Origin of the sequence: Streptomyces sp. NPDC048331, from assembly GCF_043201215.1 — a bacterium.
Classification (GTDB): Bacteria; Actinomycetota; Actinomycetes; order Streptomycetales; family Streptomycetaceae; genus Streptomyces.
Genome location: NZ_JBICYT010000012.1, coordinates 1 through 54,326, shown reverse-complemented (window position 1 = coordinate 54,326; position 54,326 = coordinate 1). Strand labels below are relative to the sequence as shown.

The following is a 54,326-nucleotide window of genomic DNA, read 5'->3' as shown; positions in this document are numbered from 1 at the left end:
TCTCCGGAGACGATGTGGACAAGCCCGCCGGGGTGCTCTCCGGCGGTGAGAAGACCCGTCTGGCCCTGGCCACTCTGGTCGTCTCCTCGGCGAACGTGTTGCTCCTCGACGAGCCCACGAACAACCTCGACCCGGCCAGCCGCGAGGAGATCCTGGGCGCGCTGCGCACGTACAAGGGCGCGGTCATCCTCGTCACGCACGACGAGGGCGCGGTCGAGGCGCTGGAGCCGGAGCGGATCATCCTGCTCCCGGACGGCGTCGAGGACCTCTGGGGACCGGACTACCGGGACCTGGTCGCCCTCGCCTGATCGGGTTCCGGTTCCCGTTCCGCTTCTGATCCAGTTCCTTATGGATCATTCGGCTCACGGGTGATCCATCATCTGAGTGAGACGGTCTCGTACCGTTGCGCGTCGTACGACGGCCCCGGCCGCACCTTGGGAGGTGCGCGACCGGGGCCGTTCGTTTTCCGCTTCCGCGCCCCTGACCTGGCGATTCCTGACGAGGGCAGCGGAGTGTGACGGAAGTCATGCAGCGGAAGGGGAGATTCCGTTCTGCTCGGGTGTCCACCGGTCGAGAAATGCCGTCGTACCGACCTTGCTGAATGGGTGGCCAGGAAGCGTGGGAGGGGTGATCATGAGAAGTCCAGAGCGCACTTCCCACGAGGAGGCACGGGTGGCCGAGACTCTGAAGAAGGGCAGCCGGGTAACCGGCGCCGCGCGCGACAAGCTCGCGGCAGACCTGAAGAAGAAGTACGACTCCGGTGCGAGTATCCGGGCGCTGGCCGAAGAGACCGGCCGGTCCTACGGATTCGTCCATCGGATGCTCAGTGAGTCCGGGGTGTCGCTGCGTGGTCGCGGAGGCGCGACGCGCGGCAAGAAGGCTGCTACGGCCTGATCCCGGGCCCATCGGTTCCGACGTTCCAACAGCTTCAAGGGTCATCATGATCCGACGGTTCCTTCGGTGACCCCCGGTCGGCCTTCCGGCCGGCTGGGTGGTTACTGTGCAGTCACTTAGGCCGAGCTTGCGGCCGACTGCACACCGGAGGCATGAAAGATGGCTCTGCTCGACAAGGACGGCGTACGACTCACCGTCGACGACACGGTCGCCACGGTGACACTGACCAATCCGGCCAAGCGAAATGCCCAGTCCCCCGCGCTCTGGCGGGCTTTGGCCGAGGCCGGGAGGTTGTTGCCGGGCACCGTCCGGATCGTCGTGCTGCGCGGTGAGGGCAAGTCCTTCTCCGCAGGGCTCGACCGGCAGGCGTTCACCCCCGAAGGTTTCGAGGGCGAGCCGTCCTTCCTCGATCTGGCACGCGGTTCGGACGAACTGCTCGACTCCACGATCGCCGAGTACCAGGAGGCATTCACCTGGTGGAGGCGTAACGACATCATCTCCGTCGCCGCCGTGCAGGGACACGCGATCGGCGCCGGCTTCCAGCTCGCGCTCGCGTGCGACCTGCGCGTGGTCGCCGACGACGTCCAGTTCGCCATGCGCGAGACCAGCCTCGGTCTGGTCCCCGACCTGACCGGAACCCAGCCCCTGACCTCCCTCGTCGGCTACGCCCGCGCGCTCGAGATCTGCGCGACGGGCCGCTTCGTGCACGCCGAGGAGGCGGAGCGGGTCGGCCTCGCCAACCTCGTCGTCCCCGCGGACGAGCTCGACGCCGCCGTGCAGGACCTCACCACGGCCCTGCTGGCACCGGCGCGGGACGCCGTGATCGAGACGAAGACGCTGCTGCGCTCCGCCCAGGACCGCTCCTACGACGACCAGCGCGCCGCCGAGCGCGCGGCCCAGGCCCGCCGCCTGCGGGACCTGGCCGGTCTCTCCGACTGAGGACCGCCGCACCACCGGAGCCCCGGGCGAAGTCGGCCAGCCGACCGGCGTAGTCCCGGGGCGCCCGCGCGTCCGGGCGCCTAACGTGGTGCGGAGTGAGTCCGCTCTCCACGCGAAGGGACACGCGATGACCGAATCCGTATCAGGGGGCTCCGGCAAGGAGCCCGGCGACCGGGGACGCACGAGCATCGCCGACGGGGTGGTCGAGAAGATCGCCGGATTGGCCGCCCGCGAGGTGGTCGGCGTGCACGCCATGGGCAGCGGCAGTGGCCTCTCCCGGACCTTCGGCGCCGTCCGCGACCGGGTGCCCGGCGGCCAGAAGGCCCAGGTCAGCCGTGGGGTCAAGGCAGAGGTCGGCGAGGTCCAGACGGCCCTCGACCTGGAGATCGTCGTGGACTACGGGGTATCGATCCGCGACGTGGCGCGCGCGGTCCGGGAGAACGTCATCTCGGCGGTCGAGCGGATGACGGGCCTGGAGGTCGTCGAGGTCAACATCGCGGTGAGCGACGTCAAGCTGCCCGATGAGCCCGACGAGGAGCCGGAATCCCGTCTCCAGTAGCCGAGAGGACTCCGCATGAGCATGGCGATCGCCGGAATGTTCGCCGGCATGGCCCTCGCGTTCGCCGGCTACTTCGGCGGTTTCGGGGCCTTCCTGCTGGTGGCCGCCCTCGGCGCCATCGGTTTCGTCGCCGGACGGTTCCTCGACGGGGACCTGGAACCGGGTGACCTGTTCCGCCGCCGCGACGACCGGCGCGGGTGAGGCGCCGATGAGCAGCCCACCGCGCTCCGCCCCGCCCCGGGTGGACGCCGCCGAGCGCGGCGCCACCCGAATCGCCGACCGGGTGGTCGCGAAGATCGCCGCCCAGGCCGCCCGGGAGGCGCTCGCCACCACCCCCGGCAAGCCCCCGCACGCCGCCGTCACCGTGCACCACGACATCGCCCGGGTCCGGGTCAGCCTGGAGCTGGACTACCCGTCCGACCTGGCCGCGCAGTGCGCGGCCGTACGCCGGCAGGTCGCGCTGCGGATCGAGGAGTGCGCGTCGATGTCCGTACCCGAGGTGGACATCGACATCGAGCACCTGCACTCCACCCAGGCCCGGACCGCCGGCGGGCGCGACCGGCGGCTGCGGTGACGGCCCACGGCTCCGGCGCGGCCCCCGGCCGGGTCCACCGCTTCCGTTCCGCCCGGCGGGTGCCCGCCGGGCTGACCGCCCTGGTCGTGCTCGGAGTGGCGGCCTTGTTCCTGTACGACCTGGCCGCCGTACGGGCGGGCCGCCCCGGTATGGGCTGGCGCGGCGACCTGGCGGACCGGCTGGCGACCCACACCCCCGCGGACCTGGGGGTGCAGCTGATCGCCGGGGCCCTGGCCCTGGTCGGGGCGGTCCTCGTGCTGCTCGCGTTCGCCCCAGGACTGCGCCGGATCCTGCCGATGCGGCCCCCGGACCAGGGGCCGGGCGTGCGGGCCGGCCTCGGCCGCAAGGACGCTGCGCAGATCCTGCGGGACCGGGCCATGGAGGTGTCCGGAGTCCGGTCGGTCCGGGTCAAGGTGCGGCGGTCCCACGTCGGGGTGCGGGCCACCTCGCACTTCCGCGAGCTGGACGACGTACGGGCCGACCTCGACGCGGTGATCGCCGTCGGCATCGAGGAACTGGGCCTCGCGCACCCGCCGCGGCCGCGCGTACGGGTCAGGAGGTGAACGGATGCTCGCGACGGTGAACCGGATCCTGCTCGCCCTGGTCGGAGCGGTCCTGCTGGCGGCCGGGATCGTGGTGCTGACCGGCGCGTGGCCGCTGCACGGTCGCCACGCGCCGCTGCTCAGCCAGGCGACCCGGGACCGGTACTGGCACGCCGACGGCTGGTGGTGGTGGGCGGTGGTCGCCGCTCTCGCGGTGGTCGTGCTGCTGGCGCTGTGGTGGCTGCTGTCCCAGCTCAGGCGGCCGCGACTGCCGGCGGTGGTCGTGGACACCGGGGACGGGGCGTACGCCATGCTGCGCGGGCGGGCGCTGGAGGAGGCGGTGGCCGCGGAGGCCGGCGCCCTGGACGGGGTCGCCGGCTGCCGGGTCGCCCTGCGCGGGCGGCGCGGATCTCCGGCGCTGCGGGTCGCGCTGGAACTGGAACCCCACGCGGTCCCCGCCGACGCCCTGGCCGCCGTGGCCGGGCCGGTCCTGACCCACGCCCGGACCTCGGCGGGCCTCCCGGAACTGCCCGCGGAGGCCCGCCTCAAGGTGACGTCCCACCGCGCCCAGCGGGTGACGTAGTCCGGCGCGGTGGATCAGAAGCCGTGCCGGGAGCCGCCGTCGACCGGGAGCATGACGCCCGTCAGGTACGACGCCGCGGGGGAGAGCAGGAAGGCCGCCGTGCGGCCGAACTCCTCCGGGGCGCCGTAGCGGCGCAGCGGGATGCGGGACTCGTTGCCCGCCCGCGCGGCGGCGGCGTCACCGGACAGCGCGTCGAGCTCGCGCACCCGGTCGGTGTCGATGCGGGCCGGCAGCAGGCCGACCACCCGGATCCCGCGCGGGCCGAGCTCCAGCGACAGGGACTTCGCGAAGCCCGCGAGGCCCGGGCGCAGGCCGTTGGAGATGGTCAGGCCGGGGATCGGCTCGTGGACCGAGCCCGACAGGACGAAGCCGATGACCCCGCCCTCGCCCAGCTCGGCCGCCGCCGCCCGGGCCAGGCGGACCGCGCCCAGGAACACCGACTCGAAGGCCGCCGACCACTGCGCGTCGGTGTTGTCCGCGACGAAGCCCGGCGCCGGGCCGCCCACGCTGATGAGGATGCCGTCGAGGCGACCGAAGCGCTCCCGCGCGGTCGCGACCAGCCGCGCGGCCGCCTCCGGGTCGGAGTTGTCGGCCGCCACACCGGCCGCGTTCGGGCCGAGCTCGGCGGCGGCGTCGGCCGCCCGCTTCTCGTCCCGGCCCGTCAGGAGGACCTTCGCGCCGTCGGCGGTCAGCTCCCGGGCGGAGGCGAGGCCGAGGCCGCGCGTGGCCCCGGTGACGATGTAGACACGGTCTTTCAGTCCAAGATCCATGCCGACACGCTACGCCGTCGCCGGCTCCTGCAGGGAGGCCTCGGCCCGGGCGGCCTCCTCCTCGCGCTCGCGCTTCTCCCGCCGTACGAGGACCACCCAGCCCACCGGAACCGCGGCGGCGAACAGCCACCACTGGACGGCGTACGCCATGTGGGGGCCGATCGAGTCGTGGTCGGGATCGGCGATGGGCTCCGGGATGCCGTCCGCCGGGGCCGGAGCGGTGAGCTCCAGGTATCCGCCGAGGACCGTCCGGCCCAGGTACTCCGCCTGCTGCGCACTGTTGATCAGCATCACCTGACGGTCCGGCAGGCCCTTGCGGTCCTTGATGCCGCTGCCGCCGCTGGTCTCGTCGGCCTTCAGCCGGCCGGTGACCGTGACCTCGCCCGCGGGCGCGGTCGGCACCGGCGGGTAGGCGCGCGGGTCGTCGCCGCCCGGCACCCAGCCCCGGTTGACCAGGACCACCCGGCCGTCGGCGAGGACCAGTGGGGTCAGGACGTGGAAGCCGACCTTGTCGTCGTTGTCGGTGCGCATCCGCACGACGACCTCGTGCGCGGTGTCGTACGTGCCCGTGGCGGTGACCGCTCGCCAGAAGTCCGCGCGGGGGACCCGGTGCCCGGGGGAGGTGACCTCGGTCATGGGGACCGGCTTCGCCCGCAGGTTGGCCTCGATCAGCTGGTTCTGCGCGACCCGGTGCTCATGGCGGTGGTACTGCCAGAACCCCAGCTCGATCATCGCGGGGATGAGAGCGAGGGCCATCAGGGTGAGGAACACCCACTGCCGGGTCAGCACAAAGCGGTACACGCCCACGACGGTACCCGCAACGCGAAGGACCCCGGCGGCCGGGTGGCCGTCCGGGGTCATGGCGTACGGAACGGATGTCGGGACAGCGCTCGGGACCAGGCCGGGACGCGCGGAAGTCAGACGCGGTCGACGATGCCCACCTTCCCCTCCGCCCGGGCGCAGTGCGCCCCGCAGAACCACTGCCCCTCGACCTCGACGCCCTGACCGATGATCGAGACCCGGCAGTGCTCGCAGACGGGCGCCATGCGGTGGATGGCGCAGGAGAAGCAGTCGAAGACGTGCACCGCGCCCTGCGCGTGCACCTCGAAGGACATGCCGTAATCGTTTCCGCAGACCTCACAACGTGCCATGGGCCGAATGCTGCGCACGGGGAACGAGCGGAACAAGATCCAGCGGGGTGAGTCGCCGCGCCTGCACCCGGCCGGCGCAACGGCCCCCGGTTCAGGACTCGGCCGGAGCCACGTCCCGCAGCAGCTGGGTGAAGGCCGCCTCGTCGACGACCGGCGTGCCGAAGCTCTTCGCCTTGACCGTCTTGGACGTCGCCGACTCCGGGTCGTTGGTCACCAGGAGGCTGGTGAGCCGCGACACACTCGTCGCGATGTGCAGACCCGCCTCGACCGCCCGGTCCTCCAACAGCTCCCGCTCCACCGAGGTGTCACCGGAGAAGGCGATCCGCATGCCCTGCTTCAGCGGCTTGCCGTCCTCGAAGCGCCCCGGGTTCGGGTGCGGGCACGGCGGCCGCTTGCGCGAGGGCCGCCAGCTGCCGCCCCGGTAGGAGGCCTGGTATCCGACGCGCGGGGTGGCGGCGGAGTCCGACCACTCCGTCAGCGGTCGGCACTCCAGCAGGGGCAGTCGTACGCCGCCCCGCGCAGCCGCGTGCAGGGAGGGGCGGAACGCCTCCGCGAGCACCCGGGCGTCGTCGAGCGCGTGGTGGGCGCGCTGCTGGACCACGCCGAAGTGCGCGGCGAGCGACTCCAGCTTGTGGTTGGGCAGCGGCAGGTCCAGTTCCTTCGACAGGGCGATGGTGCACAGCCGCTGACGGACCGGCGCGGTCGCGGCGGCCCGCGCGTACTCCCGGGCGATCATCTGCCAGTCGAAGATCGCGTTGTGCGCGACCAGGACCCGGTCGGCGAGCCGGTCGGCGAACTCCTCGGCGATGTCCTCGAAGAGCGGGGCGTCGGCGAGCATCGCGCTCGTCAGCCCGTGGATCCACACCGGTCCCGGGTCCCGCCGCGGATTGACCAGCGTGTACCAGTGGTCCTCGACATTGCCCTGGGCGTCGAGCCGGTAGACGGCGGCGGAGACTATCCGGTCGTCGCGAGCGAGCCCGGTGGTCTCCACGTCGACGACCGCGTACCCCTGTGGGTACGCGGTCGGCCACATCGTCTCTGCGGTCGTACGGTCGTCGAGCATGGTCACAGAGGATATCGGCCCCGACTGACACCCGTGGCCGCGCAGGCGGTTCCCGGCCGTCAGCCCCGGGCTCCGCCCGTTCGGCGGGGGAACGTGGAGGCGAGCGGTCTCAACACCGCGGGGCGGCACCGGCGGCACCGGTCGCACCGGCGGCGCCTGCCGCGCCCGGCGCGAGCAGGGCGTGCACCAGGGCCCGTACGGACAGCAGGAACAGCCGGTCCGGATCCGCCGGGCGGGCCAGGGCGCGGGCGAGCGCCGGGTCGTGGGGGGCCGCGGCCGGATCCCAGAGCTCGCTCTCGGCCGGGGACTGGGCGGGGGAGCGTTCGCGGTTGCGCTCGACGAGCAGGTACCCGACGACCTGGAACTGGACGGCGCGCACCGCGTCCGCCGCCCGGGCGCCACGCAGCCCGGCGGCGTGCACCTCGTGGACGAGCGCCTGCTGGGCCGGCAGGAACATCCGTTCGGTGAGCCCGCGTTCGTGGACCATCGCGATCAGGTGCGGACGCCCGCGCAGTTCCCGGCGCAGGATCCGGGCCACCGCCAGGATCCGGTCGGCCGGCGTGCGGCCGGTGGGCCGGATCGCCCCCATCTCCTCCACGGTCCGCTCGACGAGGGCGTCGAGCAGCGACTCGCGGTTGCCGACGTGCCAGTAGATGGACGTCACGGCGGTGCCCAGCTCGGCGGCCAGCTTGCGCATGGTGAGCGCGGCCGGACCGTGCCGCATGACCAGGGACGCGGCGGCGTCCAGCACCTCGTCACGGGTGAGCGTGGTTCTGGCCACGGCCTTCCACCACCAATCTGTCGGATCGTCAATTCTTGTGCGTGCAAGGGTCTTTACCCTTCATCGGCAGCGGTGTAACTGTGTTACAGAACCGAACCGATTCCCCCCGAGCCGAGGGATGGTGCGAGACATGGCACGCGTACGGTACGGAGCGCGGACCGAGGCCGAGATCGCGGCGTCGCGCGAGAAGAGCTCCCGACTCCCCGACATCTGGTCCACCGGCGTGGTGGCCGTCTGGGAGAGTGATCCCGACGTGGTCGCGGCGGTCCTGCCGCCGCCGCTCAAACCGGCCGAGCGGCCCCTGGTACGGGCCAACATCAGCAAGGTCGACCTGCCCGGCTACCCCCTCGGCGCCGGCTCGGTGGCCGTCGCCGCCCAGCACGGCGGGATCGAGGGCTGGTACCCCCTGGTCATGCCGATGACCCTCGAACGCGCCCTGACCGGCGGCCGCGAGGTCTTCGGCGAGCCGAAGAAGCTGGGCGAGGTCACCGTGGAACGCGACGGCCTCGTCGTACGGGCCGCTCTCGCCCGGCACGGCATCGCCTTCGTCGAGGTGCGCGGGGCGGTGGACCGCGCACTGCCGCTGCCCGAGCCCACCCGGAAGACCGACTTCTACTTCAAGTTCCTGCCCGGCGTGGACGGCTCGGGCTTCGACGTGGACCCGGTGCTCGTGCACTGCACGCGCAACGAGAAGGTCCGCAAGCTGGAACACATCACCGGGGACGTCGTGCTGCGGGAGTCGATGTACGACCCGGTCGCCGACCTGCCCGTCCGCCGGATCGTGGAGATCACCATCGGCGAGAAGACCACGGACCAGAAGGGCCGGGTCGTCGAGCGGGTCAGCGCCCAGGCCCTGCTCCCGTACATCCACCAGCGCTACGACGACCCCCTGCAGATCCTCGACGCGCCCCCGGAGGGATCGTCAGGGGGGAGGGGCTGACATGCGACTCGAACCCGGACAGGTGGCCGTGGTCACCGGGGCCGCCAGCGGTATCGGCCTCGCCATGGCCCGTCGCTTCGCCGCCGAGGGACTGAAGGTGGTCCTGGCCGACGTCGAGGAGGGCGCCCTGCGCAAGGCCGCCGACGAACTCGCCGCGGACGGGGCCCAGGTGCTCGCCCGGGTGGTCGACGTCAGCGAACGCGACTCCGTGATCGCGCTGGCCGACGCCGCCTACGAGACCTTCGGCGCCGTGCACGTGCTCTGCAACAACGCGGGCGTCGGCTCCGGCGCCGAGGGCCGCATGTGGGAGCACGAACCCAACGACTGGAAATGGGCCTTCTCCGTCAACGTGTGGGGCGTCTTCCACGGCATCCAGGCCTTCGTCCCCCGCATGATCGCCGCCGGCGGCCCCGGCCACATCGTCAACACCTCCTCCGGCGACGGCGGCATCGCCCCGCTGCCCACCGCCTCCGTGTACGCCGTCACCAAGGCGGCCGTGGTCACCATGACCGAGTCGCTCTACGCCCACCTGAAGGCGGAGGGCGCCGCCGTCGGGGCCTCCGTCCTCTTCCCCGGACCGCACATGCTGCGCACCGGGCTGTGGGAGTCGCACCGCAACCGGCCCGAGCGGTACGCGAAGGAACGGCCGCGCAAGGCCCCGTACCGCAGCCTCGACCAGTACGAGGCGGCGATGAGGCAGGCCGGCCACGAGGTGCGCTTCACCCCGGTCGAGGAGGTCGCCGAGCACGTCGTCGACGGCATCCGCGCCGACCGCTTCTGGATGCTCCCGGCCGGCGAACACAGTGACCGGCAGATCCGTGCCCGGTCGCAGTCGATGCTCGACCGGACCAATCCCGCCTACCTGGAAAGCTTCATCCTCGACTGAGGGGCGTCTGTGGTGCGTACGAACGAAGACCGGCCCGAAGACCGGACCGAAGACCCGTACCTGATCATCTCCTCCGACTGCCACGCGGGACTGCCCACCGAGCGGTACCGGCCCTACCTGGACTCCCGCTTCCATCCCCAGTTCGACGCGTTCCTCGGCGAACGCGACGCCCGCCGGGCGGAGGCCACCCGGCTCGGCGTCCGCAACGAGGCCTTCGCCGAGAAGTGGTTCCACGATCACGAGGAAGGCCTCAAGGGCGGCTGGGACACCGGGCAGCGGCTCAAGGAACTCGACGGCGACGGCGTGGCCGCCGAGGTCGTCTTCCCCGACGCGGACGCCGTCGACAGTCAGACCGCCGCCCCCTTCGGCGTCGGCCTCGGCCTCTCCGGCGACCAGGACCCCGAGCTCGGCATGGCGGGCGCGCAGGCGCACAACCGCTGGCTCGCCGAGTTCGTCGGGCAGCATCCGGAACGCCACTGCGGAGTCGCGCTGCTGCCCATCACCGGCGAGCCGAAGAAGGTCGTGGCGGAGATCCACCGGGCCAAGGAGTCCGGGCTGGGCGCGCTGATGATCCCCGCGATGTGGGTGGACAAGGCGCCCTACCACGACCGCCGCTACGACCCCGTCTGGGCGGCGGCCGCCGAGACGCGGATGCCGATCGTCACCCACTCCGGTTCCTCGCCGCGCCACGAGTACGGCGACCACCTGGGCATCTTCGTCTCCGAGGTCACCTGGTGGCCGGCCCGCCCCCTGTGGTTCCTGCTCTGGTCCGGTGTCTTCGAGCGCCACCCCGGCCTCAGGTTCGGCGTCGCCGAGTCGGGCTGCTGGTGGCTGCCGAACCAGCTGTGGTTCATGGACCGGCTCTACCTCGGCGCGCACGGCGGCAAGAAGCTCTCGCCGTTCGAGGAGCTGAAGCGGCCGCCCAGCGAGTACCTGGACCGCCAGGTCTTCATCTGCGCGACGAACACCAAGCGGCGCGAGCTCGCCCAGCGCTACGAGATCGGCGTCGACAACATCCTGTGGGGCTCGGACTTCCCGCACCCCGAAGGCACCTGGCCGAACACCCGGGCCTGGCTGAAGAACACCTTCCACGACATCCCGGTCGCGGAGACCCGCCGGATGCTGGGGCTCGCGGCGGCCGAGGTCTTCGGCTTCGACACCGCGAAGCTGGCCCCGATCGCAAGCCGGATCGGCCCCACCCCGGCGGAGCTGGGCCAGTCCCCGGACCAGGCGGCGGTGGAGGCCTCCTGGGCCCGCTCCCGCGAGGTGGGCCGCCACTGGCTCACCGACAACGACTTCCCGGTCCTGGGGGTATCGACATGACGGAGGACCGGTACACGGTCATCTCGGCGGACTGCCACGCCGGCGCCGACCTGCTGGACTACAAGCCGTACCTGGCCGAGCGCCACCACGAGGAATTCGACGCCTGGGCCGCCACCTACGTGAACCCGTACGAGGACCTCCTCGCGGACACCGCCGACCGCAACTGGAACTCGGCGCGCCGCCTCGCCGAACTCGAGGCGGACGGCATCGTCGCGGAGGTCCTCTTCCCGAACACCATCCCGCCGTTCTTCCCCAAGGCCTCGCTGATGGCCCAACCCCCGACGAGGGCCGAGTACGAGCTGCGCTGGGCCGGGCTGCAGGCCCACAACCGCTGGCTCGCGGACTTCTGCGCGGACGCGCCGGGCCGGCGGGCGGGGGTCGCGCAGATCCTGCTCAACGACGTGGACGCGGCCGTCGGGGAGATCCGCCGCACGAAGGCGGCGGGCCTGACGGGCGGCATCCTGCTGCCCGGCGTGCCGCCCGGCTCCACGGTCCCCGAGTTGTACTCGGCCGCCTACGACCCCATCTGGGCGGTGTGCGACGAGCTGGACGTCCCGGTCAACCACCACGGCGGCTCCGCCTCACCGCCGCTCGGCGACGAACCGGCGGCCCGGGCCGTCTTCATGGTGGAGATGACCTGGTTCTCGCACCGCGCCCTGTGGCACCTCGTCTTCGGCGGGGCCTTCCGCCGGCACCCGGGCCTCAAGCTGGTCCTGACGGAGCAGGGCTCCGGCTGGATCCCCGGCGTGCTGGACATGTTGGACTACTACCACGGCCGCCTGGTCGGGGCATCGGCCACGGCCGAGTCCAAGTTCGGGGCGGGCCTGGCGGAGTCGATGGGCCGGGGCCCGAGCGAGGTCTGGCGGGACAACTGCTTCGTGGGAGCGAGCTTCATGCGCCCCCACGAGGTCCCGCTGCGGGAGCGGATCGGCCTCGACAAGATCATGTGGGGCAGTGACTACCCCCACGACGAGGGCACCACCCCCTTCTCCCGCGAAGGCCTCCGCATCGCCTACGCGGGCCTCCCGCGCGAGGAGGTCGCCGCGATGGTCGGAGGCAACGCGGCCCGCGTGTACGGCTTCGACCTGGCCCTGCTGGACGCGGTCGCGGCCAAGCACGGCCCGCTGGTCACGGACATCGCGGAACCCCTGACGGAGATCCCGCCCGAGGCCACGAGCCCGGCCTTCGCCAAGGGCGGCTCGGTCCGGGTCTGGTAGCTCCGCCTCCTCGCCGGGCGGCTCAGCCCCGACGGAACCTGAGCCGCTCGGGCGGGAAGCGCTCCGCGCCGGTGACGGTCGCCCCGCCGAACACGGTGATCACGAGTTGGTCCAGGCCGGCCAGCGGGGTGAGGTCGTGGCTCCCTTCGCAGTGGTTCAGCAGGAGGAACCGGAGGCGCGGGAGAGACCGAAGCGGTGCGAGGTCGCGGACGGAGCACTGGTTCAGTGTCAGGGAGACCAACCGCTCGTGCCGGAGCAATCGGGCGAGGTCCGGCGCTGCATCGATGACGGACAGGCTCGTGAGGGCCGGCGCGGTCGACGTGGCGAGCTCGGCGAACCGTTCGTTGCCGGTGACCGCCAGGGTCTCCAGTTCGGGGAGGCGGTCCAGGCCCGCCAGTGACAGGCCGGCCGCTCCCTGGAGCAGGTGAAGCCCGCGCAGTCCGTCGGGGAGCGGAAGGTCGCCGATCCGGTCCGCGGTGGGCCGGTAGCCCAGGCGCAGGCTTTCCAGCGGGAGCCCCCGCACCGGATCCAGGGGAAGGCCCGTCGGCAGCCCGACCAGAGTCAATCCACGCAGTGACAGCCCGGACAACGGCGCGAGGTTACGGACGTTCGGGCACACGGAGAGGCCCAGGAAGGTGAGACGGTCCAGCGGCTCCAGAAGGGACAGGTCGGCCAACCCCTCGTTGCGGAACACGAAGAGGTGTTCGAGGTCCGGGCGTTGTGCGACCAGAGCCGGCAGGCCGGGCGCCCAGTGCAGATTGATCCGCTTCAGATGGGTGAGCCGCCCGACCTGAGCTACCTGCTCCTCTCTGCTCACCAGCAGGTTCACCCCGGGCAGGGGCGCCGTCGACAGCACCGCCTCCGCGTACTCGTCGACGGGGAAGTGGGCCCAGACGTCCGACAGCGCGTAGGCCACGTTCAACCGGGTGTCCTCGCGGAAGCGGGCGACGACCTCCAGCGCGCGTGGTCCGCCGATCCATCCGGCCGTACGGACGACGGCTTCCGCTTCGTCCTCGTCGAGTTCGCCGTCCGGGGGCAGGAGTTCCAGGACGAGTTCGCCGACCTTGGCCAGTTCCTCCGCCTGCCGGCGGGACCGGGGCGGCAGCAGTCGCGCCGTGCGCTCCTGCACATCGGCATGTGCGGCCGGGTCGAGCTCGGGAGCCTGTTCCAGGCAGGCCGCCGCCAACAGCACGAGGCGGTCGTGCGCGGACTTGACCTTGTCGGCCCGGCGGAGCAGACCCCGTAGCAGGCGGGCGCGTTCGTCCGGGCGGGCGTGGCCCACCGCCATGCGGACCACGTCGTCCCAGGAGTCGTCCTGCGCGTTCCTCACCAGCACCCCGAAGTCCCGCGACTCCACCGCCGCCTTGGCGCCCAGGTAGTCCTGGAAGGTGCGGTGGACGAAGACCACCGCACCCGGGGTCGGCTCCAGGAGCAGGCCGCTGCGGATCAGCAGGTGGGTGAAGACCTGCTCCGCGCTGCCCTGCGCCCGCACCTGCGGCATCGCGTCCAGCCACTCGTCCACCATCTCGACGGCCTCGCTCCGGCCCGCCTCCCACTGCCCGTTGCGGATCAGCCAGTACGCGAGCCGCTGGAGCAGCGCGATCTGCTCCTCCCGGGTGAGGTGGACGCCCTCGACCCCGCAGATCTCCCGTTCCGTGTCCCGCCGGACCAACAGCATGTCCAGCGCCGCGTCGTACAGTTCCTTGCGGGCCCGGGGGAGCTGCATCCGGCGGTCCTGGTTCAGCGCGCACAGCAGCGCGCACATCAGCGGGTTCGTGGCCAGCCGGGCCAGATCCCGCCGGGAGGAGACCGCTTCCAGCAGCGCGGCCTCGTACGCGTCCACATCCTGCCCGTCCGCCCGGGCCGCCGCGTGCCAGTGCCCCACGAAGGCACGGATGTCCCGCTGGTCCATCGGCAGCATCGTGTGCGTGGCGAATCCGAGGCCCCCGAGCCAGTCCTCCGGGACCGCCGACGGGCGGGTGGTCACCACGTAGCGCGCCTTCGGAAAGGCGGAGATCAGTGAGCGCAGCCAGCTCTCAGTGCGGGTGCGCAGCCGCTGCGGGACTTCGTCCACCCCGTCCACCAGGACCAGCGCCCGGCCGCTCAGCATGAGGTCCTCCACCCAGCCCGGAGGGGCGGACAGCGGTACGCCGCCCGCGCGCGGGAAGTCCTCCGGAAGCGGTAGGTCGCCCGACGCGGTGAAGGAGCGCAGCCGCAGTACGAACGGGACGCCGGTGCTCCACGGGCCGTCGGTCCGCCGGGCGGCGTTCAGGGCCAGCCACTGCATCAGGGTGGATTTCCCGGAGCCCGCCGGGCCGCGCAGCAGGATGCGGTCGGCCGAGGCGAGGGCCTGCTCGGCCCGGAGCTGGGTCCGGCGCGCGGTCGGGGCGTCCGGCATCAGCTGCTCCTCACCGCTGACCGCGAGGCTGATGTACGCCACGTCCAGGGGCCATTCCTGGCGGGAGCGGCTGAGGGTCAGCCCGAAGAGCTGGAGCCGGCCGTGGGTGCGCGCGATGTACTCCGCGTACCGGGCCTCGAAGGCGTACGCCGCCCCCGACCCGGCGTGGTCGAGCCGGTCCACCGCTCGCGCGAGCTCGCCCGTCCGCCGGACCAGTTCCACCCCCGCCCGGGCCCCGAAGCCCGGCAGGGTCGTCACGTACTCCACCGCGTGCGCGCAGCACAGCCGGACCAGCCGTCCGTACAGGGCTTCCGCGGCCCCGCTCAGGCCCGCCGGGGGTGGGGGGAGGGTGGCCGCCAGGGCCGTCGGGTCGAGGTCCGCCGTGAAGAGGGCCTCCGCGTCCAGCGGGCCGAGTGCCGCGAAGGCGTCGCCGACCGCGTCCAGCGCGGCCAGGCGCTCGTGTTCCGGCAGCGTCGCGCACGCCGGGCCGAGCCGGGCCGCCAGGGCTTCGGTCAGGCGCCGCATCTCGCCGTCGCCCAGTTCCGTCGGGGGCTTGCGTCCGCGCGGGGCCGGCCGTGCCGGGTCGGCCACCAGGCCCGCCCCCGGGACCCGCGCGAGGAGGGACTTCACCAGTGTCCCCGCCGCCGTTCCCGCCACCCGTAAGAGAACCGTCTCGATGCCCGTCATTCCGTGCCCTCCCCTTGGCCCGGACATCATCTCGCGAACCGCTGGTAACACCGATGGATACCGATCGGTAACAACCCCTAGCGGCACCCCCGAGGGCGCCTCTATGGTGCGGGACATGCCGAACCTGCCCGATGTCGTGCTGTGGTCCATACCTGCCTTCGTGCTGCTCACCGTCATCGAGGTGGTGAGTTACCGGCTCCATCCGGACGAGGATGCCGCCGGCTACGACACCAAGGACGCCGCCACGAGCATCACCATGGGGCTCGGCAGCATCGGGTTCGACCTGCTCTGGAAGATCCCGGTCGTCGCCGTCTTCACCGCGGTCTACGAACTCACCCCGCTGCGCGTGCCGTTCCTGTGGTGGACCGCCCTGCTGATGCTGCTCGCGCAGGACTTCCTCTACTACTGGCAGCACCGCCTCCACCACGTGATCCGCATCCTGTGGGCCTGCCACGTGGTGCACCACAGCAGCGAGCGGTTCAACCTCACCACCGCCCTGCGCCAGCCGTGGACCAGCGCCACCACCTGGTGGTTCTACCTGCCGATGGTGGCTCTCGGCGTACACCCGGCGGCGATCCCGTTCTGCTACGGACTCAACCTCCTCTACCAGTTCTGGGTCCACACCGAGCGCATCGGAAAGCTGCCGCGGCCCTACGAGTACGTCTTCAACACCCCCTCCCACCACCGCGTCCACCACGCCTCGCAGGGCGGCTACCTGGACCGCAACTTCGGCGGCATCCTGATCCTCTGGGACCGGATGTTCGGCTCCTGGGTGGGGGAGACGGACAAGCCCGTCTACGGGCTGACCAAGAACATCGGCACCCACAACCCGCTGCGCGTGGCCACCCACGAGTACGCCGCCATCGCCCGCGACGTGCGCGCCGCCGGGAGCTGGGGCCAGCGGGCCGGACACGTCTTCCGCGGCCCCGGCTGGCAGCCCGCCCCCGCCCCCGCCCCGGCCCCGGCCCCGGCCCCGGCCCCGGAGCCCGCCCCTGCCCCGGCGACCGGCACCGCAGCCGCAGCCGCAGCCGCAGCCGCAGCCGCGGCCGCGGCCCCGGCCCCGGCCCCCGACGTCGCCCCGGCCGTACAGGAGACCACCGCGTGAGCACCGCCGAGTCCCCGGGCCGACCCGCTCCCGCCTGGGCGGTGGACCGGGTCCCGGCCGGCCGGTCGCGCCTCGGGCGGATCGCCCTCGTGGCCTTCGCCGTGGCCGCCGCCGTCGACCTGATCTCGCTGCTGGCCGGCTGGCACCTCGGGCACGTCGTCGCCAAGCCGCTGCTGATGCCGCTGCTCGTGACCCACATGGCCACCCGTGGCGCGCCCCGCCTGCTGCTCGCCGCCCTGCTGTTCGGCTGGGGCGGGGACCTGGCCCTGCTCTTCGACGCCGAGGTCGCCTTCCTCGTAGGCATGGGCTCCTTCGCCGTCGGGCACGTCTGCTACCTCGTCCTCTTCGGCAAGCGGCCCGCGAACCCGCTGCTCGGCGGCGGGTACCTGCTCGCCCTCCTCGGGACCGTCGCCCTGCTGTGGTCCGACCTGCCGGCCGACCTGCGGATCCCCGTGGCCGGCTACAGCCTGCTGCTCACCGCCATGGCGTTCCGCTCCAGCGCGCTCGGCCTGCGGGCCGGCATCGGCGGCGCGCTGTTCCTGCTCTCCGACACCCTCATCGCCACCGGTGTCGCCGAATGGCCCCAGCTGCCCCACCCGGACTTCTGGATCATGGCCACCTATCTGGCCGCCCAGTACCTTCTGGCCACTGGCGCGATCACGCGGGAAGCAGGCGTACGGTAGGACGGTTCCACAGTCGTACAAGACTGAACGATCCCGATCCGGAGGACTGCACCACCATGCGCGCCACCGTCATCCACGCCCCGCACGACATACGCGTGGAGGAGGTGCCCGACGCTGCGATCCAGCGCCCCGAGGACGCCGTCGTCCGCGTCCTGCGTGCCTGTATCTGCGGCAGCGACCTGTGGGCCTACCGCGGCGAGGCCGCCCGGCAGCCCGGCCAGCGCATCGGCCACGAGTTCCTGGGCATCGTCGAGGAGACCGGCTCCGCCGTGTCCGACCTGCGTGCCGGCGACCTCGTCGTCGCGCCCTTCATGTGGTCCGACGGCACCTGCGAGTACTGCGTCGAGGGCCTCTTCACCTCCTGCGAGCACGGCGGCTTCTGGGGCTCGGTCGGCCACGACGGAGGCCAGGGCGAGGCCGTCCGCGTCCCGCACGCCGACGGCACCCTGGTGAAGCTGCCCGCCGAGGCCGTCTCCGACGACCACCTGCTGACCGGGCTGCTCGCGCTGTCCGACGTCATGGGCACCGGCCACCACGCGGCGCTGGGCGCCGGCGTCCGCGAGGGCTCCACGGTCGCCGTCGTCGGCGACGGCGCGGTCGGCCTGTGCGGCGTCCTCGCCGCCAAGCGCCTGGGCGCCGAGCGGATCATCGCACTGGGCCGCCACACCGTACGTACGGACATCGCCAAGCTCTTCGGAGCCACCGATGTCGTCGCCGAGCGCGGCGAGGCCGCCGAGGCGGCCGTGCGCGAGCTCCTCGGCGGCCGGGGCGCGCACGCCGTCATCGAGGCGGTCGGCACCGAGCAGTCGATGCGCACCGCCGTGAACATCACCCGCGACGGTGGGGCCATCGGCTACGTCGGCGTCCCGCACGGCAGCGGCACCGGCCTCGACCTCGGCGTCATGTTCGACCGCAACATCACCCTGCGCGGTGGCGTGGCCCCGGTCCGCGCCTACATCCCGGAACTGCTGAAGGACGTGCTCAGCGGCGCGATCGACCCGGCGCCCGTCTTCGACCGGGCCGTGTCCCTGGACGAGGTCCCGGACGGCTACCGGGCGATGGACGACCGCAGCGCGCTCAAGGTCATGATCAAGCCCTGACAGGCCGCACGAAGGGGACGGGCCGGGCGGGAGATCATCCCGCCCGGCCCGTCCCCTTTCTCCTGAGCCCGTGCCGTGCGCGTGCCCGTGCGACCGGTCCTACTTCACGGCCTTGAGCGCGTCGATCACTCCGTAGCCGTAGTAGCCCGTCTGCCCCCACTTGCTCGCGCAGGTGGTGGCGTCGATCAGGGTGCCCGCGGCGTCGTATATCTGCGTCGGACAGGCCGCCTTCGTGGCCTGGGCCTTCAGCATCGCCTGGAGCTGCGAGGGCGTGGCCGACGGGTGGGCGCTCTTGAGGAGCGCCGCGACGCCCGCGACGTGCGGGGCGGCCATCGAGGTGCCCTGCTTGTAGCCGTAGCCCCCGCCCGGGACGGTGGACAGCACGCGCCCGTTGGCGTCCGGGGTGTCCGGGACCTGCCACTTGTCGCCGCCGGGGGCGGCGACGTCCACGACCCCGAGGCCGTAGCTGGAGTAGTACGAGCGCAGACCCTTGTCACCGGTCGCCGAGACGGTGACCACACCCGGCAGCTGCGTGGGCAGGTCCAGGCAGACCTTCGGGTCGATGGTGCGCGGCACCGGGGTGGCGTCGTCCGGGCTGCTGTCGTCGACGAGGGAGTCGGCCGCCAGGTCCTGGTCGGAGTTGCCGGCCGAGGCGACGTGGAGCGTGCCCTTGCGCTCGGCGTACTTGGTGGCCCGGCCGATGGCCTCCACCAGCGCCTTCTGGTCGTCGTCGGACTTGCAGTTGAAGAGCCACGGGTCGACGTAGTAGCTGTTGTTGGTCACCTCGATCCCCTTCTCGGCGGCGAACATGAAGCCGCAGACGACCGCCTCGGTGTAGAAGAGGCTGGTCCCGGGCTCGCTCACCTTGATCGCGGCTATCTTCACGCCCGGCGCGACACCGCTGACGCCGATGCCGTTGCGCGCGGCTCCGATCGTGCCCGCCACGTGCGTGCCGTGGTCGCTGCCGTCGGCGTACGGGCGCCAGGCGCCCTCGGCGGTGTCGGCGACACCACCCACGCAGTTGGCCGACTGGCTCTTGGAGAAGTTCGGGGCGAGATCGGGGTGGGTGTCGTCGACACCCGTGTCGATGATGCCCACGGTGACGTTCGGGCTGCCATCGTTGATCTTGTGAGCCTTGTCGGCCTTGATCGTCCGCAGGTCCCACTGGTTGGGCTCCAGCGGCTCCTGACCCTCCTGCGCCGCTGCCGCCGCCTTGGCGGCGTCCGCCGTGCTCAGCTGCTGGGTCGCGCCCTCCTCGGTGGTCCGTGCCGCCGTCATCGGGGCCGTCCGGGTGGCACCGACCGACACGAACAGGCCGCGCTGGGCGCGCAGCTGCTTGGCGAAGTCCGGGTTCTGGGAGTGTGCGACCACGACCCCGATCTGCTCATAGGCCGTCACCACCGTTCCGCCGGCCCGCTCGACGGCCTTCTTCGCCGCCTTCATCGTGGCGTACGCGTTCAGGTTGGCCACGTACGACAGCTTGGGGCCGGAGGTGTCGGCCTTCGAGGCCGGCGCCGTGTCGGCCGCGCCGCCCAGCGGGACGGCCGAGGCCGAGACCGCGGGCAGGAAGGCGAGCGAGGCGGTGAGCGCCAGGCCGACCGGTACGGCGAGAGCACGGCTGCGCCTCTTGGGCGCGCGCGACCCCAGCTGATCCATGGGTTCTCCAGATCATCTCGGAACGGGAAAAAGCCGTCCGGACGCGGTCGCGTCGGACGGGTTCATGACAAGTGAACCTAGCGTCGCCGTTCGCCCCTGCGCCATCAGTTCGAGAAATCAGTTCCCCAAGAATCACGGGGTGTTGAACCGTCCCGACGCGCCGTCCGTGCCGTTGACAGGGGGGATCGGCACCACCGTCCCCCCACACGGAGGTTGTTTTGTCCGTCGTCCCCACCGCACCCGCGTCACAAGGAGAGCCCCCCGTGACCACCGAAGCAGCGCCGCCGCCCGGCAGCGCGGGAACGCCACCGGCGGCCCCCACGGCCGATGACTACACGAGCGTCCAGCAGAGCGCGGAATTCGGCGAACTGCGCAGCTCCTACCGCTCCTTCGCCTTCCCGCTCACCGTGGCCTTCATCGCCTGGTACCTGCTCTACGTCCTGCTGTCCAACTACGCGGGCGGCTTCATGGGGACCAAGCTCTTCGGCAACATCAACGTCGCCCTCGTGCTCGGCCTCGCCCAGTTCGCGACGACCTTCCTGATCGCCTGGTTCTACGCGCGGTACGCGGCCGCGAAGCTCGACCCCAAGGCCGAGGTCATCAAGGCGCGAATGGAGGCCGGCGAATGAGCGGCACGCACCACCTGACGACGGTCGCCGCGGGCGCCTCCGAGCACCGCCCGCTGATCATCACCCTGTTCGGGCTGTTCGTCGTCGCCACCCTGATCATCACCGTCTGGGCCGGCCGCCAGACCAAGGGCGCCGCCGACTTCTACGCGGGCGGCCGCCAGTTCACCGGCTTCCAGAACGGCCTCGCCATCTCCGGCGACTACATGTCCGCCGCGTCCTTCCTGGGCATCGCCGGAGCCATCGCCCTCTTCGGCTACGACGGCTTCCTCTACTCCATCGGCTTCCTCGTCGCCTGGCTGGTCGCCCTGCTGCTCGTCGCCGAGCCGCTGCGCAACTCCGGCCGCTACACGATGGGCGACGTCCTGGCGTACCGGATGCGCCAGCGGCCCGTCCGTACCGCCGCCGGCACCTCCACCATCGTGGTCTCGATCTTCTACCTGCTCGCCCAGATGGCCGGCGCCGGCGTGCTCGTCTCGCTGCTCCTGGGCATCACCAGCGACGGCGGCAAGGTGGCCGTGGTCGCCCTGGTCGGCGTACTGATGATCGTCTACGTGACCATCGGCGGTATGAAGGGCACCACCTGGGTCCAGATGATCAAGGCGGTGCTGCTGATCGCGGGCGCCCTGCTGATCACCCTGCTCGTGCTGGTGAAGTTCAACTTCAACATCTCGGACCTGCTGGGCAAGGCCGCCGAGAACAGCGGACAGGGGGCGAAGTTCCTCGAACCCGGCCTCAAGTACGGCAAGGACTCGACCTCCAAGCTGGACTTCATCTCGCTCGGCCTCGCCCTCGTCCTCGGCACCGCGGGCCTGCCGCACATCCTGATCCGCTTCTACACGGTGCCCACCGCGCAGGCCGCCCGTAAGTCCGTCCTGTGGGCCATCGGCATCATCGGCGGCTTCTACCTGATGACGATCGCCCTCGGCTTCGGCGCCGCGGCGCTGCTGGAGCGGGCCGACATCATCGCCTCCAACAAGGCCGGCAACACCGCCGCCCCGCTGCTCGCCCAGGCCGTCGGCGGCGGTCCCGACTCCACAGGCGGCGCCATCCTGCTCGCCGTGATCTCCGCCGTCGCCTTCGCCACCATCCTGGCCGTCGTCGCCGGCCTCACCCTCGCCTCCTCCTCGTCCTTCGCGCACGACCTGTACGTGAACGTGATCCGCAAGGGCAAGGCCACCGAGAAGGAGGAGATGCGGGCGGCCCGCTGGTCCACCGTCGTCATCGGAGCCGTGGCCATCGGCCTGGGCGCGCTGGCCCGCGACCTGAACGTGGCCGGCCTGGTCGCGCTCGCCTTCGCGGTCGCCGCCTCCGCGAACCTGCCGACCATCCTCTACAGCCTCTTCTGGAAGCGCTTCACCACTCAGGGCGCGCTCTGGTCCATCTACGGCGGGCTGATCTCGGCCGTCGGTCTGGTGCTGTTCTCCCCGGTCGTGTCCGGGAAGCCCACCTCGATGTTCAAGGACGCCGACTTCTTCTGGTTCCCGCTGGAGAACCCGGGGATCATCTCGATCCCCCTCGGCTTCCTCCTGGGATGGCTGGGAACCGTGCTCACCAAGGAGAAGGCCGACCCCCAGAAGTTCGCCGAGCTGGAGGTCCGTTCCCTCACCGGAACAGGGGCGCACTGACATCGTCCGAACACCCAGCGTGGCCGCGTGGTAGGTCCCTACGACGCGGCCACGTCACATCCCGTTCATTCGGGCACCTCTCGATGACACAGGCGTCACGTAGTCTCGAAATAGAACGCGTGAAGTAGATCCAAAATCCGCGCGTACCTCTACTTCCGGACAGGGGAGGGGGCCCACAGTGCTTCTCGACACCTATGGCCGCGTGGCCACTGACCTGCGCGTCTCACTGACCGACCGGTGCAATCTGCGCTGCACCTACTGCATGCCCGAAGAAGGTCTGCAGTGGCTCGGCAAGTCGGACCTGCTCAGTGATGACGAGATCGTCCGGCTGATCCACATCGCGGTCACGCGGCTGGGGATCACCGAGGTCCGCTTCACCGGCGGCGAGCCGCTGCTGCGGCCCGGCCTGGTCGGGATCGTCGAGCGGTGCGCGGCCCTGGAACCCCGCCCGAAGATGTCGCTCACCACCAACGGCATCGGTCTCAAGCGCACCGCGCAGGCCCTGAAGGCCGCCGGCCTGGACCGGGTGAACGTGTCCCTGGACACCCTGCGGCCCGAGGTCTTCAAGACCCTCACCCGACGCGACCGGCACAAGGACGTCGTCGAGGGCATGGCCGCCGCCCGCGAGGCCGGCCTCACCCCCGTCAAGGTCAACGCCGTGCTCATGCCCGGCCTCAACGACGACGAGGCCCCCGACCTGCTGGCCTGGGCCGTGGAGAACGAGTACGAGCTCCGCTTCATCGAGCAGATGCCGCTCGACGCCCAGCACGGCTGGAAGCGCGACGGCATGATCACCGCCGGGGACATCCTGGAGTCCCTGCGCACCCGCTTCACGCTCACCGAGGAAGGCGCCGCCGAACGTGGCTCCGCCCCGGCCGAGCGCTGGGTGGTCGACGGCGGCCCGGCCACCGTCGGAGTCATCGCCTCGGTCACCCGCCCCTTCTGCGGAGCCTGCGACCGTACCCGGCTCACGGCCGACGGCCAGGTGCGTACGTGCCTGTTCGCGACCGAGGAGTCGGACCTGCGCGCGGCCCTGCGCTCGGGCGCCCCGGACGAGGAGATCGCCCGGCTGTGGAAGGTCGCGATGTGGGGCAAGAAGGCGGGCGCCGGTCTCGACGACCCGTCCTTCGTGCAGCCCGAGCGCCCGATGTCCGCGATCGGCGGCTGACCCGGGACGCGGGCGGGGTCAGCGGGGGCGTTCCGAGCCCTCCGGCTGCACCCACTCGTCCAGCTTCACGACGTCCTTGAGGAAACCGCGGACCCCCAGGAACTGGGAGAGGTGTTCGCGGTGCTCCTCGCATGCCAGCCAGGTCTTGCGTCGCTCCGGCGTGTGCAGCGTCGGGTTGTTCCACGCCAGGACCCACACGGCCGCGGCGCGGCAGCCCTTGGCGGAGCAGGTGGGATTCTCGTCGAGGCCGGAGGCGTTGGAGGAAGTCACGGCCCCACATTAGAACGGAATGGCGACGCCGAGCAGCCACGGGGGGAGCTGCCCGGCGTCGGTCCGTCGCTCCGACGGGGGATGCGGAGCGCGTGAGCAGTATGTCACGCAGGACCCGGTGGAGTGCACCGGAACTTCATGATTGATCTGAGCTTTTATTGAGGTTTCCGGCGTCCAGCGCCGGTCGCACGGGAGCCGGAATGAAGTGCGAGGGCAGCGAGGGGGTCGACTCGCGTCCGGCGTTGGCGATGACCACGGCGATGTAGGGGAGCAGGGCGCCGGCCACGAGCGTCACGACGGCCACCGGGCGCTGCACGTTCCACAACAGCACGGTCGCGATGACCGAGAGGGTCCTGATGCCCATCGAGATCACGTAACGGCGCTGGCGGCCCCGCACGTCCTCGTCGAGCCCCATCCGTGCGCCGGTGATCCGGAAGACCTCGGCCCCGTTCCGCTTCTGCCGCTTCGTCCGCTCCACGCTCCACCACCCGATCGCCGGCCGGGCACTCCCGGCCCGGACCCTCTCACGGTACGCCTGCCCCCCGACGTCGGGGAGAGGGGGACCCCCTGACGGCGCCGTCCGAAATGCGCAGTACGCCGGACGGGTCGAAACTGGCCCCACGTGCGCACAACGCGCCAGGAGGAGGCTCGACATGTCTTGGTTGTGGGCGATCATCGTCGGTTTCGTGCTGGGGCTGATAGCCAAAGCCATCCTGCCGGGCAAACAGCACCAGCCCCTCTGGCTGACCACGCTGATGGGCATCATCGGCAGCGTCCTCGGCAATGCCGTCGCGGGCTGGATCGGGGTCGCCGACACCCGGGGCATCGACTGGACCCGGCACCTGCTGCAGCTCGCCGGAGCGGTCCTGTTCGTCTTCCTCGGCGAGATGGCCTACAAGGCGATGCGCGGCGGCAGCCGCCAGATGACCTGAGCGGGTCCGCGGGATCCGCGGCACACGACGGAGGGGCCGGCCCGGACCGTGAAGTCCGAACCGGCCCCTCCGCCGGGTGCCGTACGGGTCCGTCGCGCCCTACGACGCGTCAGGCGCCGGTGACCTCCACCGCGGCCAGGTTCTTCTTGCCCCGGCGCAGCACCAGCCAGCGCCCGTGCAGCAGGTCCTCCTTGGAGGGGACCGCGTCCTCGGCGGTGACCTTCGCGTTGTTCACGTAGGCGCCCCCCTCCTTCACGGTCCGCCGGCCGGCCGACTTGCTCGCGACCAGGCCGGTCTCGGCGAGCAGGTCCACCACCAGGCCGAGCTCCGACACCTGGGCGTGCGGCAGCTCGGACAGGGCCGCGGCCAGCGTGGCCTCGTCCAGCTCCGCCAGGTCGCCCTGGCCGAACAGCGCCTTCGACGCGGCGATCACGGCGGCGCACTGGTCGGCGCCGTGCACGAGCGCCGTCAGCTCTTCGGCCAGCGCCCGCTGGGCGGCGCGCGCCTGCGGCCGCTCGGCGGTCTGCGCCTCCAGTGCCTCCAGCTCCTCACGGGACTTGAAGGACAGGATCCGCATGTAGGTGGAGATGTCCCGATCGTCCACATTCAGCCAGAACTGGTAGAACGCGTACGGCGTGGTCATCTCCGGGTCGAGCCACACGGCGCCGCTCTCGGACTTGCCGAACTTGGTGCCGTCCGCCTTGACCATCAGCGGCGTCGCCAGCGCGTGCACGACCGCCCCCGGCTCGACCCGGTGGATCAGGTCGAGTCCGGCCGTCAGGTTGCCCCACTGGTCGGAGCCGCCCTGCTGGAGCACGCAGCCGTAGCGCCGGTACAGCTCCAGGAAGTCCATCCCCTGGAGCAGCTGGTAGCTGAACTCGGTGTAGCTGATGCCCTGGTCGGAGTCGAGCCGCTTGGCGACCGAGTCCTTCGTCAGCATCTTGTTGACGCGGAAGTGCTTGCCGATGTCCCGCAGGAACTCGATGGCGGACATGCCCGCCGTCCAGTCCAGGTTGTTCACCATCAGCGCCGCGTTCTCGCCCTCGAAGGACAGGAACGGCTCGATCTGGGTGCGCAGCCGGGTCACCCAGTTCGCGACGGTCTCCGGGTCGTTCAGGGTCCGCTCGGCCGTCGGTCGCGGGTCGCCGATCTGCCCCGTGGCCCCGCCGACCAGCGCCAGCGGCCGGTTACCGGCCTGCTGGAGCCGGCGCACGGTGAGCACCTGGACCAGGTGCCCCACGTGCAGCGAGGCCGCGGTCGGGTCGAAGCCGCAATAGAAGGTGACCGGACCGTCCGCGAAGGCCTTGCGCAGCGCTTCTTCGTCGGTGGACTGGGCGAAGAGCCCGCGCCACTTCAGTTCGTCGACGATGTCAGTCACGGTCGTGACTCTCCTTGAGAGATGGAGTGAGTAGGGATGTGGATGAGGGGTCTACCCGCACATTCTAGGTGGTCAGACGCCCTTGCTCACCGAACTCATGTTGAAATCCGGGATACGCAGCGCCGGCATCGCGGCGCGCGTGAACCAGTCGCTCCACTCGCGCGGCAGGGTCTTCTCGGTCCGGCCCGCCTCCGAGGCCCGCGACAGCAGGTCCACGGGGGACTCGTTGAACCGGAAGTTGTTGACCTCGCCGACGACCTGCCCGTTCTCCACCAGGTAGACGCCGTCCCGGGTCAGGCCCGTCAGCAGCAGCGTCGCGGGGTCCACCTCGCGGATGTACCAGAGGCAGGTCAGCAGCAGGCCCCGCTCGGTGGCCGCGACCATCTCGTCCAGGGACTTCTCGCCGCCCGCGTCCAGGATCAGGTTCCCGAAGCCGGGGGAGAGCTGCATCCCGGTCAGGCCCGCCGTGTGCCGGGTCGTGCTCAGCCGGTTCAGGTGGCCGTCCGCGATCCACTCGGTCGCCGGGACCGGCAGACCGTTGTCGAACACCGAGGCGTCGTCACCGGAGCTGTGCGCGATCACGAACGGCGCGGACTCCAGGCCCGGCGCGTTCGGGTCGCTGCGCAGCGAGAGCGGCAGCCCGGACAGCTTCTCGCCGAGCCGCGTGCCACCACCGGGCTTGGAGAAGACCGTACGGCCCTCCACCGCGTCCCGGGCCGCCGCCGACCACATCTGGTAGATCAGCAGGTCCGCCACGGCGGTCGGCGGCAGCAGGGTCTCGTACCGGCCCGCGGGCAGGTCGATCTTCCGCTCCGCCCAGCCCAGGCGCACGGCCAGCTCCGCGTCCAGCGCGGTGGGGTCCACGTCCTTGAAGTCCCGGGTGGAGCGGCCGGCCCAGGCGGAGCGCTGCCGGTCCGGGGACTTCGCGTTGAGCTCAAGGGTGCCGTTCGGCTGGTCGTGGCGCAGCCGCAGGCCCGTCGAGGTGCCGACGTAGGTGGAGACCAGCTCGTGGTGGGCGAAGCCGTACAGCTCCCGGCCGCCCTCGCGGGCCCGGGCGAAGGCCTCGCCGAGGGCCGGGGCGAAGTCCGTGAAGACGGCCGAGCTCGTCTCGGCCGGGGCGTCGGTGAAGTCCGGCGAGGCCGGGGTCCCGGTGACCAGCCGCTGGGCGTCCTCGGCCGGACCCGCCCCGCGGGCGGCCGCCTCGGCGGCCCGGACCAGCGGCTCCAGGTCGTCCGCGGTCACGGCGGAGCGCGAGACGACCCCCGAGGCCGTGCCCTCCTTGCCGTCCACCGTGGCGATGACCGTCAGGGTCCGGGAGCGGGTCACGCCGTTCGTCGTCAGGGCGTTGCCCGCCCAGCGCAGATTGGCGCTCGACCCCTCGTCGGCGATGACCACGCAGCCGTCGGCGGTGGACAGCTCCAGGGCCCGCTCGACGATCTCGTGGGGCTTGGTGATGCGGTTCGACGAGCTCATCGCCCGGCCTCCTGCGTGGTGTTCAGGATGTTCACGTCGCGGAACAGCGCGGACGGGCAGCCGTGCGAGACCGCCGCCACCTGGCCCGGCTGGGCCTTGCCGCAGTTGAAGGCGCCGCCCAGGACGTAGGTCTGCGGACCGCCGACCTTCTCCATCGAGCCCCAGAAATCGGTGGTGGTGGCCTGGTACGCCACGTCCCGCAGCTGCCCGGCCAACCTGCCGTTCTCGATCCGGAAGAACCGCTGCCCGGTGAACTGGAAGTTGTAGCGCTGCATGTCGATCGACCAGGAGCGGTCGCCGACCACGTAGATCCCGCGCTCCACCCCGCCGATCAGGTCCTCGGTCGAGAGGCCGCCGGGATCGGGCTGGAGGGACACGTTGGCCATCCGCTGGACGGGCACGTGCCCGGGGGAGTCGGCGAAGGCGCAGCCGTTGGAGCGCCCGAGGTCGGTCAGCTTCGCGATCCGCCGGTCCAGCTGGTAGCCGACCAGCGTGCCGTCCTTGACCAGGTCCCAGCTCTGCGCCTGGACGCCCTCGTCGTCGAAGCCGACGGTGGCCAGTCCGTGCTCGGCGGTGCGGTCACCGGTCACGTTCATGATCGGGGAGCCGTACTTGAGTTTGCCCAGCTGGTCGAAGGTGGCGAAGGAGGTCCCCGCGTACGCCGCCTCGTAGCCCAGCGCCCGGTCCAGCTCGGTGGCGTGGCCGATGGACTCGTGGATGGTGAGCCACAGGTTGGACGGGTCCACCACCAGGTCATAGCGGCCGGCCTCGACGCTCGGCGCCCGCATCTTCTCGGCGAGCAGGCCGGGGATCTGCTCCAGCTCGGAGTTCCAGTCCCAGCCGGTGCCGGTCAGGTACTCCCAGCCGCGGCCGGCCGGCGGGGCGATGGTGCGCATCGAGTCGAACTCGCCGGTGGCGCCGTTCACGGCGACCGCGGTGAGTTGTGGGTGGATCCGGACCCGCTGCTGCGTGGTCGAGGTGCCCGCGGTGTCGGCGTAGAACTTGTTCTCGTGCACGGCGAGCAGCGAGGCGTCCACGTGGGCCACCCCGTCGGCCGCCAGCAGGCGCGAGCTCCAGTCGGCGAGCAGCGCCGCCTTCTCCGCGTCCGGCACCTCGAAGGGGTTCACGTCGTACGCGGAGATCCAGGTCCGGTCGGCGTGCACCGGCTCGTCGGCGAGCTCCACGCGCTCGTCCGAACCCGCGGCCTTGATCACCTGGGCGGACAGCTTCGCCATGGCCACGGCCTGCGAGGCCACCTTGGCGGCGGCGTCCATGGTCAGGTCCACACCGGAGGCGAATCCCCAGCTGCCCCCGTGCACGACCCGGACCGCGTACCCGAGATCGGTGGTGTCGGAACCACCGGCGGGCTTGGCGTCCCGCAGGCGCCAGGAGGCGCTACGGATCCGCTCCAGCCGGAAGTCGGCATGCTCGGCGCCCAGCGCGCGGGCCCGGGCGAGCGCCGCGTCGGCGAGCGCCCGCAGGGGCAGCGCGGTGAAGGCCGCGTCGATGGAATGGGGCACGGAAGTCCTCCCGTGGTCGGAGCCGGTCGCCCCGATCATGTCGCGATCAGGGCCCTTGTGCCTACATCTTTCTGTAGGGATTCGACAGAGCCGGTCGCAAGGCCCTGTCGGGGGTCGATTCTCCGTACGAGCGATGCGACCTATAGGTTTTTGGTATTCAGACCGCTAGCGAAAGGGTGATCCGTTGAGCCGCTCGGTTCTCGTCACCGGAGGAAACCGGGGCATCGGCCTCGCCATCGCCCAAGCCTTCGCGGAGGCCGGCGACAAGGTCGCGATCACGTACCGGTCGGGTGAGCCGCCGCAGGCCCTCACCTCCCTCGGTGTCCTGGCGGTGCGGTGCGACATCACCGACTCCGAGCAGGTGGAGCAGGCCTACAAGCAGATCGAGGACGCGCACGGCGCGGTCGAGGTGCTCGTGGCCAACGCCGGCATCACCAAGGACACGCTGCTGATGCGCATGTCCGAGGAGGACTTCACGTCCGTCCTCGACACCAACCTCACCGGCACGTTCCGTGTGGTCAAGCGCGCGAACCGGGGCATGCTCCGGGCCAAGAAGGGCCGCGTCGTCCTGATCTCCTCCGTCGTCGGGCTCCTGGGCTCGGCCGGTCAGGCCAACTACGCCGCCTCCAAGGCCGCGCTGGTGGGCTTCGCCCGCTCCCTCGCCCGCGAGCTGGGTTCCCGCAACATCACCTTCAACGTCGTCGCCCCCGGTTTCGTGGACACCGACATGACGAAGGTGCTCACCGACGAGCAGCGCGCGGGCATCGTGGGCCAGGTGCCGCTCGGCCGTTACGCGCAGCCCGAGGAGATCGCGGCAGCCGTCCGCTTTCTGGCGTCGGACGACGCCGCGTACATCACCGGAGCCGTCATTCCCGTTGACGGCGGATTGGGCATGGGTCACTGATCACCATGAGCGGAATTCTCGAGGGCAAGCGCATCCTCATCACGGGTGTGCTGATGGAGTCCTCCATCGCCTTCCACACGGCCCGGCTGGCCCAGGAGCAGGGTGCCGAGGTCATCCTCACCGCGTGGCCGCGTCCGTCGCTGACCGAGCGCATCGCGAAGAAGCTGCCGAAGCCGGTCAAGGTGATCGAGCTCGACGTCACCAACGACGAGCACCTGGCCCGCCTGGAGGGCCTCGTCCGTGACGAGCTCGGCGGCCTCGACGGCGTCGTCCACTCCATCGGCTTCGCGCCGCAGGACGCCCTCGGCGGCAACTTCCTGAACACGCCGTTCGAGTCGGTGGCCACCGCCATGCACGTCTCGGCGTTCTCGCTGAAGTCGCTGGCCATGGCCTGCAAGCCGCTGTTCCCGGCGGAGGGCGCGGCCATCGTCGGCCTCACCTTCGACGCGCAGTTCGCCTGGCCGCAGTACGACTGGATGGGCCCGGCCAAGGCGGCCCTGGAGGCCACCAGCCGCTACCTCGCCCGCGACCTGGGCAAGGAGAACATCCGCTGCAACCTGGTCTCGGCCGGTCCGATCGGCTCGATGGCCGCGAAGTCCATCCCGGGCTTCGGCGAGCTGGCGGAGGTCTGGAACACCCGCTCCATGCTGGACTGGGACATGAGCGACCCGGAGCCGACGGGCAAGGGCGTCGTGGCCCTGCTGTCCGACTGGTTCCCGAAGACCACCGGCGAGATCGTCCACGTGGACGGCGGCCTGCACGCGATGGGTGCCTGATCCCCGATCGGTCTCCCGCGTCGTACGGCGGCGGGGGGGGGGGGCCCCCCCGCGGGGGGGGGCGCCCCCCGCCGCCGCCGGGGGGGGGGGGGGGGCGCCCCCCCCCCCCCCCCGCGCCCCCCCCCCCCCCCCCGCCGTTCTCGCGCTCGGTGGGGGGTGTGCTCGATCGCATGTTCACCGGCCGACCGGATCTTCCCGAGTCGAAAACCGGGACAGATGCCTGCAAACTGACCAGGCCGGGATCTTCTCGGCTCCTGTGGGGAGGAGGTAGGAGTGCGCGCGAGACCGAGCCGAGCCGTATCCGTGCTGGTCACGTCCGTGATCCTGACCGGTCTCATGGTCCCCGGCGCCGCCTCGCAGCCCCTGGGGGAGGAGTCCGCACCCGGCCCCGAGGCGGTGGCCCCCGCCGTCGTGGACCTCGCCGACATCCCCGCGGAACCCCCCGCGCAGCCCGCACGGCCCGCAGGGGGTGAACTCTTCGGCGCCGATTGCGACACCGTCATCCAGGGCTCCCAGGTGTCGGCGTACTGCCACAACGCCTACCCGGAGCCCGACCTCGTACGGCTGCACGTCGAGTGCGACCGCTGGTGGGACGTGGACGGCGACGGCGTCGCCGTGGCCATCGGTCCGGCCGGCCGGACCGAACTCGTCGGCCGCTGCTGGAAAGAGGTCCGCTCGGCGTGGGTCAGCCACCGGCGCCCGTGAGCGGGGCGTCCTCCGCGTTCCCGCCGAGGCAGGCGAAGGGGTAGCCCGCGGCCTCCGAGGCCGCCGCGTCCCCGTCGCCCCGCCGGATCGCCTCGATCAGCCGCGCGTGGTCCAGATGGGCGGACGGGCGCAGCTCGGTACCCACGTCCGCCCGTAGCCAGTCGGCCACCAGGTCGCCGAGGTCCGCGTACAGCTCGATCAGCACGTCGTTGTGCGAGGCGGTCACCACCGCCATGTGCAGACTCACGTCCGCCGCCACGAACACCTCCGCCTCCCCGCCGGCCCAGGCCTCCTCGCGGCGCGCCAGCAGGGCGTCCAGCTGGACGAGGTCCCGCTCGGTGCGCCGCTCCGCCGCCAGCCGGGCCGCCGAGGACTCCAGGGTCGACCGCAGCTCGGCGATGTGCCGCGGCTCGGCCCCGGCGAAGCGACGGTGCATCACGCCGGCCAGCTCGCTGGTGGCGATGACGTAGGTGCCCGAGCCCTGCCGGATGTCGAGGAGCCCGTTGTGCGCCAGCGCCCGAACGGCCTCGCGCACCGTGTTGCGGGCGACCCCGAGCAGCTCGACGAGCTCCGGCTCGGTCGGGATGCGGGCGCCGACCGGCCACTCGCCGGAGGTGATCTGGTTCCGCAGCTGGGCGATCACCTGATCGACGAGTGCGGAGCGCCGGGGCGAGGACAGCGGCATGGGTTCCTCTCAAGAGCGACGTCACGAAGGGCCGGCGAGCGGCTACCGGCGACTGGACAACCAATCATCCCATGATTCTATGATGGTTGAATGCCCGACGAAGAAACCCAGACGCTCGACCGGTCCGCCGGGGCCGCCGCGACCCGCGCCCCGGCCGCCGGCCCGCACGCAACGGCGCAGCCGACCTGGCTCGGCCCGGTGCTCGTCGTCGGCATCGTGCTGGCCGCCCTCAACCTGCGGCCCGCCATCACCAGCCTCGGCGCCCTCTTCGAGGAGACCCGTACGGGCCTCGGCATGAGCGGCACCGTCGCCGGACTGATCACCTCCGTCCCCGCCCTCTGCTTCGCCGTCTTCGGCGTCACCGCACCCCGGCTCTCCCGCCGCTTCGGCCCGGCCGCCGTCGTCTGCGCCGGCATGGTCGCGGTCGCCACCGGCCTGCTGATCCGGCCCTTCGCGACCGGCGCCGTCGGCTTCCTCGCCGCCAGCGCCCTGTCGCTGGCCGGCATAGCCCTCACCAACGTGCTGCTCCCGGTGATCGTCAAGCGCTACTTCCCGGACCGGGTCGGCACCATGATCGGCCTGTACTCCATGTTCCTGGCCGTCGGCACCTCCCTCGCCGCCGCCGCGACCGTCCCGCTGACCGACGCCCTCGGCGGCAGCTGGCGCTCCGGCCTGCTGGTCTGGGCCGTGCTCGCGCTGCTCGCCGTACTGCCCTGGCTGCCCGTCGCCCGCGCCTCCCGGCGCGTCGACCGGGCCGCGGCCACCACCGGCCCCGTCACCCCGGTGACCGGCCCGCGGGTCGTCCGCAGTCGCACCGCCTGGGCCCTGGCCTGCTACTTCGGACTCCAGGCCACCGGGGCCTACATCACCATGGGCTGGCTCCCGCAGATCTTCCGCGACGCCGGTGTCTCCGCCTCCACCGCCGGAGTGCTCCTCGCCGTCACCATGGTCATGGGCGTCCCGCTGGCCTTCGTCATCCCCGACCTCGCCACCCGGATGAGGAACCAGGGCGCCATGGCCGTCACCCTCGGCGTCTTCGGCCTCATCGGCTACGTCGGGCTCTACTTCGCCCCCGCCGCCGGTGCCTGGGCCTGGGCGCTGCTGCTCGGCATCTCCAACTGCGCCTTCCCCCTCGTCATCACCCTCATCGGGCTGCGCGCCAAGTCCCCGGCCGGCGTGGTCAAGCTCTCCGCCTTCGCCCAGAGCACCGGCTACCTCATCTCCATCCCCGGCCCCCTCCTCGTCGGCGCGCTCTACCAGCACAGCGGCGGCTGGGACCTGCCGCTCGCCCTGATGGCCGGACTGCTCCTGCCGCAGATCGTCCTGGGCGTCCTCGCCGGCCGGGACCGCACGATCGAGGACGAATGCGGCATGGGAGACTGACCGACATGTCGCCCGTACTTGAACCGAACCCGCAGAACGGCCGCAAGAAGCTCGGCCTCGTCCTCGGCGCGTTCCTCGCCGTGACCGTGATCATCTCCGTCATCGCCACGATCGCCTCCCCCTGAGCGCGGCGTCCCCGCGCGGGCGGACTCCAGGGAGAGGGGGGCTAACCCCACCACCCCTAGGGGGTCAGGCTCAGGGTGAAGTGGGGTGTGCCCCGGATGGGAACCACTGCCCCGGATCCATAGATTCGTAGGCAGCGAGTCAGTCCGGTCCACACCCACGGAGGCGGCCATGTCGGCCCCCACGCACATCAGGCCCCTCCCACCGGGTCCGTCCGGCCCCCGGGCCCGCTCCACCACCGCCGTCGGCACCCGGCTGCACTGGTGGGCCCTGGCCCTGCCCGCCCTGGCCTTCGGGCTCCTGCTGCTGCTCCTCGCCGGATCCGGTGAGGCCCACGCGGCCACCGGCGAGGCCTCGGGACTGGTCCAGGTCGCCGAGCAACTCCTGCGCGCCGTCGGCTGACCTCCCGCGCTCCCTCAACACCCTCGGCCCCATGGCTCGTTTCATGCGAAGCTGGGAATCATGAGCGCCGACACTCCCCGCAGGATCGCCCTCCTCCGGCACGCCAAGGCCGACTGGCCCGAGGTGTCCGACCACGATCGCCCGCTCGCGGAACGAGGCCGCAAGGACGCGCCGGCCGTCGGTCTGAAGCTCGCCGAAACCGGCATCGTCTTCGACCTGGCCCTGTGCTCCACCGCCGCCCGCACCCGCGAGACCTGGAAGCTCGCCGTCCAGGAGATGCCGCACCGGCCGAAGACCCACTACGAGGAGAGGCTCTACGACGCCTCGCTGGGCGAGCTCATCGCCCTGCTCAACGAGACCTCCGACGAGGTCTCCGACCTCCTCGTCATCGGGCACAACCCCGGCATGCACGCCCTCGCCGACGCCCTCTCGGGGCGCGCGGAGGGCGACACCCTGACGCGTATGAGCCGTACGGGCTTCCCGACCGCGGCCCTCGCGGTGGTCTCCTTCACCGGATCGTGGAAGTCCGTGGAGCACGGAGTGGGCACCCTGCTCGACTACTGGACCCCCAAGGGCCTCTGACCGGTCGCCCCGGCACACCGCCCCACCCCTCACATCGGCGAGCCCCCGAACCACGACGGGCCCCGGCGGCCGCATCGGCTGCCGGGGCCCGTTCGCGCTCGTCGGGGTCAGGCCAGGTCCGCGGCCTCGATCTCCTCGCGGGTGATCCCCAGCAGGTACAGCACCGCGTCCAGGAAGGGCACGTTCACCGCGGTGTGCGCGGCCTCGCGGACCACCGGCTTGGCGTTGAAGGCCACGCCCAGCCCGGCCGCGTTCAGCATGTCCAGGTCGTTGGCACCGTCGCCGATCGCCACCGTCTGGGACAGCGGTACGTCGGCCTCCGCCGCGAAGCGGCGCAGCAGCCGGGCCTTGCCGGCCCGGTCCACGATCTCGCCGGTGACCTTGCCCGTCAGCTTCCCGTCGACGATCTCCAAGGTGTTGGCGGAGGCGAAGTCCAGCCCCAGCCGCTCCCGCAGATCGTCCGTCACCTGCGTGAAACCGCCGGAGACCACACCCACCTGGTAGCCGAGCCGCTTGAGCGTACGGATCAGGGTCCGCGCGCCCGGGGTCAGCTGCACCTCGGCGCGGACCTTGTCCACGACCGACGCGTCCAGGCCCGCCAGCAGCGCCACCCGGGCGTGCAGCGACTGCTCGAAGTCCAGCTCACCGCGCATGGCCCGCTCGGTGACCTCGGCGACCTCGGCCTCGCACCCGGCGTGCGCGGCGAACAGCTCGATCACCTCGTCCTGGATGAGGGTCGAGTCCACGTCCATGACGACCAGGCGCTGCGCCCGGCGGTGCAGTCCGGCCGAGATCACGGCCACGTCCACGCCGATGTGCGCGGAGGCGGTGGCCAGCGCGGTACGCAGCGGCTCGGTCTCGACACCGGAGACGGCGAACTCCACCGCGGTCACCGGGTACTTGGCGAGGCGGAAGATACGGTCGATGTTGCCGCCGGTCTCGGTGATCCGGGCGGCGATGGCGGCCGTGGACTCGGCGGTGAGCGGGTGCCCGAGCACGGTGACGTGCGAGCGGCCGCTGCCACGCGGCCGGTTGTCACCGGTACCGGAGAGGATCTCGGCCTGCATCTTGAGGGACTCGGCCCAGCTGTGGACGGTGGCCCGCAGGTCGCCCTCGGCTCCGCCGGCGGGCTTGGTGACGAGGGCGCACAGGACGATGCGGCCACGGGTGACGACCTGCTCGATGTCGACGACGTCGACGGAGTAGGCGGCGAGGGTGTCGAACAGCCCGGCGGTGATCCCGGGACGGTCCTTGCCGAAGATCTTGACGAGGAGGGTGGGGACGTCGGAGGTCTGCGATGCGCTCATGGTGCCCTCACCGTATCTTCCCGGCCCGGCCCCCAGGACCCCCGTCCCACGTCTTGAACGGTCGCGCTGATCGGGGGAACCGCCTCACCGCGGTGGCGTCGGCGGATTCCTCGGCGGGTTCACAGGCTTCGGCGGAGGCGGCGGACCGGCCGGTGGGGGAGGCGGAGCGAAAGGTTCCCGGTGGGGCGGCCCCGGCGACCTGGGCGGCCCGACCGGCCGGGGTGACCTGGGCGACCACGGTGGGACGCCGGTCACGGTCACGTCCCAGGAGCCGTCCGCCTCCCCGCCACCCGCCGGCCGCGCACCACGCGGGAGCCCGCCGTACGGGGTCGTGGGCGTCCCCGGTTCGGGCCACCCGGGGGAGGGCCCCGGCGCGCCGACCGGCCCGGGGAGGGCCGCCCGCCCCCGCGGAACCAGGGCCGCACCCGCCGCACCGGCCACCGCCCCCCAGAGCGCGCCCAGCAGCAGCGCGTACGGGACGTCTCCCCGCAGCTCCACCCCCGCGTCCACGGCCTCCCCACCCGGCACCGCGAGCGAGGCTCCCGCCGAGAACCCCGTCAGCCACACCAGCACCGCCAAGGCCACCCCGGTGGCGGCCGACAGCCGCGCCGCGCACCCCAGGACCCCGCGCCCCGGTGTCCGTACGGCCGCCAGCACGCCCGCGTGGAGCAGCAGCAGGGCCGCCCCCGCGACCAGCAGCCAGACCCGCTCGTCGTACTCCGCCAGGCGGGCCACCGTCACCGGCTCCCGCGCGGGCACCGCCACCAACTCGCCCAACGGATCGGGCAGCAGCCGGGCCGGAGCCCCCGTGACCCGGCCGCGCACCGGCACGAACAGCCCCAGCAGCACCCCCAGCCAGCTCCCGTTCGGCGCCCCCAGCAGCGCACCGCCCAGCACCCGACGGGGGTGGTCGTCGCCCAGCGCCGCCCACACCGCCGCGGCCCAACCCGCCGCCACCGCGACCAGCAGCATCGACACCACCGCGGAGACCACCGGGCGCAGCCGGGCCACCGCGGCAGGCCCGCGCCGCGAGACCAGCAGCGCGAGCGCCAGTACGGCGAGCACCCAGAGCCCCGCACCCAGCAGGGTCGGCCCGAGCGCCACCGCGAACCCCACCCGGGTCCGGGTCCCGATCAGATCCCCTACGCGGTCCGGGAGCAGCCCGCCGATGTCACCGATCCCCGGGATCTCGACCCGCGCGGGGGTCTCCGGCAGCGGCAGCGTCCCGTCGAACGTGACCGCGTCGTGCCCGACCCACGCCAGTCCGCCCGCCGTCGCGACGAACAGCGCCGCGAGGACGGCCACCCTGGCCGCCGTCTCCCCATGTCCCGCCCCGGCCCGCAGCGAACGCAGGAACATCGTCGCCAGGACCAGCGCCCCGGCCGACGAGACCCCCAAGGGCATCACGTCCAGGGAGGTTTCGGCGCCCGCACCGGTGATTCCCAGGACCGAGACGTCACCGGAGGGGGTCACGGTTCCACCGATGGCGAGGACCACCGCGGCCGCCGTCATCGCGCCGAGCGAGGCTTCCGTCGCACCGGCGTCGACCCCGGCGGCCGCGGCGTCGGTGCCCAGCAGGTGCAGCCCGAGTCCGGCCACCCCCGCCATCACGATCAGGGACCAGCCCACGGTGGCGACGGCGGACAGCAGCACGTCTCCCCAACGGATGCGGCGCATACGGTGAACCCCCGATGCCTACCGAGCGGTACGCGACGGGACCACCGGGCGAGAAGTCCCGTATCTCACTCTCCGGGTGACTTTCGACCCCGTCAACGGGCAGTCGTAGACGCCCCGGCAAGGCCCGGATTCCACATACGGCTGTAGGCCTGAAATAGTTCCCCCGGATGTTCGCCATCCCTAGACTCCCTGACGTCATGGGGGATTCTCGGGGGACTTAAGTGGGGCTGGAGTGCCGGAACTCGTACTGGAATTGAATGGAAGGACCTGGACGCTCGATCCGTCCAGGTCGTACTCGCTGGGGCGTGACCCCCAGGGAGACGTGGTGATCGACGATGCCCGGGTGTCGTGGCGGCATGCCACCATCGCCTGGAACGGCCGGGGTTGGGGCATCGAGGACCACGGCAGCACCAACGGCACCTACGTGCACGGGGCCAGGGTCCAGCAGACCGAGCTCGTGCCCGGCACGCCGGTCCACCTGGGCAACGCGACGGACGGCCCGCGGCTGAATCTGAGCACCGCCGGCGCCGCCGCGCCGCAGCCGGCCGTGGCGCAGCAGGCCCCGGCCCAGGCGTACGCCCAGCCGCAGGCCCCGGCCTACCAGGCCCCGCAGCAGCAGCCCCAGCAGCAGGCCTGGGAACAGCAGCAGCAGCCCGCGCAGCAGCAGGTCCACCTCCCGCACCAGCAGGGCGCCGCCGCTCCCCACCTGGCGCAGGGCGGGGCCCCGGCCTACGGGGACCGCAGCCCGACGACGTTCCACCAGCTCTCGCTGGGCCACGTCATGCGGATCGGTCGTGCGCTGGAGAACGAGCTGGTGGTCTCCGACCTCCAGGTCTCGCGCCACCACGCCGAGTTCCGCTCGATGCCCGGCGGCCGCTTCGAGATCCACGACCTCGGCAGCCACAACGGCACCTACGTCAACGGTCAGCCGCTGGCGAAGTCCGGCACCGCGCTGCTCGGCCCGAACGACATCGTCGGCGTCGGTCACTCGACGTTCCGGATCGTCGGCGACCGCCTCGAGGAGTTCGTCGACACCGGCGAGGTCTCCTTCTCGGCCCGCCACCTCACGGTCACCGTCGACGGCGGCAAGCAGATCCTGAAGGACGTCACCTTCGGCGTCCCGGAGAAGTCGCTGATCGGCGTCATCGGACCCTCCGGCTCCGGTAAGTCCACCCTGCTCAAGGCGCTGACCGGCTACCGGCCCGCCGACCAGGGCGACGTCCTCTACGACAACCGCAACCTGTACAAGCAGTTCGCGGAGCTCCGCCAGCGCATCGGCCTGGTCCCGCAGGACGACATCCTGCACAAGGAACTGCGCGTCCGTACGGCCCTCAAGTACGCGGCCAAGCTCCGCTTCCCCGGCGACACCGCCGAGTCCGAGCGCGCCGCCCGTATCGACGAGGTGCTGCGCGAGCTCAAGCTCGACATCCACAAGGACAAGAAGATCACCGCGCTCTCGGGTGGTCAGCGCAAGCGCGTGTCCGTCGCGCTGGAGCTGCTGACCAAGCCGTCGCTGATCTTCCTGGACGAGCCGACCTCGGGTCTCGACCCGGGCATGGACCGCGACGTCATGCAGCTGCTGCGTGGCCTCGCCGACGACGGCCGCACGGTCCTCGTCGTCACCCACTCCGTCGCCGAGCTGGCCATCTGCGACAAGCTGCTGGTCATGGCCCCGGGCGGGTCGGTCGCGTACTTCGGCCCGCCGGACGAGGCGCTGAACTTCTTCGGCTACACCACGTGGGCGGACGTGTTCTCGGCCTTCGAGAACTACCGCGACTACGACTGGGCCGGCCGCTGGAAGGGCTCCCAGCACTACCAGCTCTACGCCGCCGACATCGACGCGGTCGCCCCGCAGTCCGTCGCGATGCCGCCGGTCCAGCACATGCGCCCGACCAAGCCGCAGGGCTGGGGCTCGCAGCTGTGGACGCTGATGCGCCGCTACGTCTCGGTGATCGCGTCGGACGTGGGCTTCCTGGCCCTGATGGTGCTCCTGCCCGCCGTCCTGGGCGTGGTCTCCACGGTGATCCCCGCGAAGTTCGGCCTCGCGCCGCCCGTCGCGCCGTCCCGCTTCAACGGCGACGCCGGCACGATCATGCTGATCCTCGCGGTCGGCATGTGCTTCTCGGGTGCCGCCAACTCGGTCCGAGAGCTGATCAAGGAACGGGTCATCTACGAGCGAGAACGCGCGACGGGTCTCTACCGGTCCGCGTACCTCATGTCGAAGGTGATCGTCCTCGGTGTCATCACGGCCATCCAGGGCGTGATCATCTGCGCGATCGGCTTCTTCCCGCGCGACCTGCCCGCCGAAGGCCTGATCATGCCGCCGGCCGTCGAGATCTGCCTGTCGGTCATCGCACTCGGCTTCACCTCGATGATGTTCGGCCTGGTGATCTCCTCGCTGGTGAAGACCGCCGAGAAGACCATGCCGCTGCTGGTCATGTTCGCGATCGTCCAGGTCGTCTTCACCGGCATCCTCTTCCAGGTGTACGACTCCCCGGGCCTGGAGCAGTTCGCCTGGCTGATGCCGTCCCGCTGGGCCATCGCCGCCGCCGGCACCACGCTGAACCTCGGCAAGCTCATGCCGCCGTGGGACGCGGAGAACCCGACCAACACGGACCCGCTCTGGGACGCGACGATCGGGCAGTGGAGCCTGAACATCACCATCCTGCTGCTCATCGGCGTCGCCTGCGGCTTCGCGGTGCAGCGCCTGCTGCGCCGCCACGAGCCCGAGGTCATGCGCGCGGGCAAGTAGCACCCCGGGCGCGCGGACGCACGACCGTTCCGCACGCACGACAAACGCCTCAGGGCGGCATCCGGAGGTCCGGGTGCCGCCCTGAGGCGCATGGGGGTTTGGGTGCGTCAGGGCCTAGTAGGCGCTGTTGACGTTGTCCATGGAGCCGTAGCGGTCGGCCGCGTAGTTGCAGGCGGCGACGATGTTGGCGACCGGGTCGTACTGGTCGAACTTGGTGCCCTTGACGTGGTACGCCTTGAAGGTCGGGTAGATGACCTGGAGCAGACCCTTGCTGGGGATGCCGTTCTGGGCGTTGATGTCCCAGTTGTTGATCGCCATCGGGTTACCGCTGGACTCGCGCATGATGTTCTTGTGGATCCCGGCGTAGGTGCCCGGAATGCCCTCCTTCTTCATGATGAAGAGGGCTTCCTTGATCCAGCCGTCCAGGTTGTTCGCGAAGACCGGGGTGCGGGCGGCGGAGCGGCTGGCGGCAGCCTTCTGCTCGCGGGCCTTCTTCGCGGCGGCCTCGGCCTTGGCCTTGGCGTCGGCGTCGGCCTTGATCTTGGCCGCGGCCTTGGCGTTCGCCGTGGAGATGACCTGCTGTGCGGAGAGGTGGCCCTGCAGCGTCTTCGTCTGCGCGCCGTTGACGGCCTGGGTCCAGGCGACGGGGGCGGCGTTGACCGTCTGGGCCTCGGCGGCGTCGGCCGGAGCGAGGGAGAAGGCGACGGCGGCGGCGCTCAGCGTGGCGACACCGGCGATGGACAGCTTGTGTGCCTTCGTCAGACGACTGTGACCGGGGGTGCGGGAAGCAGACATGGCGGGGCAACCTCTTCGAATAGCGGGAGTCGCAGGAAGGCGCTTTGTGGATCCGGGGATCCGCGGTGCTGTGCGACGGGAGCAATTCTTAGCGGCGGCAAAATCCTGTGGCAAAGGTGTGACGTACGATCCCGCTTAGTGGATCACGCGCGGGCGCCGAGGCCCGATTTCGGGCCTCGGCGCTAGGTGGGGCAGCACTGACAGGGTCTTTATCCCTCCACTAGGCGGCTTCGTAAGTGATGTGGGTCCTATGTGCGGGGTCACATCGGACATGTGGTGGTTTTACCGTGCGTTGCTGCCGCAATGCATATGGTCACGGTTCTCATCCTTGAGTAGCAGATGCACGTCCCCGAACTCGTGCCAAAGGCAGAGTCGGGCCCGTGCCTCGGCATACCCGAGCTGTACCGCGGCCCGCCCCGCGACCGCCTCCAGCATCAGCAGATGGGACGCCTCGGGCTCGTGCAGCCCGGTCAGCAGCCCGTCCACCACCCGTACCCCGCGCTCGGGGGTCACCACCAGATCGGTCCAGCCGGCCATCGGGCGCACCCGCCCCCGCGCGTCCGCCGCCGACTCCAGGGCACGTACCGCCGTGGTCCCCACCGCGATGACCCGCCCGCCGGCGGCCCGCGCCGCGTTCACCAGCCCCGCCGTCGTGGCGGACACCTCGTACCGCTCCGGGTACGGCGGCTCGTGCGACTCCTGCGAAGCCACGCCCGTGTGCAGGACCAGCGGGGCGAACTGCACCCCCCGGCTCACCAGCCGCGCCACCAGCTCCGCCGTGAACGGCCGGCCCGCGCTCGGCATCTCCGCAGAGCCCGACCCGTCGGTCGCCGGCACCGCGAACACCGTCTGATAGGCCGAGAGCGGCTGGTCCCGCTCCGTGTACGCGTACCGGATCGGCCGCCCGTACGCCCGCAGCAGTGCCGGCACCCCGTCCGTGGCGGGGGAGGGGCCTGCCGAAGGTCGTGCCGAGGGGGGCGCCGAGGGTCGCGCCCACCACAGCCGGTCCGCGCCCGCCACCAAGGGCTCCTCCAGGGTCAGGCGGTACCCGCCCGGCAGCTCCAGCACCGCCCCCGGCGGCCCCCCGGCGCGCTGCCGGGTCGTCCCGTCGCCGGCCGGGTCGCGCAGCTCCACCGCCCAGCGGCCTCCCCCGGACTTCGTCCGTGGGTGCCCCCTGTCGCCGCGGGTCGAGAAGTGCACCACCAGGTCCTCGCCGCCCAGCCGGGCGTCCACGGCGGCCGCCAGCGTGGCCGAGGTGTTCACCACCAGGACGTCCCCGGCCCGCAGCAGCCCCGGCAGCTCCCGGAAGGCGTGCAGCGACACCTGCTCGCGGCCCTGGGACACCAGGAGCCGTACGGCGTCCCGCCCCAGCCCCGCCCCCCGCTGCTCGGCCGGAATTCGAGCCATCAATTGCGGCGGTATGTCCGTTATATATAGGGCCTCCTCCCGCAGGGCCCGCCGGCCGCTCACCGTCCGGCCCCCGCGCCCGCCTCGAGGCCCGCCCCCGCGCCCGCCTCCGAAGCCGTTTCCGCGGCCGCCCCCGGACCCGGCCCCGGACCCGCCTCCGCCGCCAACTCCAGCGCCGTGTAGCGCCCGCTCGGCAGCTCCCGCTCCACCAGCCGCAGCAGCGCCGGAGCCACCTCCTCCGGCGTCGGCAGGCCCGTCAGGTCCTCGCCCGGCTCGGCCGCGGCCATCATCCGCGTCCGCATCGACCCCGGATCGGCCCACCACACCCGCAGCCCCGGCTCCTCCACCGCCAGCACGGCCGACATCAGGTCCCCCGCCGCCTTGGTCGCCCCGTACGCCCCCCACGTCGCGTACGCCACCACCGCCGCGTCCGAGCTGATGTTCAACACCGCCCCGGCCCGCGCCGCCCGCAACAGCGGCAGCCCCTCCTGGACCAGCCCCAGCGCCCCCACCACATTGACCTCGAAAGCCTCCCGCAGCCCCTCCAGCGCATGCTCGGCCAGCGGCACCAGCGGCTCGGCCCCGAGCACCCCCGCGTTGTTCACCAGCAGGTCCAGCCCGCCCAGCTCCCGCGCCGCCGCCACCAGCGCCGTCCGGTGAGCCGCCGAGGACACGTCCCCGGCCACCGCCACCACCCGGCCCCCGGCCGACCGCGCCACCCCGGCCGCGGTCTCCTCCAGCGCCGCCGCACCCCGTGCGCTCAGCACCAGGTCCCAGCCCCGCGCCGCCAGCTCCCCGGCCAGTGCCCGGCCGAGCCCCCTGGACGCCCCCGTCACGATCGCCACCGACATGACAACACCCTCGCCTTCCGTTCCGATCAGCAGATGCCCCCAACCTAGGAACGGCCCACCCCCCACCGCGTCGGCCACGAGCCCCACCCCCGTAGGTCCCTTGGACCTACGTCCACGGCCCGATCCCGCAGGTCACGGCCCCGGGTACGGTGAGCCCATGACCGGTAGCCCCCCGCACGGCGGGCCCCCCAGCGGCCTGGCCGCCGTGAGCACCGCGCTGCTCGCCATGAGCCGCCGCCTGGAGGTCCGCGACGTCCTGCGCACGATCGTCGTCTCGGCCCGCGAACTCCTGGACGCCGAGTACGCGGCCCTGGGCGTCCCGGACGACCACGGCGGCTTCGCCCAGTTCGTCGTCGACGGCATCAGCCCCGAGCAGTGGCGCCGCATCGGCCCCCTGCCCCGCCAGCACGGCATCCTGGCCGCGATGCTCCACGAGGGCGGCCCCGAGCGACTGGCCGACGTACGCCAGGACCCGCGCTTCGAGGGCTGGCCGGCCGCCCACCCGGAGATGTCCGACTTCCTCGGCATGCCCGTGCGCGACGGCGAGGAGACCCTCGGCGCCCTCTTCCTCGCGAACAAGCGCGGCGGGTCCCCGGACGGCCGCCGGGGCTTCACCGACGAGGACCAGGAACTCCTCTCCCTCCTCGCCCAGCACGCGGCCATCGCGCTCACCAACGCCCATCTCTACGAGCGCAGCCGCGAGCTCACCATCGCCGAGGAACGCTCCCGGCTCGCCCACGAGCTGCACGACGCCGTCAGCCAGAAGCTCTTCTCGCTCCGCCTCACCGCCCAGGCCGCCGCCGCCCTCGTCGACCGCGACCCGGCCCGGGCCAAGGACGAACTCCAGCAGGTGGCCGCCCTGGCCGCGGAGGCCGCCGACGAACTGCGCGCCGCCGTGACCGAGCTGCGCCCGGCCGCCCTGGACGAGGACGGGCTGGTCGCCACCCTCCGGACGCACGTCCACGTGCTCGACCGTGCCCACACCGCGCACGTCACCTTCACCTGCGAGGGCGTACGGGCCCTGCCCGCGACCCAGGAGGAGGCGCTGCTCCGTGTCGCCCAGGAGGCCCTGCACAACGCCCTGCGCCATTCCGCCGGCGACCGCGTCGAGGTGACCCTGGCCCGGACGGCCGCCGGGGGAGCGGTCCTCAAGGTCCTCGACAGCGGCAAGGGCTTCGACCCCCAGGCGGTCCGTCGGGCGGGCCGCCATCTGGGCCTGGTCTCCATGCGCGACCGCGCGAGCGGCGTCGGCGGCCGGCTCACCGTGCACTCGGAGCCCGGTCGGGGCACCACGATCGAGATGGAGGTCCCCGGTGGCTGACGGCACCGGCCGCGGCGGCAGCGGCATTCGGGTACTGCTGGTCGACGACCACCAGGTGGTCCGGCGGGGCCTGCGCACCTTCCTGGAGGTCCAGGAGGACATCGAGGTGGTCGGCGAGGCCTCCGACGGCGAGGAGGGCATCGCCCGCGCCGAGGAGCTGGGGCCCGACGTGATCCTGATGGACATCAAGATGCCGGGCACCGACGGCATCGAGGCGCTGCGCCGGCTGCGAGAGCTGGCGAACCCGGCCCGGGTGCTGATCGTCACCAGCTTCACGGAGCAGCGGACCGTGGTCCCCGCCCTGCGGGCGGGCGCGGCCGGCTACGTCTACAAGGACATCGATCCCGACGCGCTGGCCGGGGCCATCCGCTCGGTCCACGCGGGTCACGTGCTCCTCCAGCCGGAGGTGGCCCTGGCGCTCCTCTCCCAGGAGGACCAAGGCGCCCCGGCGGGCCGGCCCGGCTCGCTGACCGACCGCGAACGCGAGGTCCTGGGCCTGATCGCCGACGGGCGCTCCAACCGCGAGATCGCCCGCGCCCTGGTCCTGTCCGAGAAGACGGTCAAGACCCATGTCTCGAACATCCTGATGAAGTTGGACCTTTCCGATCGGACCCAGGCCGCATTGTGGGCGGTCAGGCACGGAATCGCGGACTGATCGGAGAGAAATCGGACCGTCTCGTTCCGGACTGAGATTCATACGGTCGGGTGTATGTAGCCCACATGGCGTATCCCGATGGCGGGCCGGCCGTTCTCCAAGGCGTGCCGCGACGGCTGGTCGCGGCAGACGTACTGGAGGACGAGAACGTGAAGAACTTCAAGAAGGCCGCAGCCGTCACCATGATCGCGGGCGGCCTCCTCGCCGCCGGCGCCGGTGTCTCCTCGGCGCACGGCGGTGCGTCGGCGGAGGGCGAGGCCCTGAACTCGCCCGGCGTGGCCTCCGGGAACCAGGTCCAGGTCCCCGTGCACATCCCCGTGAACGTGGTCGGCAACACCGTCAACGTGATCGGCCTGCTGAACCCCGCCTTCGGCAACACCGGCGTCAACGCCTGACCCCCCGCACGGCCTGACCCCGCCCGCGGCGCCGCTTCCTCCCTCTCCCCAGGAAGCGGCGCCGTTGCGGTGTCTCCGCACGTGGTCACGGGGCAGACGGGGGGACGTCGCCCACCCGTGCGCGAGCCTCACCCCGCGGCCCCGCCCGCGGTCCTAGCTTTGCCCGCATGACGAGGAACCGGTACATCGGCCGATGCGCCGCCGTCGCGCTCGCCGCGGCAGTGGGCCTGACGGGACTGCCGGACGCGCCCGGGGCGCAGGCGGCAGCGCCGTCGGCGAGCCCCGCCCACGCCGCCTCCGGCCTCGTCTACGTGGCGAACCTGAACTCCGACACGGTCTCGGTCGTCGACCCCCGCACCGGCACGGTCGTGGGCACCGTTGCCGTGGGGGACGGGCCCGACAGCGTGGCCCTCAGCCCCGACGGCACCCGCCTCTATGTGACCGATTCCGGGGCGGACACCGTGTCCGTGGTCGACACCCGAAGGAGGACGGTCGTCGAAACCGTCGCGGTCGGGGACGAACCGAGCAGGGTGACGGTCTCCCCGGACAACAGGAACGTCTACGTGGCCAACGTCGGGGCGGGCACCGTGTCGGTGATCAGCCCCCGCACCCTGGCCGTCACGGACACCATCGCGGTGGGCGACGCGCCCCTGGGCCTCGCGGTGACACCGGACGCGCGCACGCTGTACGTCGCCTCCGCCGGCTCCGACAGCGTCTCGGTGATCCGCACCGACACCGGCACGGTCGCCGCCGCGATCCCCGTCGGCGGCGGACCCACGGCCCTCGCCCTCACCCCCGACGGTCATCACCTCTACGTGTCCAACCTGACCTCGGACGACGTATCGGTGGTCGACACCCGGGCCCGCAGGGAGACGGACCGCATCCGGGTCGGGGACCAGCCCGCGGGCATCGGAGTCCTGCCGGACGGCTGCCGCGTCTACGTCGCCGACCGTGGGTCGGACGACGTCTCGGTGATGAGCACCCGCAGCCGCACCGTCACGGAAACCGTCGCCGTGGGCAACGGCCCCAACGGCCTCGCCGTCGGCCCGGACGGCGGTAGCGTCCACGTCAGCAACTTCGACTCGGACTCGTTGTCGGTGATCGACACCGGAACGGGCAGGACGTTCACCGTCCCGGTGGGCGACGGCCCGACCGGCGTCACGACACAAGCACCCCCGCACTGACCCGAGACACGCCCACCCAGCCCCAACGGCGCCGAGGCGCGCCCACCCACCCTCTCCGGCGTCGTGGCGCGCCCACCCGCCCTCGTCGGCGTCGTGGCGCGCCGATTCCAGCCTCGCCGGCGTTTGAGGCGCGGGGTGTGGGGCGGAGCCCCACGAAGCCCGGCGCAGCCGGGGCCGCCCGCGCAGCGGCGCCGCACCCACGCCCCGGCCCGGCCCCCCGGCCCGCCCCCGGCCAGGAAGGTCACCCCCGCTCGCGCGCCTCGACGGCCGAGTTGTACGCCGCCACCAGCGCCCGCCGAGCGACCCGCTCGACCGGACGCAGCGCCTCCGCCCGTGCCGCCATCTCCGAGGCGGCCACCGCACCCCCGTGCCCGCTCTCGTACGCCAGCGACACCATCAGGTCCACCCGCTGCGCCAGGGCCAGCACCCGCACGGCCCGCGCCGGGTATCCCGGCGCCAGCGCCTCCCGCCCGGCCTCCGCCCGCGCCCGGTACGCCGACAGCGCCGCGTCGGCCACCGGCCCGGACCCCGCCACGTCCAGCCGGGTCAGCACCACGGTCGCCTCGCGCAGCGCCTCCGCCAGCTCCCGCTCCGCCTCGCCCAGCGAGGGCACGTCGGCCGGCGGGGCCTCCCGTACCGGCAGCACGTGCCAGGTCACCGACACGTGCACGTCCCCGGCCGGCCCGGCCTCGGACACCTCCGGCACCAGACCCAGCGCCGCTCCCACGGCGACGACCGCCTCCTCCGCCTCCAAGGCGCGCGCGTTGAACTCCGGCGGCCCGCTCAGCCCCAGCGGATGCCCCGGCGCGGGCAGCGCCACCCGCAGCCCCACCACCCCCAGCGCGCGCAGCCGACCGAGCGCCAGGGTCAGTCCGACCGGGCCCGTCTCGCCCGGCAGCCCCTCCACCCGGTGCACGGCGTCCTCGCCCACGATCGACAACACGGCCTCGTCGGGCGAGACCAGACCGGCCAGCAATGCGTTCCCCCAGGCGGCCAAGCGCCCTGAACGTGGTTCGAAAAGCATCCCCCCACTTTACGGATCGGCCCCGGCACCGGGCCCCGGACCCGGAGCCCGCTCCGAGTGGCGTAGGTTTTCCCATAGGGGCTGCGTCTACCGGCGCGCACAGCAAACCGTGACTGCAAGGGGTGACAACACGCTCATGAGCGATGTTCTGGAGCTGGTGGACGTATCCGTGGTCCGCGAGGGCCGGGCTCTGGTGGACCAGGTCTCCTGGTCGGTGAAGGAGGGGGAGCGCTGGGTGATCCTCGGCCCCAACGGCGCCGGCAAGACCACTCTGCTGAACCTCGCCTCCAGCTACCTCTTCCCCACCAAGGGCTCCGCCACCATCCTCGGCAGCACCCTCGGCAAGGTCGACGTCTTCGAGCTGCGCCCCCGCATCGGTGTCGCCGGCATCGCGATGGCCGACAAGCTGCCCAAGCGGCAGACCGTCCTGCAGACCGTGCTCACCGCCGCGTACGGCATGACGGCGACCTGGCAGGAGGAGTACGAGGACGTCGACGAGCAGCGCGCCCGCGCCTTCCTCGACCGCCTCGGCATGACCGAGTACCTCGACCGGAAGTTCGGCACCCTCTCCGAGGGCGAGCGCAAGCGCACGCTGATCGCCCGCGCCCTGATGACCGACCCCGAGCTGCTGCTCCTCGACGAGCCCGCCGCCGGTCTGGACCTCGGCGGCCGCGAGGACCTCGTACGCCGTCTCGGCCGGCTGGCCCGCGACCCGCTCGCCCCGTCGATGGTCATGGTCACGCACCACGTCGAGGAGATCGCCCCCGGCTTCACCCACGTCCTGATGATTCGTCAGGGCAAGGTGGTCACCGCGGGCCCGATCGACCTCGAACTGACCTCCCGAAACCTCTCCCTCTGCTTCGGCCTCCCGCTGGTCGTCGAGCGCAACGGAACCGACCGCTGGACCGCCCAGGGCCTTCCCCTCGGCTGAACCCCCTTACGGATTACCGCACTCTGTCCCGACCGCGCCCACCCGACCTACCATGACCATGTGGACATCGACGCGTGGGTGTGGTGGCTCATCGGCGCGGTCGGACTGGGCATCCCCCTCGTCCTGACCGCCATGCCGGAGTTCGGCATGTTCGCCGTGGGCGCGGTCGCGGCCGCCGTCACGGCCGCCCTCGGCGGAGAAGTGGTGGCGCAGGTCCTGGTCTTCGTCGTCGTGTCGGTCGCGCTCATCGCCGTCGTCCGGCCCATCGCCAACCGGCACCGCACCCAGCGCCCCCAACACCGCAGCGGAATCGACGCGTTGCGGGGCAGATCCGCCGTCGTCCTGGAACGGGTCGACGGCAGCGGCGGCCGCATCAAGCTCGCCGGTGAGGTCTGGTCCGCGCGGACCCTCGACGCGGACACCAGCTTCGAACCGGGACAGTCCGTCGACGTGGTGGAGATCGACGGGGCGACCGCCGTCGTGATGTGAGAACCAGCCTGCTCGCGGCCCCCAGGTCTGCGAGACTCCGATCAACGGGGCAGCACAGACAGCCGGAAGGGCACGGGGAACCGCATGCAACCGATCATCATCGTCCTGATCATTCTGGTGGTTCTGGTCTTCATCGCACTGGTCAAGACGATCCAGGTGATCCCGCAGGCCAGCGCCGCCATCGTCGAGCGGTTCGGCCGCTACACCCGCACCCTCAACGCGGGCCTCAACATCGTCGTCCCGTTCATCGACTCGATCCGCAACCGGATCGACCTCCGCGAACAGGTCGTCCCGTTCCCGCCGCAGCCCGTCATCACCCAGGACAACCTGGTCGTCAACATCGACACCGTCATCTACTACCAGGTGACCGACGCACGGGCCGCGACCTACGAGGTGGCCAGCTACATCCAGGCCATCGAGCAGCTCACCGTCACCACGCTCCGCAACATCATCGGCGGCATGGACCTGGAGCGGACCCTCACCTCCCGCGAGGAGATCAACGCGGCCCTGCGCGGCGTCCTCGACGAGGCCACCGGCAAGTGGGGCATCCGCGTCAACCGCGTCGAGCTCAAGGCCATCGAGCCGCCGACCTCCATCCAGGACTCGATGGAGAAGCAGATGCGCGCCGACCGCGACAAGCGCGCCGCGATCCTCCAGGCCGAAGGTGTCCGACAGTCCGAGATCCTGCGCGCCGAGGGTGAGAAGCAGTCCTCCATCCTGCGCGCCGAGGGTGACGCCAAGGCCGCCGCACTGCGCGCCGAGGGTGAGGCCCAGGCCATCCGCACGGTCTTCGAGTCCATCCACGCCGGCGACGCCGACCAGAAGCTCCTCGCCTACCAGTACCTCCAGATGCTCCCGAAGATCGCCGAAGGCGACGCCAACAAGCTCTGGATCGTGCCCAGCGAGATCGGCGACGCCCTCAAGGGCCTCTCCGGCGCCATGGGCAACTTCGGCCCCATGGGCGGCGGTTCGGGCTTCAACCCGCAGAACGCCGGCAAGGACGGCGGCGGCATCCCGGCCGCCCGCGACAAGGACGCCGCGGAACGCCGCGAACAGCCCCCCATCGACTGACCGGCCACCCCATCCTGCATGATCGGTGAGGCCCCTCGACCTTCATGGCGGGGAGGCGACTCACTCATGCAAAGGGGATGGCACCGTCCATGTCCATCTGGGAAACACTCGCTGTCCTCGCCGCCGGCATCGGTGCGGGCACGATCAACACCATCGTCGGCTCCGGCACCCTGATCACCTTCCCGGTGCTGCTCGCCACCGGCCTGCCCCCGGTGACCGCCAACGTGTCCAACACCCTCGGCCTGGTGCCCGGGTCGATCAGCGGGGCCATCGGCTACCGCAAGGAGCTTCAGGGTCAGCGCGCCCGCATCCTGCGGCTCGGCTCGGTCTCCCTCGTCGGCGGACTCGCGGGCGCGATCCTGCTCCTCACCCTGCCGTCCGAGTCCTTCGACACGATCGTGCCCGTCCTGATCGGTCTGGCCCTGGCCCTCGTCGTCCTGCAGCCCCGGCTCGCCGCCGCGCTGCGCCGACGCGAGGAAGCCGCCGGGGGCGACACCGGCCACCCCGACGGGGGGCCCGCCCTGCTCGGCGGCATGCTGCTCTCCAGCGCGTACGGCGGCTACTTCGGAGCCGCCCAGGGCGTGCTCTACCTCGGCCTGATGGGTCTGCTGCTCCGTGAGGACCTGCAACGCGTCAACGCCGTCAAGAACGTCATCGCCGCCCTGGTGAACGGCATCGCGGCCGTCGTCTTCCTCTTCGTCGCCGAGTTCGACTGGACCGCCGTCGTCCTCATCGCCGTCGGCTCGACGATCGGCGGCCAGATCGGCGCCAAGGTCGGCCGCCGCCTCTCGCCGACCGTCCTGCGCGTCGTCATCGTGACGGTCGGCATCATCGCCATCGTCCAGCTGCTCGTCAGCTGAGCGACGTAGAAGCACTACGTCGCTCAGCCCATTCGGCTACATCAACACGGGGATCCGCCTAGGCGGAACGCTCCAGCCACTCCGGGAGCGCCTCCCGCCCGGCCACCCCCAGGGCCAGCAGCATCGCGTCCGCCGGCGACGGCACGAACGGCTTCCGGAGCAGAGGCATCCCCGCCTCCTCCGGAGTCCGCGCCGCCTTGCGGTGGTTGTCCTCGGCGCAGGAAGCCACCGTGTTCAGCCAGGTGTCCCCACCCCCCTGGGCCCGCGGCAGTACGTGGTCCACGGTCGTCGCGCGCTTCCCGCAGTACGCGCAACGGTGCTGGTCCCGGACCAGCACCCCCCTCCGTGACCAGGGAGCATGTCTTCGGAAGGGCACCCGGACGTACCGGCAGAGCCGGATCACCCGGGGCATCGGAAGATCCATGGTGGCCGCGCGCACACGCAGCTCGGGGTGCGACTGTTCGACGACGGCCTTGTCCTGGAGCACCAGAACCACAGCACGATTCAGAGTCACTGTCGACAGCGGCTCGAAGCTCGCATTCAGCACCAGCGTGTCCCGCATCTCGCCCACCTCCCGTGTGCAGGCCCGCGACCACCCTGGCGGCAGGGCCCGGAACCACTCTGGCCGCGCGCGCCACGCGGGACAACGCAATAAAAATGCCCGGTCCTGGCCTTCTTTAGACCAGGACCGGGCAAACGCTCGGGGAACGATCAGCGCGCGGGAGGCGCTTCGTACTCGGCGACGAGCTGCGCACGCCCCAGGGCGTGGAACCGCAGATGGAAGCCGACGACGGCCGGCGACGAGTCCTCGTCGGGGCCGAGGTGCTCCTGGTCCACCGCGTACACGGTGAACACGTAGCGGTGCCGCTCCCCGCGCGGCGGTGCCGCACCGCCGAAGTCCCTCGTCCCGTAGTCGTTCCGCGCGTGCACGGCACCCTCCGGCAGCCCCGCGAAGTCCCCGGTGCCCGCCCCCGTCGGCAGCTCCGTCACCGAGACGGGCAGGTCGAAGAGGACCCAGTGCCAGAACCCGCTGCCCGTGGGCGCGTCCGGGTCGAAGCAGGTCACCGCGAAGCTCTTCGTGCCCTCGGGGAACCCCTCCCACCGCAGCTGCGGCGAGACGTTCTTCCCCGTCAGGACCTGGGCCGCGTGCAGATCGGCTCCGTGGGCGACGTCCTCGCTCGTCACCGCGAAGGACGCGACCTCGGGGTGGAAGTCGTGCGGAAGGGGCGCCTTGTTCTGCTCTGACACTGCTGAACCTCCGGAGAAGCGACACATCGGACCGCGCCCGCGGACGGACGCGGTTCCGAGCCTAGAACCAGTTGCGCTGCGAACCGACGCTCGCGATCCACTGGTTCAGGTATGCCGCCCAGTCCGTCTCCTGGTACGACTGCAGCCCCACCTGGAAGCAGCGGTAGGTGTCGCTGCCCTCGGTGAACAGACCGGGCTTCTTGTCCATCTCCAGCACGACGTCCATCTCCCGGCCGTCGGAGATGAAGGTGAGCTCGACCTGGTTCAGCCCGCGGTACTGCGACGGCGGCAGGAACTCGATCTCCTGGTAGAAGGGCAGCGACTGGCGCGTCCCGCGGATGTGCCCGCGCTCCATGTCCGCGCTGCGGAAGGTGAAGCCGAGCTGCCGGAACGCGTCGAGGATCGCCTGCTGCGCCGGCACCGGGTGCACGTTGATCGGGTCGAGGTCACCCGCGTCCACCGCACGAGCGATCTCCAGCTCGGTGCTGACCCCGATGTTCATCCCGTGCAGGTGCTGACCACCGAAGTGGGTGATCGGCGTCTCCCAGGGGATCTCCAGCCCGAACGGCACCACGTGCAGCGCGCCGGGCTGGACCTTGAAGGCACCACCCAGACGCTGCTTGGTGAAGACGATGTCCTGCTTGTACTCCTGGTCCCCGCCCTCGACCTCGACCCGCGCCTGCAGCCCGACGGACAGCCCCTCGATCTGCTGCTCCACGGATCCACCCTGGATCCGGACCTCGCCCTGGACGATTCCGCCCGGTACGACGTTCGGCTCGGTGATGATCGTGTCGACCGAAGCACCACCGGCGCCCAGGCTCGCGAACAGCTTCTTGAAGCCCATGCTCTAACTCCCCTTGAAGGATCTGGCGACTACGCCGCGACTACCCCGTATCAACGCGGAACCTTAGGCCCCGGTTCCAGGCGGACGGGTTCCACTACGCTCGACCGGATGAGCGCGCGCCCTGACCGTACGCCCCTGCCCAGGTCCTTCTTCGACCGCCCGGTCCTCACCGTGGCCCCGGACCTCCTGGGCCGCACCCTCGTCCGCCGCACCACGGACGGCCCTCTCGAACTGCGCATCACGGAGGTGGAGGCCTACGAGGGGGAGACCGACCCCGGCTCACACGCCTACCGCGGCCGCACCGCCCGCAACGCCTCCATGTTCGGTCCACCCGGACACGCGTACGTCTACTTCATCTACGGCATGTGGTTCAGCCTCAACCTGGTGTGCGGCCCCCGGGTCATGCCAGTGGGGTGCTGCTGCGCGCGGGGGAGGTCACGGTCGGCGCCGACCTGGCCACCAAACGTCGAGTTTCAGCCAGAAGTCCGAGAGAACTGGCCAAGGGTCCGGCCCGCCTGGCCACAGCCCTGGACGTGGACCGCTCCCTCGACGGCACCGACCTCTGCGCGGGACCCGATTCCCCGTTGTCCCTCCTTACGGGTACCCCCACCTCGGCGGACCTGGTGGGCAGCGGCCCGCGCACGGGAGTGGGCGGAGCCGGCGCGGCCCACCCGTACCGCTTCTGGGTCACCCATGACCCGACGGTGAGCCCGTACCGCGCCCACGCGCCACGCCGCCGCTCAACTTGACTCGGCCCTTCCGGACGCCTAACGTAGCCCGAGCCGCTTGAACGGGGCACTGCTGTCAGCAGACCTCCGGAGCGGCCAACCCACTACCTACGACTTACCCCTGGCGGGGTCCTATTCGGCACGCCCGAATTCCTGGCCAGTGGCTCGATTATGAGCCGCAAGGGATAAGCGCTAAAGTGGTGGAACGCCGAAAGGCAAAGACCCCCAACGGTCACCGAATTCAAATCCACCGCCGGAAACGGCGCGGAAATGATCTGGTAGAGTTGGAAACGCAAGAACAGAACGAAAGCCCGGAGGAAAGCCCCAGCGGATGTCGCGGGGGTGAGTACGAAGGAAGCGTCCGTTCCTTGAGAACTCAAC

General features: G+C 71.7%; 58 protein-coding genes and 1 pseudogene (1 of these 59 running past the window's edge). 36 read left to right on the top strand and 23 right to left on the bottom strand.

Annotated features, from left to right (window positions below):
• The 8 genes from ACGFYY_RS19035 to amaP all read left to right on the top strand — a co-directional run.
• Positions 1-308: the end of an ABC-F family ATP-binding cassette domain-containing protein gene (locus ACGFYY_RS19035; protein ID WP_365265572.1), read on the top strand. It extends 1,291 nt beyond the left edge of the window; only the last 308 of its 1,599 coding nucleotides appear in the window; its start codon lies off the left edge, out of view; it ends in the stop codon at positions 306-308.
• A gap of 364 nt (positions 309-672) precedes the next feature.
• On the top strand, positions 673-894 hold the full coding sequence (locus tag ACGFYY_RS19030) for a helix-turn-helix domain-containing protein (protein WP_030010789.1): 222 nt from the start codon (positions 673-675) through the stop codon (positions 892-894).
• A gap of 159 nt (positions 895-1,053) precedes the next feature.
• A complete protein-coding gene (locus ACGFYY_RS19025) occupies positions 1,054-1,833 on the top strand; it encodes an enoyl-CoA hydratase/isomerase family protein (RefSeq protein WP_365265574.1) in 780 nt (259 codons plus the stop codon).
• Between the two features lie 127 nt (positions 1,834-1,960).
• The gene (locus ACGFYY_RS19020; RefSeq protein WP_109782253.1) at positions 1,961-2,392 is read left to right on the top strand and encodes an Asp23/Gls24 family envelope stress response protein; all 432 of its coding nucleotides are present in this window, start codon (positions 1,961-1,963) and stop codon (positions 2,390-2,392) included.
• Positions 2,393-2,407: 15 nt separating this feature from the next.
• Complete coding sequence (locus tag ACGFYY_RS19015) at positions 2,408-2,593, top strand: hypothetical protein (protein WP_030762666.1); 186 nt, start codon at positions 2,408-2,410, stop codon at positions 2,591-2,593.
• 7 nt (positions 2,594-2,600) lie between these two features.
• Positions 2,601-2,966 carry a hypothetical protein gene (locus ACGFYY_RS19010; protein WP_393710716.1) on the top strand — a complete coding sequence of 122 codons (366 nt, stop codon included), beginning with the start codon at positions 2,601-2,603 and terminating at the stop codon, positions 2,964-2,966.
• Complete coding sequence (locus tag ACGFYY_RS19005; RefSeq protein ID WP_393710714.1) at positions 2,963-3,529, top strand: DUF6286 domain-containing protein; 567 nt, start codon at positions 2,963-2,965, stop codon at positions 3,527-3,529. Before ACGFYY_RS19010 ends, ACGFYY_RS19005 begins: the two co-directional genes overlap by 4 nt.
• Positions 3,530-3,533: 4 nt before the next feature.
• Positions 3,534-4,091, top strand: a complete 558-nt coding sequence (amaP, locus tag ACGFYY_RS19000; RefSeq protein ID WP_393710712.1) for an alkaline shock response membrane anchor protein AmaP — start codon at positions 3,534-3,536, stop codon at positions 4,089-4,091.
• Between the two features lie 14 nt (positions 4,092-4,105).
• Here amaP and ACGFYY_RS18995 read toward each other — a convergent pair whose 3' ends face one another.
• From ACGFYY_RS18995 to ACGFYY_RS18975, 5 genes are all read right to left on the bottom strand, one after another.
• Positions 4,106-4,861, bottom strand: a complete 756-nt coding sequence (locus ACGFYY_RS18995) for an SDR family oxidoreductase (RefSeq protein ID WP_393710710.1) — start codon at positions 4,859-4,861, stop codon at positions 4,106-4,108.
• A gap of 9 nt (positions 4,862-4,870) precedes the next feature.
• Complete coding sequence (locus ACGFYY_RS18990; protein WP_393710708.1) at positions 4,871-5,662, bottom strand: SURF1 family protein; 792 nt, start codon at positions 5,660-5,662, stop codon at positions 4,871-4,873.
• A gap of 116 nt (positions 5,663-5,778) precedes the next feature.
• Complete coding sequence (locus ACGFYY_RS18985) at positions 5,779-6,012, bottom strand: hypothetical protein (protein ID WP_078938101.1); 234 nt, start codon at positions 6,010-6,012, stop codon at positions 5,779-5,781.
• Between the two features lie 91 nt (positions 6,013-6,103).
• Positions 6,104-7,081: a DEDDh family exonuclease gene (locus ACGFYY_RS18980; protein ID WP_365265587.1), complete on the bottom strand. Its 978-nt coding sequence runs from the start codon at positions 7,079-7,081 to the stop codon at positions 6,104-6,106.
• Between the two features lie 103 nt (positions 7,082-7,184).
• Positions 7,185-7,856: a TetR/AcrR family transcriptional regulator gene (locus ACGFYY_RS18975; protein WP_393710705.1), complete on the bottom strand. Its 672-nt coding sequence runs from the start codon at positions 7,854-7,856 to the stop codon at positions 7,185-7,187.
• A gap of 130 nt (positions 7,857-7,986) precedes the next feature.
• On the opposite strand from ACGFYY_RS18975, the gene ACGFYY_RS18970 reads away from it, so the two are divergent.
• Genes ACGFYY_RS18970 through ACGFYY_RS18955 form a run of 4 tightly spaced genes read left to right on the top strand, consistent with a single transcriptional unit; the run spans position 7,987 to position 12,222 of the window.
• Positions 7,987-8,796: an acetoacetate decarboxylase family protein gene (locus ACGFYY_RS18970; protein ID WP_393710703.1), complete on the top strand. Its 810-nt coding sequence runs from the start codon at positions 7,987-7,989 to the stop codon at positions 8,794-8,796.
• A gap of 1 nt (position 8,797) precedes the next feature.
• Positions 8,798-9,682 carry an SDR family NAD(P)-dependent oxidoreductase gene (locus ACGFYY_RS18965; protein ID WP_365265593.1) on the top strand — a complete coding sequence of 295 codons (885 nt, stop codon included), beginning with the start codon at positions 8,798-8,800 and terminating at the stop codon, positions 9,680-9,682.
• 12 nt (positions 9,683-9,694) lie between these two features.
• A complete protein-coding gene (locus ACGFYY_RS18960) occupies positions 9,695-11,005 on the top strand; it encodes an amidohydrolase family protein (protein ID WP_393710700.1) in 1,311 nt (436 codons plus the stop codon).
• A complete protein-coding gene (locus ACGFYY_RS18955; RefSeq protein ID WP_393710698.1) occupies positions 11,002-12,222 on the top strand; it encodes an amidohydrolase family protein in 1,221 nt (406 codons plus the stop codon). The genes ACGFYY_RS18960 and ACGFYY_RS18955 overlap by 4 nt, the downstream gene beginning before the upstream one ends.
• Before the next feature lie 22 nt (positions 12,223-12,244).
• Here the strand turns inward: ACGFYY_RS18955 and ACGFYY_RS18950 are convergent, their stop codons facing one another.
• A complete protein-coding gene (locus ACGFYY_RS18950; protein WP_393710696.1) occupies positions 12,245-15,307 on the bottom strand; it encodes an NACHT domain-containing protein in 3,063 nt (1,020 codons plus the stop codon).
• Positions 15,308-15,422: 115 nt separating this feature from the next.
• Here ACGFYY_RS18950 and ACGFYY_RS18945 point away from each other — a divergent pair, with 115 nt between their 5' ends.
• From ACGFYY_RS18945 to ACGFYY_RS18935, 3 genes are read left to right on the top strand one after another with little or no spacing between them, the layout of a single operon-like run.
• The gene (locus ACGFYY_RS18945) at positions 15,423-16,412 is read left to right on the top strand and encodes a sterol desaturase family protein (RefSeq protein WP_393710693.1); all 990 of its coding nucleotides are present in this window, start codon (positions 15,423-15,425) and stop codon (positions 16,410-16,412) included.
• Complete coding sequence (locus ACGFYY_RS18940; protein ID WP_393710691.1) at positions 16,409-17,095, top strand: lysoplasmalogenase; 687 nt, start codon at positions 16,409-16,411, stop codon at positions 17,093-17,095. Before ACGFYY_RS18945 ends, ACGFYY_RS18940 begins: the two co-directional genes overlap by 4 nt.
• A 56-nt stretch (positions 17,096-17,151) precedes the next feature.
• Positions 17,152-18,195 (top strand): zinc-dependent alcohol dehydrogenase family protein, encoded by a 1,044-nt coding sequence (locus ACGFYY_RS18935; protein ID WP_393710689.1) that lies wholly within the window; start codon positions 17,152-17,154, stop codon positions 18,193-18,195.
• A gap of 99 nt (positions 18,196-18,294) precedes the next feature.
• On the opposite strand, the gene ACGFYY_RS18930 is transcribed toward ACGFYY_RS18935, so the two are convergent.
• The gene (locus tag ACGFYY_RS18930; RefSeq protein ID WP_393710687.1) at positions 18,295-19,851 is read right to left on the bottom strand and encodes a S8 family serine peptidase; all 1,557 of its coding nucleotides are present in this window, start codon (positions 19,849-19,851) and stop codon (positions 18,295-18,297) included.
• 263 nt (positions 19,852-20,114) lie between these two features.
• Between ACGFYY_RS18930 and ACGFYY_RS18925 the strand changes: the two genes are divergently transcribed.
• The 3 genes from ACGFYY_RS18925 to moaA all read left to right on the top strand — a co-directional run bounded on the left by ACGFYY_RS18925 (position 20,115) and on the right by moaA (position 23,273).
• Complete coding sequence (locus ACGFYY_RS18925; RefSeq protein WP_393710685.1) at positions 20,115-20,480, top strand: DUF485 domain-containing protein; 366 nt, start codon at positions 20,115-20,117, stop codon at positions 20,478-20,480.
• Positions 20,477-22,105 (top strand): cation acetate symporter, encoded by a 1,629-nt coding sequence (locus ACGFYY_RS18920; RefSeq protein ID WP_365272443.1) that lies wholly within the window; start codon positions 20,477-20,479, stop codon positions 22,103-22,105. The genes ACGFYY_RS18925 and ACGFYY_RS18920 overlap by 4 nt, the downstream gene beginning before the upstream one ends.
• Positions 22,106-22,283: 178 nt before the next feature.
• Positions 22,284-23,273 carry a GTP 3',8-cyclase MoaA gene (gene moaA, locus ACGFYY_RS18915; RefSeq protein ID WP_393710682.1) on the top strand — a complete coding sequence of 330 codons (990 nt, stop codon included), beginning with the start codon at positions 22,284-22,286 and terminating at the stop codon, positions 23,271-23,273.
• An 18-nt stretch (positions 23,274-23,291) separates the two neighbouring features.
• On the opposite strand, the gene ACGFYY_RS18910 is transcribed toward moaA, so the two are convergent.
• Both ACGFYY_RS18910 and ACGFYY_RS18905 read right to left on the bottom strand, forming a co-directional pair.
• Positions 23,292-23,543 (bottom strand): hypothetical protein, encoded by a 252-nt coding sequence (locus ACGFYY_RS18910; RefSeq protein WP_365272438.1) that lies wholly within the window; start codon positions 23,541-23,543, stop codon positions 23,292-23,294.
• 136 nt (positions 23,544-23,679) lie between these two features.
• Positions 23,680-23,958: a DUF3099 domain-containing protein gene (locus ACGFYY_RS18905; protein ID WP_051782374.1), complete on the bottom strand. Its 279-nt coding sequence runs from the start codon at positions 23,956-23,958 to the stop codon at positions 23,680-23,682.
• 238 nt (positions 23,959-24,196) lie between these two features.
• Here ACGFYY_RS18905 and ACGFYY_RS18900 point away from each other — a divergent pair, with 238 nt between their 5' ends.
• A complete protein-coding gene (locus ACGFYY_RS18900) occupies positions 24,197-24,475 on the top strand; it encodes a GlsB/YeaQ/YmgE family stress response membrane protein (protein ID WP_150256852.1) in 279 nt (92 codons plus the stop codon).
• A gap of 109 nt (positions 24,476-24,584) precedes the next feature.
• Here the strand turns inward: ACGFYY_RS18900 and tyrS are convergent, their stop codons facing one another.
• The 3 genes from tyrS to ACGFYY_RS18885 form a co-directional block, all read right to left on the bottom strand.
• The gene (tyrS, locus tag ACGFYY_RS18895) at positions 24,585-25,853 is read right to left on the bottom strand and encodes a tyrosine--tRNA ligase (RefSeq protein WP_393710679.1); all 1,269 of its coding nucleotides are present in this window, start codon (positions 25,851-25,853) and stop codon (positions 24,585-24,587) included.
• A gap of 72 nt (positions 25,854-25,925) precedes the next feature.
• Complete coding sequence (locus ACGFYY_RS18890; protein ID WP_393710677.1) at positions 25,926-27,326, bottom strand: metallopeptidase TldD-related protein; 1,401 nt, start codon at positions 27,324-27,326, stop codon at positions 25,926-25,928.
• On the bottom strand, positions 27,323-28,885 hold the full coding sequence (locus ACGFYY_RS18885; RefSeq protein ID WP_393710675.1) for a TldD/PmbA family protein: 1,563 nt from the start codon (positions 28,883-28,885) through the stop codon (positions 27,323-27,325). Before ACGFYY_RS18885 ends, ACGFYY_RS18890 begins: the two co-directional genes overlap by 4 nt.
• 145 nt (positions 28,886-29,030) lie before the next feature.
• On the opposite strand from ACGFYY_RS18885, the gene fabG reads away from it, so the two are divergent.
• The 3 genes from fabG to ACGFYY_RS18870 all read left to right on the top strand — a co-directional run bounded on the left by fabG (position 29,031) and on the right by ACGFYY_RS18870 (position 31,231).
• On the top strand, positions 29,031-29,750 hold the full coding sequence (gene fabG / locus ACGFYY_RS18880; protein WP_030720137.1) for a 3-oxoacyl-[acyl-carrier-protein] reductase: 720 nt from the start codon (positions 29,031-29,033) through the stop codon (positions 29,748-29,750).
• Positions 29,751-29,755: 5 nt separating this feature from the next.
• A complete protein-coding gene (gene fabI, locus ACGFYY_RS18875) occupies positions 29,756-30,526 on the top strand; it encodes an enoyl-ACP reductase FabI (RefSeq protein ID WP_030720134.1) in 771 nt (256 codons plus the stop codon).
• A gap of 273 nt (positions 30,527-30,799) precedes the next feature.
• Complete coding sequence (locus ACGFYY_RS18870; protein ID WP_393710672.1) at positions 30,800-31,231, top strand: hypothetical protein; 432 nt, start codon at positions 30,800-30,802, stop codon at positions 31,229-31,231.
• On the opposite strand, the gene ACGFYY_RS18865 is transcribed toward ACGFYY_RS18870, so the two are convergent.
• Positions 31,212-31,916 (bottom strand): FadR/GntR family transcriptional regulator, encoded by a 705-nt coding sequence (locus ACGFYY_RS18865; protein ID WP_365272424.1) that lies wholly within the window; start codon positions 31,914-31,916, stop codon positions 31,212-31,214. The two genes, ACGFYY_RS18870 and ACGFYY_RS18865, sit on opposite strands and share 20 nt — an antisense overlap.
• A 90-nt stretch (positions 31,917-32,006) precedes the next feature.
• On the opposite strand from ACGFYY_RS18865, the gene ACGFYY_RS18860 reads away from it, so the two are divergent.
• From ACGFYY_RS18860 to ACGFYY_RS18845, 4 genes are all read left to right on the top strand, one after another.
• Entirely contained in the window at positions 32,007-33,299 is a 1,293-nt protein-coding gene (locus ACGFYY_RS18860) for an MFS transporter (RefSeq protein ID WP_365272422.1), read from the top strand.
• A gap of 5 nt (positions 33,300-33,304) precedes the next feature.
• Entirely contained in the window at positions 33,305-33,424 is a 120-nt protein-coding gene (locus ACGFYY_RS18855; protein WP_252120216.1) for an SGM_5486 family transporter-associated protein, read from the top strand.
• Positions 33,425-33,593: 169 nt separating this feature from the next.
• A complete protein-coding gene (locus ACGFYY_RS18850) occupies positions 33,594-33,824 on the top strand; it encodes a hypothetical protein (RefSeq protein ID WP_365272419.1) in 231 nt (76 codons plus the stop codon).
• A gap of 60 nt (positions 33,825-33,884) precedes the next feature.
• On the top strand, positions 33,885-34,406 hold the full coding sequence (locus tag ACGFYY_RS18845; RefSeq protein ID WP_365272416.1) for a histidine phosphatase family protein: 522 nt from the start codon (positions 33,885-33,887) through the stop codon (positions 34,404-34,406).
• 107 nt (positions 34,407-34,513) lie between these two features.
• Here the strand turns inward: ACGFYY_RS18845 and serB are convergent, their stop codons facing one another.
• Both serB and ACGFYY_RS18835 read right to left on the bottom strand, forming a co-directional pair.
• Positions 34,514-35,713, bottom strand: coding sequence for a phosphoserine phosphatase SerB (gene serB / locus ACGFYY_RS18840; RefSeq protein ID WP_189735767.1), 1,200 nt, complete (start codon positions 35,711-35,713; stop codon positions 34,514-34,516).
• A gap of 84 nt (positions 35,714-35,797) precedes the next feature.
• On the bottom strand, positions 35,798-37,390 hold the full coding sequence (locus ACGFYY_RS18835; RefSeq protein WP_393710668.1) for a streptophobe family protein: 1,593 nt from the start codon (positions 37,388-37,390) through the stop codon (positions 35,798-35,800).
• Between the two features lie 253 nt (positions 37,391-37,643).
• On the opposite strand from ACGFYY_RS18835, the gene ACGFYY_RS18830 reads away from it, so the two are divergent.
• A complete protein-coding gene (locus ACGFYY_RS18830; RefSeq protein ID WP_393710908.1) occupies positions 37,644-40,142 on the top strand; it encodes an FHA domain-containing protein in 2,499 nt (832 codons plus the stop codon).
• A gap of 114 nt (positions 40,143-40,256) precedes the next feature.
• Here ACGFYY_RS18830 and ACGFYY_RS18825 read toward each other — a convergent pair whose 3' ends face one another.
• From ACGFYY_RS18825 to ACGFYY_RS18815, 3 genes are all read right to left on the bottom strand, one after another.
• Positions 40,257-40,937 carry a transglycosylase SLT domain-containing protein gene (locus tag ACGFYY_RS18825; protein WP_365272410.1) on the bottom strand — a complete coding sequence of 227 codons (681 nt, stop codon included), beginning with the start codon at positions 40,935-40,937 and terminating at the stop codon, positions 40,257-40,259.
• A gap of 282 nt (positions 40,938-41,219) precedes the next feature.
• A complete protein-coding gene (locus ACGFYY_RS18820; protein WP_393710666.1) occupies positions 41,220-42,344 on the bottom strand; it encodes an S-adenosylmethionine:tRNA ribosyltransferase-isomerase in 1,125 nt (374 codons plus the stop codon).
• A gap of 59 nt (positions 42,345-42,403) precedes the next feature.
• Positions 42,404-43,195: an SDR family NAD(P)-dependent oxidoreductase gene (locus ACGFYY_RS18815; RefSeq protein WP_393710664.1), complete on the bottom strand. Its 792-nt coding sequence runs from the start codon at positions 43,193-43,195 to the stop codon at positions 42,404-42,406.
• A gap of 157 nt (positions 43,196-43,352) precedes the next feature.
• Here ACGFYY_RS18815 and ACGFYY_RS18810 point away from each other — a divergent pair, with 157 nt between their 5' ends.
• The 4 genes from ACGFYY_RS18810 (at position 43,353) to ACGFYY_RS18795 (ending at position 46,750) form a co-directional block, all read left to right on the top strand.
• Complete coding sequence (locus tag ACGFYY_RS18810) at positions 43,353-44,516, top strand: GAF domain-containing sensor histidine kinase (protein WP_365272405.1); 1,164 nt, start codon at positions 43,353-43,355, stop codon at positions 44,514-44,516.
• Positions 44,509-45,171 (top strand): response regulator transcription factor, encoded by a 663-nt coding sequence (locus tag ACGFYY_RS18805; protein ID WP_365272402.1) that lies wholly within the window; start codon positions 44,509-44,511, stop codon positions 45,169-45,171. Before ACGFYY_RS18810 ends, ACGFYY_RS18805 begins: the two co-directional genes overlap by 8 nt.
• Before the next feature lie 149 nt (positions 45,172-45,320).
• Positions 45,321-45,566: a chaplin gene (locus tag ACGFYY_RS18800; protein ID WP_109782337.1), complete on the top strand. Its 246-nt coding sequence runs from the start codon at positions 45,321-45,323 to the stop codon at positions 45,564-45,566.
• A 167-nt stretch (positions 45,567-45,733) separates the two neighbouring features.
• Positions 45,734-46,750, top strand: coding sequence for a beta-propeller fold lactonase family protein (locus ACGFYY_RS18795; protein ID WP_393710661.1), 1,017 nt, complete (start codon positions 45,734-45,736; stop codon positions 46,748-46,750).
• 241 nt (positions 46,751-46,991) lie between these two features.
• Here the strand turns inward: ACGFYY_RS18795 and ACGFYY_RS18790 are convergent, their stop codons facing one another.
• Positions 46,992-47,774 carry a hypothetical protein gene (locus ACGFYY_RS18790; RefSeq protein WP_393710659.1) on the bottom strand — a complete coding sequence of 261 codons (783 nt, stop codon included), beginning with the start codon at positions 47,772-47,774 and terminating at the stop codon, positions 46,992-46,994.
• Between the two features lie 136 nt (positions 47,775-47,910).
• Here ACGFYY_RS18790 and ACGFYY_RS18785 point away from each other — a divergent pair, with 136 nt between their 5' ends.
• The 4 genes from ACGFYY_RS18785 to ACGFYY_RS18770 all read left to right on the top strand — a co-directional run bounded on the left by ACGFYY_RS18785 (position 47,911) and on the right by ACGFYY_RS18770 (position 51,125).
• On the top strand, positions 47,911-48,705 hold the full coding sequence (locus ACGFYY_RS18785; protein WP_030720092.1) for an ABC transporter ATP-binding protein: 795 nt from the start codon (positions 47,911-47,913) through the stop codon (positions 48,703-48,705).
• 60 nt (positions 48,706-48,765) lie between these two features.
• Entirely contained in the window at positions 48,766-49,194 is a 429-nt protein-coding gene (locus ACGFYY_RS18780; protein ID WP_365272393.1) for an NfeD family protein, read from the top strand.
• An 84-nt stretch (positions 49,195-49,278) separates the two neighbouring features.
• Positions 49,279-50,265, top strand: a complete 987-nt coding sequence (locus ACGFYY_RS18775; RefSeq protein WP_033220549.1) for an SPFH domain-containing protein — start codon at positions 49,279-49,281, stop codon at positions 50,263-50,265.
• A gap of 89 nt (positions 50,266-50,354) precedes the next feature.
• Positions 50,355-51,125, top strand: coding sequence for a sulfite exporter TauE/SafE family protein (locus ACGFYY_RS18770; protein ID WP_393710656.1), 771 nt, complete (start codon positions 50,355-50,357; stop codon positions 51,123-51,125).
• A 58-nt stretch (positions 51,126-51,183) separates the two neighbouring features.
• Here ACGFYY_RS18770 and ACGFYY_RS18765 read toward each other — a convergent pair whose 3' ends face one another.
• The 3 genes from ACGFYY_RS18765 to ACGFYY_RS18755 form a co-directional block, all read right to left on the bottom strand.
• A complete protein-coding gene (locus ACGFYY_RS18765) occupies positions 51,184-51,687 on the bottom strand; it encodes an HNH endonuclease (RefSeq protein WP_030773127.1) in 504 nt (167 codons plus the stop codon).
• 149 nt (positions 51,688-51,836) lie between these two features.
• Complete coding sequence (locus tag ACGFYY_RS18760) at positions 51,837-52,373, bottom strand: YbhB/YbcL family Raf kinase inhibitor-like protein (RefSeq protein ID WP_393710653.1); 537 nt, start codon at positions 52,371-52,373, stop codon at positions 51,837-51,839.
• Between the two features lie 61 nt (positions 52,374-52,434).
• Positions 52,435-53,217, bottom strand: coding sequence for a sporulation protein (locus ACGFYY_RS18755; protein WP_365272384.1), 783 nt, complete (start codon positions 53,215-53,217; stop codon positions 52,435-52,437).
• Between the two features lie 108 nt (positions 53,218-53,325).
• On the opposite strand from ACGFYY_RS18755, the pseudogene ACGFYY_RS18750 reads away from it, so the two are divergent.
• Positions 53,326-53,966, top strand: a pseudogene (locus tag ACGFYY_RS18750) (DNA-3-methyladenine glycosylase).
• A 171-nt stretch (positions 53,967-54,137) separates the two neighbouring features.
• On the opposite strand, the gene ACGFYY_RS18745 reads toward ACGFYY_RS18750, so the two are convergent.
• Positions 54,138-54,326, bottom strand: a 189-nt coding sequence (locus ACGFYY_RS18745) for a hypothetical protein (RefSeq protein ID WP_393710651.1), incomplete at its 5' end; no start/stop codon positions are given.

What these genes read in the sequence shown, in the direction of transcription:
- ACGFYY_RS18970 (WP_393710703.1), top strand. Translation starts at nt 7,987, where the DNA reads ATGGCACGCGTACGGTACGGAGCGCGGACCGAGGCCGAGATCGCGGCG.
- ACGFYY_RS19025 (WP_365265574.1), top strand. Translation starts at nt 1,054, where the DNA reads ATGGCTCTGCTCGACAAGGACGGCGTACGACTCACCGTCGACGACACG.
- ACGFYY_RS18950 (WP_393710696.1), bottom strand. Translation starts at nt 15,307, where the DNA reads ATGACGGGCATCGAGACGGTTCTCTTACGGGTGGCGGGAACGGCGGCG.
- ACGFYY_RS18835 (WP_393710668.1), bottom strand. Translation starts at nt 37,390, where the DNA reads ATGCGCCGCATCCGTTGGGGAGACGTGCTGCTGTCCGCCGTCGCCACC.
- ACGFYY_RS18755 (WP_365272384.1), bottom strand. Translation starts at nt 53,217, where the DNA reads ATGGGCTTCAAGAAGCTGTTCGCGAGCCTGGGCGCCGGTGGTGCTTCG.
- ACGFYY_RS18820 (WP_393710666.1), bottom strand. Translation starts at nt 42,344, where the DNA reads ATGGCTCGAATTCCGGCCGAGCAGCGGGGGGCGGGGCTGGGGCGGGAC.
- ACGFYY_RS18995 (WP_393710710.1), bottom strand. Translation starts at nt 4,861, where the DNA reads ATGGATCTTGGACTGAAAGACCGTGTCTACATCGTCACCGGGGCCACG.
- ACGFYY_RS18890 (WP_393710677.1), bottom strand. Translation starts at nt 27,326, where the DNA reads ATGAGCTCGTCGAACCGCATCACCAAGCCCCACGAGATCGTCGAGCGG.
- ACGFYY_RS19020 (WP_109782253.1), top strand. Translation starts at nt 1,961, where the DNA reads ATGACCGAATCCGTATCAGGGGGCTCCGGCAAGGAGCCCGGCGACCGG.
- ACGFYY_RS18930 (WP_393710687.1), bottom strand. Translation starts at nt 19,851, where the DNA reads ATGGATCAGCTGGGGTCGCGCGCGCCCAAGAGGCGCAGCCGTGCTCTC.
- ACGFYY_RS18770 (WP_393710656.1), top strand. Translation starts at nt 50,355, where the DNA reads ATGTCCATCTGGGAAACACTCGCTGTCCTCGCCGCCGGCATCGGTGCG.
- ACGFYY_RS18845 (WP_365272416.1), top strand. Translation starts at nt 33,885, where the DNA reads ATGAGCGCCGACACTCCCCGCAGGATCGCCCTCCTCCGGCACGCCAAG.
- ACGFYY_RS18955 (WP_393710698.1), top strand. Translation starts at nt 11,002, where the DNA reads ATGACGGAGGACCGGTACACGGTCATCTCGGCGGACTGCCACGCCGGC.
- ACGFYY_RS18860 (WP_365272422.1), top strand. Translation starts at nt 32,007, where the DNA reads ATGCCCGACGAAGAAACCCAGACGCTCGACCGGTCCGCCGGGGCCGCC.
- ACGFYY_RS18945 (WP_393710693.1), top strand. Translation starts at nt 15,423, where the DNA reads ATGCCGAACCTGCCCGATGTCGTGCTGTGGTCCATACCTGCCTTCGTG.
- ACGFYY_RS18785 (WP_030720092.1), top strand. Translation starts at nt 47,911, where the DNA reads ATGAGCGATGTTCTGGAGCTGGTGGACGTATCCGTGGTCCGCGAGGGC.
- ACGFYY_RS18935 (WP_393710689.1), top strand. Translation starts at nt 17,152, where the DNA reads ATGCGCGCCACCGTCATCCACGCCCCGCACGACATACGCGTGGAGGAG.
- ACGFYY_RS18765 (WP_030773127.1), bottom strand. Translation starts at nt 51,687, where the DNA reads ATGCGGGACACGCTGGTGCTGAATGCGAGCTTCGAGCCGCTGTCGACA.
- ACGFYY_RS18850 (WP_365272419.1), top strand. Translation starts at nt 33,594, where the DNA reads ATGTCGGCCCCCACGCACATCAGGCCCCTCCCACCGGGTCCGTCCGGC.
- serB (WP_189735767.1), bottom strand. Translation starts at nt 35,713, where the DNA reads ATGAGCGCATCGCAGACCTCCGACGTCCCCACCCTCCTCGTCAAGATC.
- ACGFYY_RS18815 (WP_393710664.1), bottom strand. Translation starts at nt 43,195, where the DNA reads ATGTCGGTGGCGATCGTGACGGGGGCGTCCAGGGGGCTCGGCCGGGCA.
- amaP (WP_393710712.1), top strand. Translation starts at nt 3,534, where the DNA reads ATGCTCGCGACGGTGAACCGGATCCTGCTCGCCCTGGTCGGAGCGGTC.
- ACGFYY_RS19010 (WP_393710716.1), top strand. Translation starts at nt 2,601, where the DNA reads ATGAGCAGCCCACCGCGCTCCGCCCCGCCCCGGGTGGACGCCGCCGAG.
- ACGFYY_RS18810 (WP_365272405.1), top strand. Translation starts at nt 43,353, where the DNA reads ATGACCGGTAGCCCCCCGCACGGCGGGCCCCCCAGCGGCCTGGCCGCC.
- ACGFYY_RS18795 (WP_393710661.1), top strand. Translation starts at nt 45,734, where the DNA reads ATGACGAGGAACCGGTACATCGGCCGATGCGCCGCCGTCGCGCTCGCC.
- ACGFYY_RS18775 (WP_033220549.1), top strand. Translation starts at nt 49,279, where the DNA reads ATGCAACCGATCATCATCGTCCTGATCATTCTGGTGGTTCTGGTCTTC.
- ACGFYY_RS18885 (WP_393710675.1), bottom strand. Translation starts at nt 28,885, where the DNA reads ATGATCGGGGCGACCGGCTCCGACCACGGGAGGACTTCCGTGCCCCAT.
- ACGFYY_RS18865 (WP_365272424.1), bottom strand. Translation starts at nt 31,916, where the DNA reads ATGCCGCTGTCCTCGCCCCGGCGCTCCGCACTCGTCGATCAGGTGATC.
- ACGFYY_RS18825 (WP_365272410.1), bottom strand. Translation starts at nt 40,937, where the DNA reads ATGTCTGCTTCCCGCACCCCCGGTCACAGTCGTCTGACGAAGGCACAC.
- ACGFYY_RS18855 (WP_252120216.1), top strand. Translation starts at nt 33,305, where the DNA reads ATGTCGCCCGTACTTGAACCGAACCCGCAGAACGGCCGCAAGAAGCTC.
- ACGFYY_RS18905 (WP_051782374.1), bottom strand. Translation starts at nt 23,958, where the DNA reads ATGGGGCTCGACGAGGACGTGCGGGGCCGCCAGCGCCGTTACGTGATC.
- ACGFYY_RS18965 (WP_365265593.1), top strand. Translation starts at nt 8,798, where the DNA reads ATGCGACTCGAACCCGGACAGGTGGCCGTGGTCACCGGGGCCGCCAGC.
- ACGFYY_RS18985 (WP_078938101.1), bottom strand. Translation starts at nt 6,012, where the DNA reads ATGGCACGTTGTGAGGTCTGCGGAAACGATTACGGCATGTCCTTCGAG.
- ACGFYY_RS18790 (WP_393710659.1), bottom strand. Translation starts at nt 47,774, where the DNA reads ATGCTTTTCGAACCACGTTCAGGGCGCTTGGCCGCCTGGGGGAACGCA.
- fabI (WP_030720134.1), top strand. Translation starts at nt 29,756, where the DNA reads ATGAGCGGAATTCTCGAGGGCAAGCGCATCCTCATCACGGGTGTGCTG.
- ACGFYY_RS18920 (WP_365272443.1), top strand. Translation starts at nt 20,477, where the DNA reads ATGAGCGGCACGCACCACCTGACGACGGTCGCCGCGGGCGCCTCCGAG.
- ACGFYY_RS19015 (WP_030762666.1), top strand. Translation starts at nt 2,408, where the DNA reads ATGAGCATGGCGATCGCCGGAATGTTCGCCGGCATGGCCCTCGCGTTC.
- ACGFYY_RS18900 (WP_150256852.1), top strand. Translation starts at nt 24,197, where the DNA reads ATGTCTTGGTTGTGGGCGATCATCGTCGGTTTCGTGCTGGGGCTGATA.